Source organism: Nitrospira tepida, from assembly GCF_947241125.1.
Lineage (GTDB): Bacteria > Nitrospirota > Nitrospiria > Nitrospirales > Nitrospiraceae > Nitrospira_G > Nitrospira_G tepida.
Genome location: NZ_OX365700.1, coordinates 3,721,022 through 3,777,451, shown reverse-complemented (window position 1 = coordinate 3,777,451; position 56,430 = coordinate 3,721,022). Strand labels below are relative to the sequence as shown.

Annotated in this window: 53 protein-coding genes and 3 tRNA genes (1 of these 56 running past the window's edge); 40 read left to right on the top strand and 16 right to left on the bottom strand. The window is 61.4% G+C overall.

Annotated features, from left to right (window positions below; all coding sequences use genetic code 11):
* On the bottom strand, positions 1-483 hold the 5' portion of the coding sequence (locus tag QWI75_RS17850; protein WP_289270314.1) for a sensor domain-containing diguanylate cyclase. Its footprint begins 525 nt before the window's first position; the window shows 483 of its 1,008 coding nt (coding positions 1-483); the start codon lies at positions 481-483; its stop codon lies beyond the left edge, outside the window.
* Between the two features lie 163 nt (positions 484-646).
* Here QWI75_RS17850 and QWI75_RS17845 point away from each other — a divergent pair, with 163 nt between their 5' ends.
* From QWI75_RS17845 to QWI75_RS17815, 7 genes are all read left to right on the top strand, one after another.
* Positions 647-2,170 carry a phosphatidylglycerol lysyltransferase domain-containing protein gene (locus tag QWI75_RS17845; protein WP_289270312.1) on the top strand — a complete coding sequence of 508 codons (1,524 nt, stop codon included), beginning with the start codon at positions 647-649 and terminating at the stop codon, positions 2,168-2,170.
* Entirely contained in the window at positions 2,171-5,287 is a 3,117-nt protein-coding gene (locus QWI75_RS17840) for an ATP-binding protein (protein ID WP_289270310.1), read from the top strand.
* Between the two features lie 149 nt (positions 5,288-5,436).
* Positions 5,437-6,255 carry a CbbQ/NirQ/NorQ/GpvN family protein gene (locus tag QWI75_RS17835; protein ID WP_289270308.1) on the top strand — a complete coding sequence of 273 codons (819 nt, stop codon included), beginning with the start codon at positions 5,437-5,439 and terminating at the stop codon, positions 6,253-6,255.
* Between the two features lie 17 nt (positions 6,256-6,272).
* Positions 6,273-6,701, top strand: coding sequence for a hypothetical protein (locus QWI75_RS17830; protein ID WP_289270307.1), 429 nt, complete (start codon positions 6,273-6,275; stop codon positions 6,699-6,701).
* Between the two features lie 18 nt (positions 6,702-6,719).
* Entirely contained in the window at positions 6,720-7,013 is a 294-nt protein-coding gene (locus QWI75_RS17825) for a DUF167 domain-containing protein (protein WP_289270305.1), read from the top strand.
* Complete coding sequence (locus tag QWI75_RS17820; RefSeq protein ID WP_289270303.1) at positions 7,010-7,468, top strand: glycine zipper family protein; 459 nt, start codon at positions 7,010-7,012, stop codon at positions 7,466-7,468. The genes QWI75_RS17825 and QWI75_RS17820 overlap by 4 nt, the downstream gene beginning before the upstream one ends.
* Positions 7,469-8,262: 794 nt before the next feature.
* A complete protein-coding gene (locus QWI75_RS17815; RefSeq protein ID WP_289270301.1) occupies positions 8,263-10,242 on the top strand; it encodes an SEC-C metal-binding domain-containing protein in 1,980 nt (659 codons plus the stop codon).
* A 14-nt stretch (positions 10,243-10,256) separates the two neighbouring features.
* Here the strand turns inward: QWI75_RS17815 and QWI75_RS17810 are convergent, their stop codons facing one another.
* Positions 10,257-10,685, bottom strand: coding sequence for a ferredoxin-thioredoxin reductase catalytic domain-containing protein (locus QWI75_RS17810; protein WP_289270299.1), 429 nt, complete (start codon positions 10,683-10,685; stop codon positions 10,257-10,259).
* Positions 10,686-10,823: 138 nt separating this feature from the next.
* Between QWI75_RS17810 and QWI75_RS17805 the strand changes: the two genes are divergently transcribed.
* From QWI75_RS17805 to folE, 9 genes are all read left to right on the top strand, one after another.
* Entirely contained in the window at positions 10,824-13,904 is a 3,081-nt protein-coding gene (locus tag QWI75_RS17805; protein WP_289270297.1) for a nitric oxide reductase activation protein NorD, read from the top strand.
* Between the two features lie 54 nt (positions 13,905-13,958).
* The gene (locus tag QWI75_RS17800; protein ID WP_289270295.1) at positions 13,959-14,369 is read left to right on the top strand and encodes a hypothetical protein; all 411 of its coding nucleotides are present in this window, start codon (positions 13,959-13,961) and stop codon (positions 14,367-14,369) included.
* 88 nt (positions 14,370-14,457) lie between these two features.
* Entirely contained in the window at positions 14,458-15,390 is a 933-nt protein-coding gene (mdh, locus tag QWI75_RS17795; RefSeq protein WP_289270292.1) for a malate dehydrogenase, read from the top strand.
* Positions 15,391-15,482: 92 nt separating this feature from the next.
* Positions 15,483-16,073, top strand: a complete 591-nt coding sequence (locus tag QWI75_RS17790) for a urate hydroxylase PuuD (RefSeq protein WP_289270290.1) — start codon at positions 15,483-15,485, stop codon at positions 16,071-16,073.
* Positions 16,074-16,270: 197 nt separating this feature from the next.
* Positions 16,271-17,575 carry an NADH-quinone oxidoreductase subunit NuoF gene (gene nuoF, locus QWI75_RS17785; RefSeq protein ID WP_289270288.1) on the top strand — a complete coding sequence of 435 codons (1,305 nt, stop codon included), beginning with the start codon at positions 16,271-16,273 and terminating at the stop codon, positions 17,573-17,575.
* A 22-nt stretch (positions 17,576-17,597) separates the two neighbouring features.
* Complete coding sequence (locus QWI75_RS17780) at positions 17,598-17,954, top strand: 2Fe-2S iron-sulfur cluster-binding protein (RefSeq protein ID WP_289270285.1); 357 nt, start codon at positions 17,598-17,600, stop codon at positions 17,952-17,954.
* 41 nt (positions 17,955-17,995) lie between these two features.
* A complete protein-coding gene (gene erpA / locus QWI75_RS17775; protein WP_289270283.1) occupies positions 17,996-18,316 on the top strand; it encodes an iron-sulfur cluster insertion protein ErpA in 321 nt (106 codons plus the stop codon).
* 101 nt (positions 18,317-18,417) lie between these two features.
* Positions 18,418-18,843 carry a 6-carboxytetrahydropterin synthase gene (locus tag QWI75_RS17770; RefSeq protein ID WP_289270281.1) on the top strand — a complete coding sequence of 142 codons (426 nt, stop codon included), beginning with the start codon at positions 18,418-18,420 and terminating at the stop codon, positions 18,841-18,843.
* Positions 18,844-18,877: 34 nt separating this feature from the next.
* Positions 18,878-19,507, top strand: coding sequence for a GTP cyclohydrolase I FolE (gene folE / locus QWI75_RS17765; protein WP_289270279.1), 630 nt, complete (start codon positions 18,878-18,880; stop codon positions 19,505-19,507).
* Between the two features lie 49 nt (positions 19,508-19,556).
* Here the strand turns inward: folE and QWI75_RS17760 are convergent, their stop codons facing one another.
* Positions 19,557-20,351: an alpha/beta fold hydrolase gene (locus QWI75_RS17760; RefSeq protein ID WP_289270278.1), complete on the bottom strand. Its 795-nt coding sequence runs from the start codon at positions 20,349-20,351 to the stop codon at positions 19,557-19,559.
* Positions 20,352-20,504: 153 nt separating this feature from the next.
* Between QWI75_RS17760 and QWI75_RS17755 the strand changes: the two genes are divergently transcribed.
* Complete coding sequence (locus tag QWI75_RS17755; protein ID WP_289270277.1) at positions 20,505-21,797, top strand: replication-associated recombination protein A; 1,293 nt, start codon at positions 20,505-20,507, stop codon at positions 21,795-21,797.
* A gap of 91 nt (positions 21,798-21,888) precedes the next feature.
* Complete coding sequence (locus tag QWI75_RS17750; RefSeq protein ID WP_289270275.1) at positions 21,889-22,260, top strand: PilZ domain-containing protein; 372 nt, start codon at positions 21,889-21,891, stop codon at positions 22,258-22,260.
* On the opposite strand, the gene QWI75_RS17745 is transcribed toward QWI75_RS17750, so the two are convergent.
* Together QWI75_RS17745 and QWI75_RS17740 are read right to left on the bottom strand one after the other, a co-directional pair.
* Positions 22,257-24,098: an ABC-F family ATP-binding cassette domain-containing protein gene (locus tag QWI75_RS17745; protein WP_289270273.1), complete on the bottom strand. Its 1,842-nt coding sequence runs from the start codon at positions 24,096-24,098 to the stop codon at positions 22,257-22,259. The two genes, QWI75_RS17750 and QWI75_RS17745, sit on opposite strands and share 4 nt — an antisense overlap.
* A 116-nt stretch (positions 24,099-24,214) precedes the next feature.
* A tRNA-Ala gene (locus QWI75_RS17740) sits at positions 24,215-24,290 on the bottom strand.
* Between the two features lie 234 nt (positions 24,291-24,524).
* On the opposite strand from QWI75_RS17740, the gene QWI75_RS17735 reads away from it, so the two are divergent.
* From QWI75_RS17735 to QWI75_RS17690, 10 genes are all read left to right on the top strand, one after another.
* On the top strand, positions 24,525-25,913 hold the full coding sequence (locus QWI75_RS17735; RefSeq protein WP_289270271.1) for an IS1380 family transposase: 1,389 nt from the start codon (positions 24,525-24,527) through the stop codon (positions 25,911-25,913).
* Between the two features lie 303 nt (positions 25,914-26,216).
* Entirely contained in the window at positions 26,217-27,539 is a 1,323-nt protein-coding gene (locus tag QWI75_RS17730) for an adenylosuccinate synthase (protein ID WP_289270269.1), read from the top strand.
* A 67-nt stretch (positions 27,540-27,606) separates the two neighbouring features.
* Positions 27,607-27,682 (top strand) — tRNA-Lys (locus QWI75_RS17725).
* Positions 27,683-27,882: 200 nt separating this feature from the next.
* Complete coding sequence (locus tag QWI75_RS17720; RefSeq protein ID WP_289270267.1) at positions 27,883-28,116, top strand: hypothetical protein; 234 nt, start codon at positions 27,883-27,885, stop codon at positions 28,114-28,116.
* Positions 28,117-28,142: 26 nt separating this feature from the next.
* Positions 28,143-28,469 carry a hypothetical protein gene (locus tag QWI75_RS17715; protein WP_289270265.1) on the top strand — a complete coding sequence of 109 codons (327 nt, stop codon included), beginning with the start codon at positions 28,143-28,145 and terminating at the stop codon, positions 28,467-28,469.
* A 136-nt stretch (positions 28,470-28,605) separates the two neighbouring features.
* Entirely contained in the window at positions 28,606-28,932 is a 327-nt protein-coding gene (locus QWI75_RS17710) for a PilZ domain-containing protein (protein WP_289270262.1), read from the top strand.
* A 1,329-nt stretch (positions 28,933-30,261) separates the two neighbouring features.
* Positions 30,262-30,672, top strand: a complete 411-nt coding sequence (locus QWI75_RS17705; protein WP_289270260.1) for an OmpA family protein — start codon at positions 30,262-30,264, stop codon at positions 30,670-30,672.
* 388 nt (positions 30,673-31,060) lie between these two features.
* Complete coding sequence (locus QWI75_RS17700) at positions 31,061-31,237, top strand: hypothetical protein (protein WP_289270258.1); 177 nt, start codon at positions 31,061-31,063, stop codon at positions 31,235-31,237.
* 130 nt (positions 31,238-31,367) lie between these two features.
* Entirely contained in the window at positions 31,368-32,819 is a 1,452-nt protein-coding gene (locus tag QWI75_RS17695; RefSeq protein ID WP_289270256.1) for a DUF3422 family protein, read from the top strand.
* Positions 32,816-33,061, top strand: coding sequence for a hypothetical protein (locus tag QWI75_RS17690; protein WP_289270255.1), 246 nt, complete (start codon positions 32,816-32,818; stop codon positions 33,059-33,061). Before QWI75_RS17695 ends, QWI75_RS17690 begins: the two co-directional genes overlap by 4 nt.
* A 106-nt stretch (positions 33,062-33,167) precedes the next feature.
* Here QWI75_RS17690 and QWI75_RS17685 read toward each other — a convergent pair whose 3' ends face one another.
* Positions 33,168-34,184 carry a TonB family protein gene (locus QWI75_RS17685; protein ID WP_289270253.1) on the bottom strand — a complete coding sequence of 339 codons (1,017 nt, stop codon included), beginning with the start codon at positions 34,182-34,184 and terminating at the stop codon, positions 33,168-33,170.
* A 260-nt stretch (positions 34,185-34,444) separates the two neighbouring features.
* Here QWI75_RS17685 and QWI75_RS17680 point away from each other — a divergent pair, with 260 nt between their 5' ends.
* The 4 genes from QWI75_RS17680 to QWI75_RS17665 all read left to right on the top strand — a co-directional run bounded on the left by QWI75_RS17680 (position 34,445) and on the right by QWI75_RS17665 (position 37,779).
* Complete coding sequence (locus QWI75_RS17680) at positions 34,445-35,242, top strand: peptidase associated/transthyretin-like domain-containing protein (protein ID WP_289270251.1); 798 nt, start codon at positions 34,445-34,447, stop codon at positions 35,240-35,242.
* 168 nt (positions 35,243-35,410) lie between these two features.
* Positions 35,411-36,316, top strand: a complete 906-nt coding sequence (locus QWI75_RS17675; RefSeq protein ID WP_289270249.1) for a hypothetical protein — start codon at positions 35,411-35,413, stop codon at positions 36,314-36,316.
* Between the two features lie 164 nt (positions 36,317-36,480).
* The gene (locus tag QWI75_RS17670; RefSeq protein ID WP_289270247.1) at positions 36,481-36,954 is read left to right on the top strand and encodes a c-type cytochrome; all 474 of its coding nucleotides are present in this window, start codon (positions 36,481-36,483) and stop codon (positions 36,952-36,954) included.
* Between the two features lie 105 nt (positions 36,955-37,059).
* A complete protein-coding gene (locus tag QWI75_RS17665; RefSeq protein WP_289270245.1) occupies positions 37,060-37,779 on the top strand; it encodes an SDR family NAD(P)-dependent oxidoreductase in 720 nt (239 codons plus the stop codon).
* A gap of 48 nt (positions 37,780-37,827) precedes the next feature.
* On the opposite strand, the gene QWI75_RS17660 is transcribed toward QWI75_RS17665, so the two are convergent.
* The gene (locus tag QWI75_RS17660; RefSeq protein WP_289270243.1) at positions 37,828-38,322 is read right to left on the bottom strand and encodes a PRC-barrel domain-containing protein; all 495 of its coding nucleotides are present in this window, start codon (positions 38,320-38,322) and stop codon (positions 37,828-37,830) included.
* Positions 38,323-38,553: 231 nt separating this feature from the next.
* Between QWI75_RS17660 and QWI75_RS17655 the strand changes: the two genes are divergently transcribed.
* A complete protein-coding gene (locus QWI75_RS17655; RefSeq protein ID WP_289270241.1) occupies positions 38,554-41,343 on the top strand; it encodes a PAS domain S-box protein in 2,790 nt (929 codons plus the stop codon).
* Positions 41,344-41,400: 57 nt separating this feature from the next.
* On the opposite strand, the gene QWI75_RS17650 is transcribed toward QWI75_RS17655, so the two are convergent.
* The 5 genes from QWI75_RS17650 to QWI75_RS17630 form a co-directional block, all read right to left on the bottom strand.
* Complete coding sequence (locus QWI75_RS17650) at positions 41,401-42,006, bottom strand: hypothetical protein (RefSeq protein WP_289270239.1); 606 nt, start codon at positions 42,004-42,006, stop codon at positions 41,401-41,403.
* 118 nt (positions 42,007-42,124) lie between these two features.
* On the bottom strand, positions 42,125-42,748 hold the full coding sequence (locus tag QWI75_RS17645; RefSeq protein ID WP_289270237.1) for a pyridoxamine 5'-phosphate oxidase family protein: 624 nt from the start codon (positions 42,746-42,748) through the stop codon (positions 42,125-42,127).
* Complete coding sequence (locus QWI75_RS17640) at positions 42,745-44,031, bottom strand: NAD(P)/FAD-dependent oxidoreductase (RefSeq protein ID WP_289270235.1); 1,287 nt, start codon at positions 44,029-44,031, stop codon at positions 42,745-42,747. The genes QWI75_RS17645 and QWI75_RS17640 overlap by 4 nt, the downstream gene beginning before the upstream one ends.
* A 120-nt stretch (positions 44,032-44,151) precedes the next feature.
* Positions 44,152-45,696, bottom strand: a complete 1,545-nt coding sequence (hpnR, locus tag QWI75_RS17635) for a hopanoid C-3 methylase HpnR (RefSeq protein ID WP_289270233.1) — start codon at positions 45,694-45,696, stop codon at positions 44,152-44,154.
* A 315-nt stretch (positions 45,697-46,011) separates the two neighbouring features.
* Complete coding sequence (locus QWI75_RS17630) at positions 46,012-46,155, bottom strand: hypothetical protein (protein WP_289270232.1); 144 nt, start codon at positions 46,153-46,155, stop codon at positions 46,012-46,014.
* A 328-nt stretch (positions 46,156-46,483) separates the two neighbouring features.
* On the opposite strand from QWI75_RS17630, the gene QWI75_RS17625 reads away from it, so the two are divergent.
* Entirely contained in the window at positions 46,484-47,419 is a 936-nt protein-coding gene (locus tag QWI75_RS17625; RefSeq protein ID WP_289270230.1) for an SDR family oxidoreductase, read from the top strand.
* A gap of 39 nt (positions 47,420-47,458) precedes the next feature.
* Here the strand turns inward: QWI75_RS17625 and QWI75_RS17620 are convergent, their stop codons facing one another.
* The gene (locus tag QWI75_RS17620) at positions 47,459-47,641 is read right to left on the bottom strand and encodes a DNA gyrase inhibitor YacG (RefSeq protein WP_289270228.1); all 183 of its coding nucleotides are present in this window, start codon (positions 47,639-47,641) and stop codon (positions 47,459-47,461) included.
* Between the two features lie 564 nt (positions 47,642-48,205).
* On the opposite strand from QWI75_RS17620, the gene QWI75_RS17615 reads away from it, so the two are divergent.
* Entirely contained in the window at positions 48,206-48,775 is a 570-nt protein-coding gene (locus QWI75_RS17615; protein WP_289270225.1) for a ferritin-like domain-containing protein, read from the top strand.
* A gap of 258 nt (positions 48,776-49,033) precedes the next feature.
* Here QWI75_RS17615 and QWI75_RS17610 read toward each other — a convergent pair whose 3' ends face one another.
* Complete coding sequence (locus QWI75_RS17610) at positions 49,034-49,261, bottom strand: hypothetical protein (protein WP_289270224.1); 228 nt, start codon at positions 49,259-49,261, stop codon at positions 49,034-49,036.
* 363 nt (positions 49,262-49,624) lie between these two features.
* Here QWI75_RS17610 and hrpB point away from each other — a divergent pair, with 363 nt between their 5' ends.
* The 3 genes from hrpB to QWI75_RS17595 all read left to right on the top strand — a co-directional run bounded on the left by hrpB (position 49,625) and on the right by QWI75_RS17595 (position 53,412).
* A complete protein-coding gene (gene hrpB, locus QWI75_RS17605) occupies positions 49,625-52,162 on the top strand; it encodes an ATP-dependent helicase HrpB (RefSeq protein WP_289270222.1) in 2,538 nt (845 codons plus the stop codon).
* Positions 52,163-52,299: 137 nt separating this feature from the next.
* Positions 52,300-52,851, top strand: a complete 552-nt coding sequence (gene msrA / locus QWI75_RS17600; RefSeq protein ID WP_289270220.1) for a peptide-methionine (S)-S-oxide reductase MsrA — start codon at positions 52,300-52,302, stop codon at positions 52,849-52,851.
* Positions 52,852-53,037: 186 nt separating this feature from the next.
* Positions 53,038-53,412: a hypothetical protein gene (locus QWI75_RS17595; RefSeq protein WP_289270218.1), complete on the top strand. Its 375-nt coding sequence runs from the start codon at positions 53,038-53,040 to the stop codon at positions 53,410-53,412.
* Positions 53,413-53,520: 108 nt separating this feature from the next.
* Here QWI75_RS17595 and ttcA read toward each other — a convergent pair whose 3' ends face one another.
* Positions 53,521-54,417 (bottom strand): tRNA 2-thiocytidine(32) synthetase TtcA, encoded by an 897-nt coding sequence (gene ttcA / locus QWI75_RS17590; RefSeq protein WP_289270216.1) that lies wholly within the window; start codon positions 54,415-54,417, stop codon positions 53,521-53,523.
* A gap of 70 nt (positions 54,418-54,487) precedes the next feature.
* Between ttcA and QWI75_RS17585 the strand changes: the two genes are divergently transcribed.
* Positions 54,488-54,976 (top strand): arsenate-mycothiol transferase ArsC, encoded by a 489-nt coding sequence (locus QWI75_RS17585; RefSeq protein WP_289270214.1) that lies wholly within the window; start codon positions 54,488-54,490, stop codon positions 54,974-54,976.
* A gap of 39 nt (positions 54,977-55,015) precedes the next feature.
* On the opposite strand, the gene QWI75_RS17580 is transcribed toward QWI75_RS17585, so the two are convergent.
* Positions 55,016-56,026 carry a S1C family serine protease gene (locus tag QWI75_RS17580; RefSeq protein WP_289270213.1) on the bottom strand — a complete coding sequence of 337 codons (1,011 nt, stop codon included), beginning with the start codon at positions 56,024-56,026 and terminating at the stop codon, positions 55,016-55,018.
* 230 nt (positions 56,027-56,256) lie between these two features.
* Here QWI75_RS17580 and QWI75_RS17575 point away from each other — a divergent pair.
* Positions 56,257-56,334, top strand: a tRNA-Glu gene (locus tag QWI75_RS17575).
* Positions 56,335-56,430: the final 96 nt, after the last annotated feature.

Here is a 56,430-nt window from a genome sequence, read left to right as displayed (position 1 = left end):
CGAGTGGTTGTACAGGCCGGTCAGCCCGTCGCGCGTGGACCGGTCGTGCAGTTGCTGGTTGACCTCCACGAGATCGCGGTTGGTCTGCTTCAATTGTCGGATGAGCAGTTGGTGCTCGCGCTCCTGCCGTTTGAGGGCCGTGATGTCGGTGATCGTCTCCACGACATGCGCCTGCCCGTCGCTGGTCTCCACTCTGGCCCATTGAACCAATAGGTGCTGGTCGTCGGACAACGGCACTTCGCTGGCGGTCAGGGCGCCGGTGGCGACAGCTTCCGGCATCCTGCAGAACGAGCAGGGGGCCGCGCAGTTGGCGATGGCTTCGTAACAGGTGCGCGCGGAGAGGTCGCCGAACTTCTCCCGGGAGGTCTTGTTTTGGAACACGACCCGGTGCGTGGCCGGCGCGATCACGGAGATGATGGTCGGCTGGGAATCGAGCAGGCTACCTGGATCGTACTGGTGCTTAGGTGATTGGTTCCCGTCCATGCCGGTGCTTGCGGAAAGACCGTGGCTCACGGCAGTATTTCAGCCGGAGGACCGGCGGTCAAGAAAACCCGCGTTTGGGGCGGGGTCCAAGCGGTTGCGCGAAACATTAGGAGCTTCTTGGAAACGGTGCTACAATTGGCCTCCGCTTCATCGGATGCGTCTTATGGCTCCCTCATCCAGCGTGGAACCGCGGGCCGGCGAACTGATTCAGATCGAACGGATCGGACAGTATGTGCCAAGCCGGGTCTGTCTCGCCTGCGAGGTCTGCTGCCGCTTCCCCGAGGCCGACAGTTTCTTGCGGCCCTATTTCACCGGCGATGAGATCCGGGCCGCCGTCGGTCGTGGGCTTTCGCCCTCTGCCTTCGGCGATCACGCCGGCTGCCAGATCGAGGTGCAGCCCCATCCGGCCGGCGAGGGCTATGTCTGTCCGGCCTTCGACGCGGCGACGCACCATTGCCGGATCTATGAGGTCCGGCCGTTGGATTGCCGGCTCTATCCCTTGGCCGTGATGTGGGACCAGGCTCACCGGGAAATCCTACTGGGGTGGGACATGAAGTGTCCCTTTCTCTTCGACAGCCAGGCCCTCCTTCCGGAACAGGCCGCGTTCCGCGAGCATGTGGCCGAGACGGCCCGCTACCTCGAGCAGGAAGCGGTGCTGGCGATGTTCGAGCGGCACCCGTCGTTAGTGACCCGGTTTCAGGAAGACGTGGTCGTGCTGCAATCCCTGCCGGCCTTGACCGCGAGGCTGTCCGTTTCCCGGCGGGACCTGCCCATCAAGCCCTTAGAGCTGGCCGATCGCCGTCGCTTCGAGACGGCGGCTCGGGCGACCCGCCTTCCGCCGGAGGTTCTGCCCTCGGCGTGGCTGTTCGCGAACCATTACCTCTGGCGTGAGTTGCTGAACTATTGCTGGGCGGAGGTGGACGGCTCCCTCTGTTTGTTTGCCGAATCCCCCGATGGCATCTTCATGCCGGCGCCGCCGCTTGGAGCAGGCTCCGGTCCGAACAGGACCCTGATCGCGACGCTCTTCTCCTGGATGAACCGGCGCAATGGCCACTCCGCGGTGACCCGCATCGAATCGGTTCCGGCTTCATGGAAAGCCGAGCTGGAAGCCTGGGGCTATCGAGTCGTCTCGAAAGAGCCGGAATATCTCTACCGGGCGAGCGATCTGGTCGACCTCCAGGGCGACGCCTATAAGTCGCAGCGCGCATCCTACAATCAGTTTTGCCGTGCCCATCAGCAGGCCACCATGGCTCCCTATCAATCCACGGATGCGCCGGACTGCATGGCCCTCTGCCAAGAATGGCAGGACTGTAAGTCGCGCCAGGCCCAAGATGAATCAGCCCGATATTGCCTGGAGGACAGCCGCCGCTTCCACATGAGGTTGCTGGCGGATGCGGAACCGTTGGGTCTAACCGGCCATGTGGTGTGGATCGATGGCCGTATCCGCGCCTATACCTTCGGCGGTGCCTTGGCCAAAGAGGTCTGGTGCGTGCTGGCTGAAATTACCGACCGATCCATGCCCGGATTGGCGGAGTATGTCTTTCGGGAAAGCGTTCGCGCGGCGCTTGCACAGGGCTATCGGTTCATCAATACGATGGACGCGTTCGGCTTGCCGAGCCTGGCGCGATCCAAGCAGGCCTATCATCCGATCCATCTGGTCCAAACCTCCATCGTGCAAGAGCCGTAAATGCCGCTGCTCAAACAGTCAGAGACCTCGCCGCCCAAGCCCTACCGATGGCTCCTCTTTCTGATCATTGCCTTGGCCGTGGTGGCCTTGACGACCGTCACGCTGGGGCTCCGGTATGTGGAGTCACGGCTGGTCGAAACCGCCGGGGAAAGTCTCGCGTTGGCCGCCGCCGAGATCACCGACAAGCTCGATCGTCTGTTGTTCGAGCGATATGGCGATGTCGGCATCACGGCGCGTGTCCTCAGCACCAGAATGGGCGATCGGGCCTATATGAACGACTATATTGAGTGGATGAGACGGTCCTACAGCCCGGTCTATACCTGGCTGGGCGTGACCGATGCCCATGGACGGGTCATTGCCGCCACCGATCCCAAGACGGTCGGGTTGGAATACGGAAAGGCGGATTGGTTCCGAATCAGCCGCGACCAAAAACGGATTCACGTCGGAGAGGTGACGGCTCATCAGGAGATCCAGGGGCAGGAAGCCGGCTCCCTTACCGCGCCCATTATCGGACCTAAGGGAGAATTCTTGGGGGTGGTGACCGGCCGCATCGGGGTCAGTATGTTGGAAGACCTGCTGACCCGCACGCTTCGGGCGATGGAGGCGAACGAGGATTTCTCCGGGACGCTCGAATATCAATTCATGTCCCGTTCCGGAGACGTGTTCATCGATTCGGGGACCCACCATGCCCCCATCAATCTTCGGGAGAAGGGACTCCCTTCGGCGCTCCTGAGCCTGATGGGAAAGCCGGGCTATGTGCAGGAGGAGCATCTGCGGCGGCACGTGCCGGTCGTGACCGGGTATGCGCAGACCCAGGGGTTCGGAGAATTCAAAGGCTATGGCTGGTCCATTCTGTTGCGGAGAGACCGCAGCGACATTTTGACGCCGATTCATGGCGTGCTCTGGAAGCTGGGCCTGGCGAGCGCGGCGGTCGGGTTGCCGGCGCTCGGCCTGCTCTTCTGGTCCGCCCGGCGGCTCCAGCGGGAATGTGTCCAGGCCCGATATGAGAGCCAGTGCGCGCGCGCCGCCGAGTCCGCGCTCCTCCAGGGCCAACAGCGCGTCAAGGCCGTGGTGGATACGGCGTTGGATGCCGTGATCAGCATGGACGCCGACGGCCTGGTCACGGAGTGGAATACCCAGGCGGTCCGGCTGTTTGGCTGGACCCGCGCCGAGGCGATGGGACGGCAGCTCGCCGAGACGATCATTCCCCCCCAATATCGGGAGTTGTATCAGCAAGGGTTGCATCGGTTTCTCACGACGGGCGAGGGCGCCTTTCTGAACAAGCGGGTCGAAACCACGGCTTGTCGGAAAAACGGGCGGGAGTTTCCGGTCGAGCTGACCGTTTCCCCGTCCTTGATCGGGCATACGCACATCTTCAGCGTGTTCGTGCGCGACATCACCGAGCGCCGGCGGACCGAACAACGGCTGGCCGCACAGTTTGCCATCACGCAGATTCTGGCGGAAGCCAAGTCGATCCAGGACATTTGTCCGAGGATCCTCCAGGCCATCTGCGACCATTTGGGATGGTCGGTCGGCGTCTGGTGGATGCTGGACAAGCCGAATCAACGGCTCAACTGTTTCGACATTCGTGTGTCGGCGCCGGGTATTGCGGAAGAATTCGTCGGGGAGACGTGGCGGCTGGGGTTCACCGTCGGCAACGGCCTGCCCGGGCGCATCTGGGCGGCCGGCAAGCCGGCCTGGATCTCGGACGTCACGACAGATCCCAACTTTCCCCGCCGGTCCTCCGCATTCCAGGCCGGTCTGCACGGGGCCTTCGGGTTCCCCATCCGGGTCGGCAATGAGATCCACGGCGTGATCGAGCTGTATGCGGTCGAAGTGCGCGAGCCGGACGAGGAACTGCTGAAGATGGCGGCGGATTTCGGATTCCGCATTGGACAATTGATCGAGCGGCTGCGGGCCGAGGAGGCGCTCCGGCAGACGGAAGAGCAGTTGCGGCAGAGCCAGAAAATGGAGGCGGTGGGCCGGCTGGCGGGAGGCATCGCGCATGACTTCAACAACCTGCTGACGGTCATCCGGGGGTATTGCGAACTCATCATCAGCCGCTTGCAGCCGGACGATCCCATGCGCAAAGAGGTCGAAGAGGTGAAGAAGGCGGGAGACCGGGCCGCGGGACTCACGCATCAGCTTCTGGCCTTCAGCCGGCGCCAATTTGTCTCCACCAAGGTCCTGGACCTGAACGAAGTGATCTCCGGCATGGACGGCATGTTGCGCCGCTTGATCGGGGAAGATCTCGTCGAACTCGGCACGGTGCTCGCCCCCTCGCTCGGCAAGATCAAGGCCGATCCGACGCAGATCGAGCAGGTCATCATGAACCTGGCGGTCAACTCGCACGATGCCATGCCGGACGGCGGCAAACTCACGGTTTCGACTGCCAATGTGACGATCGACAAGCGGCACCGCCTTGCCCCCGTCATGCTGGAGCCGGGCGCCTATGTGCTTTTGACCATCCAGGACACCGGTTGCGGCATGGACCCCGAGATTCGGTCGCATATCTTCGAGCCCTTTTTTACGACGAAGGAAAAGGGCAAGGGCACGGGACTCGGTCTTTCGACCGTCTACGGCATCGTGAAGCAGACCGGCGGGCATATCGAGGTGGACAGCATGCCGGGCGAAGGGGCGACCTTCCGAATCTATTTTCCGCGCGTGGAGGAGGCGGATTCGGTCGCCGAATCAAACGGCGGGCTGCAGTCGGAGGTGCGCGGAAAGGAGACCGTGCTGGTGGTGGAGGACGAACCGGCCGTCCGCTACCTCGTCCAGGAGACATTGCGGATGCACGGCTATTCGGTGCTGCTGGCCCGGCACGGCATCGAGGCCCTCTTGACCGGGGCCAAGCATCTCGGTCCGATCCACCTGCTGCTGACAGATGTCGTCATGCCCCAAATGAGCGGACCGGAGGTGGCGGAGAAGCTCTGCTTGGCCCGCCCGGAGATGAAGGTGCTCTACATGTCCGGGTATCCCGACCATCCGGTGTTTGCCAAGGGAGGGGTGCGGGCTAATGCCACGCTCCTTCAGAAGCCGTTCGCCCCCCAGGAGCTGGCGCAGAAGGTCCGGGAAGTATTGGATCGGCCTGCTCTCGCCGCCAAAGCCATCGCCTGACCGCCGGCCGTTCTGCTCGCTCTCCTCGCTCCTGTCTCCTCGCTCTTGGCGGTGGCGCCAACTCCCTTGATCTTCCCGCTGTCTTCCGTTTAAGGTGCTGCCAGTCGCAGGCGAGGCCGGGCCATCTATCGTTGTTAAGTGATCACGCCATGACCAACAAAGGCCGCGAGTTTGAGATCGAGCGATATAGGATCGACCAGGAGCCCTTCTACGTCGAGTCGCAAGGCGAAGTGGGACTCTTTACGACCGCCGCGCAGAATCGCATGCCGGTCATGCTCAAGGGACCGACCGGCTGCGGGAAGACGCGGTTCGTGCAGCACATGGCCTATCGGCTCGGACGGCCACTCATCACGGTTGCCTGCCACGAGGACCTCACCGCCTCGGACCTCGTGGGCCGGTATCTTCTGCGCGGGCAGGAAACGGTCTGGATCGACGGTCCGCTTACCTTGGGCGTGAAACATGGCGCGATCGTCTATCTGGACGAGATCGTCGAGGCGAGGAAGGATACCACCGTCATCATCCATCCCTTGACCGATGACCGGCGCCTGCTGCCGATCGAGAAGAAAGGCCAAATCATCGAAGCGGTCGACGAGTTTCTCCTGGTGATCTCCTACAATCCCGGCTATCAAAGCGTGCTCAAGGATCTGAAGCAGAGCACCAAGCAGCGGTTCGTCGCGATCGAATTCGACTACCCCGCGCCGGCCGTCGAAACCCGCATCATCGAGCGCGAGGCCGGCGTGACGGGCGAGGTGGCGCGCGCGCTCGTCAAACTGGGCGAGAAGGTCCGCAACTTGAAACATCACGGGCTTGAAGAAGGGGTCAGCACCAGGCTGCTGGTCTATGCCGGCACGTTGATCCGGCAGGGCGTGGAGCCGGGGCGTGCCTGCGAGGTCTCGGTCGCCCGCCCCATTACTGACGATGCGGATATGCAGCGCACGATCGGCGAGTTGATCAAGGCGGTGTTTTGAGACCAACGGAGGCCGCCATGCGCCGAATGAGTTATGTCATCGCCGCCGTCCTCGCGCTGAGCCTCTCCGGATGCAGCTACCTCTTCTATCCCAAAGCCGACCATTACCTGACCCAGGCCAAGGGGACGACCGGGGTTCAGACAATCGAGAACCTCACGACGATGCTTGAAGCCAGTGCCAAGGCCGCGCTCGATCCCACCACCTACCAGGCTGCCATGGACGATCTCCACAATCAGGTCCATGCCCTGGACCAGTCCTTCTGCGGCGTGACCGAGCAGCAGGCCAAGACGGTCACCTATGCCAAGGCGGTGACCCTGAAGCAGGAACTCTGGGCCGTCTTCAAACGCCTGTGGAAGCAACGGCACGACCAAGGCATGCGGGTCGCGCACCTCGATTTATTCGCCAAACGTCTCCAAGAACTTCGCGAGACCGTGCGTCTCCTCTGATTCCCTTCGCCGGTTCTCATGAGCACCGGGTTCATCCACGACACCGCTCAAGGGGCGGTGCTGACGGTCCACGTGCAGCCGAACGCGCCGCGCACCGAATGTGTCGGGCCATATGGTGACGCGCTGAAGATAAGGGTGGCGGCGCCGCCGGTGGAGGGCGCGGCCAACGAGGCGCTGATTCGGTTTCTGGCCGAGCGTTGCGGTGTGCCGGCTGGGGCGATCGTGATTCGTTCAGGGGCATCCGCGAGGCGAAAACAGATTCTGCTCAAGGGCCTGTCGGCTCAATCCGTGGCCGAAAAATTGCGGTTATGACGAACGCGGCGCATTCGCAGTCGAGGGGCGTGAGCCTGCTTTGCGTCTGGTTGTTGCTCAGCGGCCTGCCCGGTTGTTCCGGCCCGAAACCGATTCTCTATCCGAACGGCCATTTAAAGTCGGTGGGGGAAGAGGCGGCGGAAAGGGACATCGAGGATTGTCGGGAAGTCGCCGAGCAGGCCGGAGCCGAGGAGGGAAGCGGCGCGGCCGGCCGTGCGGCCGGCAGCGCGGTGATTGGAGCCGGGGCTGGTGCGGCAGGGGGAGCCGTGGGCGGTGCGATTGCGGGCGACCCGGGCATCGGCGCGGCGGTGGGCGCCGTGTCGGGGTTCGTCTGGGGCCTCTTCAGCGGGTTGTTCAGTTGGATGTTCGGCTCGTCCGCGCCCAACCAGGCCTATGTGAACGTCGTGAATCGCTGTCTCGTGGAGAAGGGGTATGAGGTGAGCGGATGGCAGTGAGAATAATGCCGAACGGTGAGGTAGAAGGACTAGCCGCTGTGCTCGCCCAACGCGCACACAAAATCAGTTGTAGTTTCATCAAAGCGGGCGGTGCTCGTTGGAGGCGCGCACGTGGGCCAGCCCTTCCACCTCACCGATATGGTAGAGGGTAGGCAAGTGGAAGGAGCAACAGCTGATGCTCGCCATGAGCTGTTAGGCTAATCAAGACACCTGCCCTCAGACCAACTTGCCTGAAAAAATGTCATCACAAACAATTCGTCAACTCAACAAAGAGACGGTTGAACAGATCTCGGCAGAAGCTCTCCATGAAGCAGAAAGAGCAAGACGTGAACTTCACGAATTGGGGCGTGAGGTAGATGCGGAGCGGCTGTTCGTTCAAATATGTATTCATCTGAGCACGGTTCCCATTGATAGTTACAGGGACTCATCTCACGACACCGTGCCCGCACAGATTGAGCTGTTAGCCTATCACCTAACCCGCATTATTCATGGGCACTTCTGCTGCAATTGTGGATTCGCCGCTGCGACAAGCCAACATGCGGCTTCGGCGGCATGTTGCCGGGCGGACTCGCCGCTCGGTCGGTCAACAGACTGTTTCAAGTCTGCCTCCCTTCCTCGCGGCTCCGTGCGCCCGTCTCGCCTGGCGACTCCGCAATTTCGCGACGAACTGTCATGAATAATGCGGGCTAATCCCGTTGTTTGGGACATCAACAAACACCGCAATCTCGGCCCAGCACCTTGAGCGGGGCCTATCCGCCCTAGACAGACTATTCAATTCCAATAGGAGTGCGGAGATGTTCAAGTCGTGGGGGGATGTCCCACACGATAATGCTCAGTTTGTCTCACGCATGTTTCAGATGCACACGTCCGTCGTCAGGGGGTCCGCCTACCCTGAGCAGACTCAGAGAGAGCTTGCGGAAATTCAAGGGCGCTTCGAAGGAGTTTTTCTCGCTCGCGTCGGCATAGGCCCCAAACGTGCCAGCCAGTTGCTAACTAAAATCATACAAACACAGGAAGCCCGCGCCAGCGAGTGGTACCAAGGAATTGGCGAAGCTTCCCTCAGAGGAAGAGAGCGGTGGAAGGAGATTCATAAGAGGCGTCGGAAAGGCTTGAACTTAGCCGAGATCGAATTCGTCCGGAAGTACCCTACTGCCAAGCATGCCGCATGGGCCGAGTGCACACGGGCGCTTCTCAATACAGACTGCTCATTCATCCCGGTGTCCCAGAGTGATATTCCGATCGACCCATCACCCACGATGCAGGAGTGGCAATCGTTGATCAGGCTTATCGGCTGCACCAACGTCGACATTGTAAAAATGCAATCTCCGGTGGAGATGATGAAGCGCCCCCTCTTTGTCTTAGGCGGAAACCGCCTCTTGCTGTGTGACCTATCAAATGCCCTCGACCAGTTGTGGAACGCGTTTGACAATGTCGCACAGTCAGAATGCGATTTTTGCGACGTCTACTCAAAATGGAAAGCCAAATGGCTTGAGGAGGAGGCCGAAGCCCACTTCAATCGCCTATTCGCCAAGGAACATGTCTTTCGGGGACTCGCGTATCCGGATCCAGATAAAGCTGGAGGAACGGCTGAACTGGACCTGGCCGTATATTGGGCACCGTTTCTGATTCTCTGTGAGGCGAAGGCACGTAATTTCCGGTTCGAATCTCAGATGGGTGACCTTGGGCGGCTGCGCACCGATTTAGAACGGAACCTTGAGGATGCATTTGAGCAGGCAAGGCGAGCAGCCAGGCATATCAGCAGTGTTCAAGAGGCCACGTTGACTGAGACAAAAACTGGAAGGCAACTAGTCATAAGAAAGGACGAGGTCAAAAAAACATACTTGATGACGGTCAGCCTTCATCACTTATCCATCGCGGCCACCAGGTTATCCGCATTGGCACCGCTCGGGCTGTTTCAGGATCACGAATACCCATACTCAACTTCCATTGCGGACTTGGATACCATAACGGAATTTTGTCCTGGTCCTGACGCTTTTCTTCACTATGTTGAGCGTAGGACGGCACTGGAGAAAGGACCCGTGGAGGTGCTCGGTGATGAGTTGTCCCTTTTTGGCGCATATCTGCAGAATCGACTTCGTCTCGATGATCTCGATGTGAGGCCGAAGAAAGGCATGCACAACATGGCAACCTTTCTTGGCTTTGAGGACAAATTCGATCGTGTGATGCAATTCCGTCGAGGGGATAGGACGGAATGCCCAACGATCGAGTTTGAGATTCCTATCCAGGTGAAGAGGATCTTCAGAGAGTTGCAGGGGCGCTTTGCAAATCAAGATGCTCGATGGATTGCCTTTTCCTTGTTGGATTTGTCTTATCCTGCTCTCAGAACGCTAGCAAGAATGTTTGATGAAATCAGAAAGCAGGTACCCTCATCCGGGAAACTCTGTCGAAATACCATTGCTCTAGACGACCTGGTGATCTCCCTTATTGCATCACGCGATTTGCCTTTGGATAAGTTACGGCAGGCTACTGTTCATAGAGCTCTTTTGGAGAAATATCGGCGACGCGCAAAGAAGAGCATAGGTTTTGGTATTCACCTTCCAGATAGTGTGCGGCTCTTCCATGGCGCCGTATGGTTTAGTGGAGAATGGCACCAGGACCCTAATATGGAGGCTCTGATTAGGGAGGATGTGTTCTCTTTCCCGATGTCTGGATCCAAACTTCCCGGTGCCAATGAACCTTGTTTCTGTGGGAGCAGCATCAAGTTCAAAAAGTGCTGTCGCGGAAGGATTGAGGCTGCCCGACGCGCTGAATGAAGAAAGCGCTTTGCTTATTTCCTTCCGTGCTCTAGTGAAGACGAGGTTGGCTGGTGCGCGGCCTTGTGCTTCAGCGCGCGGCCTTTGGCGGGAGTGGGGTCGGGGATGAGGCCGTAGACCTGACGCCCTTCGTGATCTTCCGGCAGGTACTCCGTGATCGGCATGCCCTCCTCGTTTACGAACAGGAGGCAGTGGCAGTATTTGTAGATCTGCATTTCGTCGCAGGCGCAGATCCAGCGCCGGAGCTTCGCCTCGGCCTGCTTGTCCTGGTAGAAGTTGCAAGGACAGAGCGGCTTGCCGAGCTCATCCACATGGGCCGCCAGGCCCTTGATCACGGCCTCCGTGACGGCCGGGGTCGGATGAAAGGTCGTCCCGCTCTTCTCCGCGAAACCCTTTGCGAACTTCCACATCTTGTCGAGACTGGCTTGGGTTGGTTCCGCCATGGTCGGTGGCCTCTTCGTTGTGCAGCCTGTGTGCTCGTGCGACGCGAGCCTCGCAGTTTACAAGCGAAATGCCCTCCTTTACAATCGCTTCCTTTCCCTCCCGGCGCAGGCCCACAGGAACATGGAGAACCACGCCAGATGGCTTTTTCAGAGGACTCATTGCGCGATCGGCTGACGCGACACCTGGCAGCCTCTCTGGATGCTGCGCATGTCGCCCTGCTCATGGCTGAAATCGAGCGGTTGGGGCTGGTGCCGGCCGTCACGGCCTTGGTCCAGGAACTGGAGGACCTGTCTCCTAAGGCGGCCCGTGCGGTGATCGAGGCCCTGCCCGAGCTGCACCGCCGCGCGGGGCTGGATGATCTGAGCTCCTGGCTCGATCTGGCGGTCGGGATGGCCGAGTCCTCCGGCGCCTCGGCGCTCAAGTATGCCAAGGAGAGTCCCTTGCTCTTGGGGTTGATCTCGTCCCGAGACGATCGCGTGCGTGTGCTGACGATGGGCCTGGAGCTGGCCGAACGAGATCCCGGGATGACGCTCGAGTTCCTGCGGGTGGCGCCGGAATTGGTGGGGCTGATGCCTCACGAACAGATGGTGAAATGGGTCGATCACGGGCTTGAGCTGAGCGACGTGAACTATGTGCTCGGCGGCGAGTTTTTCCGAGAGAGTCCGAAGATCGCCAAGATCATGGAGGTGGAAGACCTGCGAAGCTGGACCGGCCTGGGGCTCAAGCTGGTGACGATCAATCAGTTCGGCAAGCCCGATTACATGGCGACCTTGGAGTTCTTCCGCACAACCCCGGCGCTCTTGGAAGAGATTTCGGCTGCGACCGCGCGACGGCTCACCGTCCGGATGGCCGGCGCGCTGGCCGAGCAGGACCCGCAATTGGCGGTGGAGGTCTTGGCCGAAGCCCCGGCATTACTGCAACAGATTCCGATCGACTGGCAGCCCCGCATGTTGCAGTACGGCCTGTTGGTTGCGGAACGGGATGCGATCGTCGCACAGGCTTATTTGCGCCGTTGCGCAAGCCTGGCTGGGTTGATTGGAGCGGACGACCGTGCCTGGAAGGTGTTTGAGGACTGGTTCAAGAGCGGCATGGAGGTGTTGGCCTACAGCGTGGAAGGGGCGAGGGCCTATTTCTCGTTGGAGACCAGCAAGGCCTTGGTTGCATTGGAGGAAGCCCAGAACGGTGTGCCGCTGCGCCAGGTGGCGCGGTCGCTGACCCTGTTCGCACAGGCGCTCTGTGGCAAGGCCGTGAGGGTCGAGCCGTTGCCGGATGAGGCAGCGGAACCACATACGAGCGGACAGAAGGCGAAGACCCGCGCCCGCGCCACCGTCAGTCCGGACGGCCGAACCATCTTCGTGCCGCCGGTGATGCGCCGCGAGGCGGATCGGGAGGCCAACCGGCGAGCGTACGTGGTGATGGTCGCGCATGAAGCCGGCCATCTCGAATTTGGCACCTACGACCTGGATCTGGCGGAACTGGGCGAGTTGGTTGAGACCGTCGCGGCCCGGTACGGCCGGTCGTCGCGGATCGCGAAGTCAACCCCGCATACGCTGGCCGATTTCTTCGCCCTCTATCCTCAACCTGGCGTCATCCGGGACCTCTGGACCATTCTTGAGGATGCCAGGGTTGAAGCGAGACTGCGCGCCGAGTATCCAGGCCTGCGGGCTGAGCTTGATGCGGCGGCCAAGGCGGCGCTGTCCCTGCGCTCGCTGACGCACGGCATGTCGGTGCGTGAGCTGGTGCTCGATGCGCTGTTGCTCACATCAAGCGGGTTGTCGGACGTCATGATCCCTGACGCGATTCAGGAGGCTGTGACCGAATGTTGGTCGCTCGGCCGCTCGGTGTTGGCGGAGCAGGTGACGGCCGCCGATGTCCTCCGAATCATCGACCAGGTCTATGTGAGGATGGACGAGCGCCTGAGCGCGGCTGCCTTGCCGTCGAGCGAAGCCCCGGAGAATCGTTCGCAGGAGAATTCTACGGAGCAGATGGCCGGAGGGCCCCAAGCCTCTGAAGTCCTCACCGAGACCTACCAACCGATCGACAATTGGCACTATCGCGGCGGGATGCAGCCGGAATTCATCGGGGCTGGGGGGCAGCAAGCAAATGAGTCGAGCAAAGGCGCCCAGCTTGTGCCGCAGGAGGATGAGGCGGGAGGACGTGAGGCCGGAACAGCAAGCCGGCGCTCAGCCGACGGCCGGCTTCGTGAGGTGGCACGGGCCGAACAGGACCTGTCGGGCCGACAGGCGGCGCCCGATCGCTCGGCCGATGAACTGGTCGCCCTTGAAGATCAACGGCGGCCCCGCTGGGAGCCGGGGCCGGACGAGGCCGGGACCTATCAGTACGATGAATGGGACGGCATGATCCGGGATTATCGTGCGCGATGGTGTCTCGTGCGGGAGCAACGGCAGACCTCGGAAGACGCGGATTTTGTCGAAGCGGTCTTGAACGAACATGGGGCGGCCATTCGCGTGCTGCGGCGGTATTTCGAGGGCATCCGTCCGCCGGCGCTCCGGCAGGTTCGGGGGCAGAGCCATGGGGATGATGTAGATTTGGACGCCGCCGTCGCCTTGCGCGCCGATCTCGCGGCTGGCACGGACCCGTCGGATCGCCTGTACATCCGACGCGATCGGCGGGACCGCAGCGTGGCCGTGGCCTTTCTGGTGGATCTCAGCGGTTCGACCGGCCGGCAGATCGCGGCGGACGGTCGCAGGGTCATTGATGTCGAGAAGGCCGGGCTGGTCTTGCTCTGCGAGGCGCTGGAGGCCATCGGCGATCAATACGCGCTCTATGGATTCTCCGGACGGGGCAGGCAGGATGTGGAGTTTGTGGTGCTCAAGGACTTTGAAGAAGAGAGCCGGTCCCGGGTCGCCGGCCGCATCGGGGCGGTGCAGCCGATGCACCAGAACCGTGACGGGGCGGCGATCCGGCATGCGGCGGCCAAGCTCACGGCCACCGACGCGCGGGTGCAATTGCTCGTGCTGATCAGCGATGGGCGGCCGCTGGACGACCACTATGCCGAGGACTATGCGATTGAGGATACGAAGATGGCGCTCCGCGAAGCGACCGCCAAGGGGATCGTGCCCTTCTGCATCACGGTGGACCGGGAGGCGGAGGGTTATCTGCGCCGCATGTATGGAGACGTGCGCTATGTCGTCATTGACGAAGTTAAGGGCTTGCCGGAACGGTTGCCGCGGGTGTATCACCGTTTGACGGCATAAGGGGCGTTCGAAAAATGAACTCTGCGCCGATGGCGAAGAAGGACCAGTGACTAGATGACCGCTGACGCGACCAAGCGAGATGTGCCCCAGTGGGTCTATAAGCTGTTTACCGGCCAGCAGTATCCCTACGTCCGGCGCCTGGCCAAGTTTGCCAACCGCGATGTGAAGCCCGGGGAAGAACGGCGCGAGCCGACCCGCGAGGAAATCGACGCCAAATTCTGGGAAGTTTATCCTCGCTGTTGGGCCAAGATTCTTCAGGAAGTGAAGAGCGGAATGATCGTCACGTTTGTCGAACTCGGTGCTTTCGAGCCGGGCACGTATCAAGGCTTGATCGACGCGCCGGAGGCGTTTTTGGCGCAGCGGTACGGGAAGAAAAAAATCAAGGTGAATTTCTACGACGGCGAGAACTTCGTGTGCACGATCAATTTCAAGGTGGCGGGCTGGACGGAGCACGAGCAGCACTAAAAGGAACGCGTCAATGGTCACTCGTCAATCGTCAGCCGGCTGAACCACGATTCACCTATGACGAATGACGATTGACGGAGAGGTTCATATGCGACCGAAAATCACGGTGGTGGGAGCGGGCAATGTCGGAGGGACGGTCGCCCAGCGGTTGGCCGAACGGAATTGCTATGACGTGGTGCTGGTGGACGTGGTCGAGGGTATGCCGCAGGGCAAAGCGCTGGATTTGATGCAGGCAGGCGCGGTCTATGGCCATGACGCGCTCGTGACCGGCGCCAACAATTATGAGGAGACCGGCGGATCGGCGGTCGCCGTCATCACCTCCGGTATTGCCAGGAAACCCGGCATGAGCCGGGATGAACTGCTCTCCACCAACGCCCGGATCGTCAAAGGCGTGGTGGAGCACATCGTCGCCCGGTCGCCGCAGGCCTATCTGGTGATGGTGACCAATCCGCTGGATGCGATGGTCCACGTGGCCTTGAAGGTGAGCCGGTTTCCTCGACACCGCGTGCTGGGCATGGCCGGCATTCTGGACTCGGCGCGATTCCGGCGGTTCATTTCGCTGGAGTTGGGCGTCTCTCCCGCCGAGATCCACGCGATCGTGCTGGGAGGGCATGGCGATACGATGGTGCCGCTCCTGCGCCATACCACCGTGGCCGGACGTTCGATCACCGAATGGCTGCCCAAGGACCGGCTCGAGGCCCTGGTCAAACGCACGCAGGACGGGGGAGCGGAGATCGTCAACTTGCTGAAGACGGGCAGCGCGTACTATGCCCCGTCGGCCTCGGCCGTCGAGATGGTGGAAGCCATCGTGAAGGACCACAAACGCATCCTGCCCTGCTCGGTCAAATGCGAAGGCGAATACGGGTTGCGGGACATCGTGGGCGTGCCGGTGCAACTCGGCAAGGGCGGCGCCGAGCGGATCGTCGAATTCGATCTCTCGGCCGACGAGCGGGCGGCGCTGAACACCTCCGCCCGTGCCGTCCGCGAATTGTGCGATGCGGTGGATCGCCTGATGGCGTGAGGCTGCCGATTCTGAAGGCCGCGGCTTGACATTGTGGATGAGCTTGGGGTACAGACTGCGGTCAAGTACTTAACCGGAAAGGCGGTGGCGCGATGAAGTTTCTCGAAGATCCCTATCAGACCCTGTGGGCCGGCCTCGGCCTCTCGGTCGTGTTGATAGTCGTGTTTCTGGGGATGGCAGGCGTGGGAGCGGGGGAGGCGGATTGGCTGGGCATCCTGTTCCGCTGGGTGCACTTCCTCGCCGGCATCACCTGGATCGGCCTGTTGTACTTTTTCAACCTGATCAACGCGGCGTTCCTGAAAAGCCTGGACGGACCGACAAAGAACATTGTGATCCCGAAGCTCATGCCTGCGGCCTTGAACTGGTTCCGTCACGGCGCGACCGTCACAGTGCTGGCCGGGCTCGTCCTTTACTTCTGGCTCTATTCCAAGGGGGGCACGGGAGCCTACGCGCTTGGCATCGGCGGGTTGCTGGGGATCATCATGATGGCGAACGTGCACGCGATCATTTGGCCGAATCAGAAGAAAATCATCGCCGCGGTCTCCCAGGCTGCGGCCGGTGGTCCGCCGCCGCCGCCGGAGATGGCCGCCTGGGGGCGGACGGCATTGCTGGCCTCCCGGGTGAACTTCATGCTCTCGATCCCCATGCTGTTCTTCATGGGAGCCGGAAGCCATATCAAATAGAATTTCCATCAGAATTTCCGTGGCCGTCCAGTCGGGTCCTTCCCTGAAAGGCCCAGCGCCTCTCCCTGTTTCCTTGGGGCGACTGGGCCACTTGAGCCGAAATTGAGCCCCACACCGGGCCGGTTGCTTGACGGCTTCCCGCGTAGAACCGTATAGTTACGCGTCGGCCTGGGGCCGGCCGATCACGAGCCAGCATCATGAACATGAACCAGCAAGAAGGACGAGTGCTGCGGTCGCTTGAGGGGCCGGCGTGGGACCTGGTCGCCTATGCCAAGACAGGCGGGTATGAAGCGTGGAGAAAGTGCGTGGCCGACTCCAAGCCCCAGGAGATTGTCGAGGAGATCAAGCGCTCCGGCTTGCGCGGTCGCGGGGGAGCCGGGTTCCCGACCGGGGTCAAGTGGGATAAGGTGCTCAACCACCGGGTCAAGGAACGGTATTTCGTCTGCAACGCCGGCGAACATGAGCCGGGCACGTTCAAGGACCGGCATCTCCTCAAGCACGCCCCGCACCAGTTGATTGAAGGGTGCTTGATTGCGTCCTATACGGTCGGCGCCAAGGCTTCCTTCCTGTACGTCAACCACGAATACCATGAGGAGCAGGAAAATCTACAGAAGGCTCTCGCACAGGCGCGCGAGAAGGGATACATCGGAAAGAATGTGTTCGGCTCCGGGCGTGATCTCGACCTCGAAGTCTTCTCCGGGCAGGGCAGCTACGTGGCCGGTGAAGAAACGGCGATGCTCGAATCCATGCAGGGCCGTCCGGCGATGCCGCGGCAGAAGCCTCCGTTTTACCCGACCGACTTCGGACTTTACGGGAAGCCCACGCTCGTCAACAATGTGGAGACCCTGTGCAACATCCCGCTCATCCTGAGGAAAGGAGCGAGCTGGTTTAATGAAGTGGGCACCGAGAAATGTCCGGGGACGATGCTCTTCTCGCTGAGCGGCGCGGTCACTCGTCCCGGTATCTATGAGTTGCCCCTCGGCACACCTCTCCGGGATTTGGTTGAGCGATGTGGGGGCGGGGTTCCCAACGGCCGGAAGGTCAAGGCCGTCTTCCCCGGCGGCCCGGCCTTTCCAATGGTGACGGCGGATCAGTTGGATTTGCAGATGGATTTTGACTCCCTCAAGAAAGCCGGCACGGGCCTCGGGTCGGCCGGCGTCATCGTGGTCGATGACGCCACGTGTATGGTGGCCAAGACGCTCCATTTTTCCAATTTCTTCAAGGGAGAAAGCTGCGGCCAATGTCCATCTTGCCGGATGGGCACCATCAACCTGGCGTCGCTCATGACGAAGATTGAGGCGGGCGAAGGGACACAAAAGGATTTGGACACGTTATTGCAGATCGCGGGCTTTGTGAAGGGAACAGGCTACTGCACGCTCGTGACCGGCGCGGCCGTGCTCGTTCAAAGTGCCCTGAAGCTGTTTCAGGACGAATTTGAAGCCCATATCCGACTCCAGCGATGTCCTTATCAACCGGCGCCGGTCACGGCAGGGTCGGCATAACGCCGGTCAACGGGTGAGTCCGATGCCACAGATTACCTTTCTTCATCCCGATGGAAAAAGCGGAGAGGTTCCGCGCAACGTGACCATCTTGGAAGCGGCCGAACTGCTCGGCTTTCCCTTGACTCACGATTGCGGAGGGAATGCTTCCTGTACGACCTGCCGGGTGGAGGTCCAATCGGGAAGCGATCGGTTGTCGGAGATCGATTTCGACGAGCAGGACCTGCTCGATCGCGAGGGGCTGAGCGAACCCTGGCATCGGTTGGGCTGTCAGGCGCGGGTGATGGGTGATGTGGTGGTGCGGGTGCCGTTGCACAAGTGGGAGCGTCCTTCGGAAGCGGCGAGTGTGCAGATCGTCGATCAGTCGTGCAATTTAATCTAGAAGTCTCTATGTATATGCTAACCCGGTAAGGAGGAACCCAGATGATTACCGTCACGGATGTGGCTGCGAATAAGATCAAGGAACTGATGCTGGAGGAGAAGGATGTGGTGGGCCTTCGGGTCTATGTGCGCGGAGGCGGATGCCACGGCTACCAATACGGGATGGCGTTCGAGAACAAGATCGGGGAGGACGACACCGTGATCGAAAAGAACGGAATTCAAGTCATCCTCGATCCCCAGAGCGCGCCGCTGCTGTCCGGCGCCGAAGTGGATTATGTCGATAGCCTTCAGGGTTCCGGCTTTGCCGTGAAGAATCCGCAGGCCAAGACGACCTGCGGGTGCGGCAGCTCGTTCAGCGCTTGAGCGCTGACGCGTGCCAGCCGAGTGCAATCTTGACGTCGCGGGTTCGTGGCCGGTCTCGCTCTTGGTGAGGGGACCGGCCTTTTTCATCCCGGGAGAATTACATGGCACAGGCGGCCAGCGTGACGCGACGATACCGTTTCAGCGCAGCCCATCGGTTGCATACGGACCAGCTTTCCGAGGAGGAGAATCGGCGGGTGTTCGGCAAATGCAACAATCCGAACGGCCATGGGCACAACTATGTCGTGTACGTGACGGTGGGTGGCCCCATCGACCCGGCTACGGGACGGAGCCTCGATCTGGAGGGGCTGGATCGGGTGGTGACCGAGCGGGTAGTTCGGCGCTTCGATCATCAGGATTTGAACCGCGACCCCGCCTTTACCCAGATCACGACGACGGGAGAGAACCTGGCGCGGCTGATCTGGGAAATCCTTCATGAGGCGATCCCCAACGGAAAGCTGGCCAAGGTGGGCGTGGTCGAAACGCGGGACAACTACTTCGAGTATGCCGGCCCCTCGTCCTCTTGCTGAGCGGGCCGGTTCCTGATTCAAGCAAGGAGTTCTCATGCCACGAAGACAAACCGGCCGCAAGCGTGTGCTGTCCCGAACCCGGGACGGACAGGCGCCGGGGCTGGAAGGGTTGGTGACACGGCTGCTGGTCGAGATCGGCGAGACCCCGACAAGGAATGGATTGCTCGAGACGCCGCGCCGCGTGGCGAAGGCGTTGCAGTTCATGACCCGAGGCTACCATCAGAATATCGATCAACTCGTCAATCAAGCCCTGTTTCCGATCGAGTACGACGAGATGGTGATCGTGAAGGATATCGATTTTTTCAGCATGTGCGAACATCATCTGCTGCCGTTCTTCGGCCGATGTCACGTCGGCTATATCCCCAACAAGAAAGTCGTCGGGCTCAGCAAGGTTCCACGGATCGTGGACGCCTTCAGCCGGCGGCTGCAAGTGCAGGAACGATTGACCGTTCAAATCGCCGAAACGCTCCAGTCCAAGCTCAACGCGCACGGCGTCGGGGTGGTCATGGAAGCCCGACACCTCTGCATGATGATGCGCGGGGTCGAGAAACAGAATACCGTCGCGGTCACCAGCCACATGCTGGGGGCGTTTCGGACCCAGGAGCAAACACGGCTTGAATTTCTCAAGCTGATCCGGCAGGGGAGCGTGGGCGACGGCGACTGATCGAGGCCGTTTTCGGGTCGATCTTAGAGCCGTTCGGCACTCCGTCAGATCAATCGAGTGAGGACAGGAATCGCCACAGTGCCTGGTTGAACCGCTCCGGCTGCTCGAGATTGGGGAGGTGCCCCGCGTCGGGAATGATCTCCAACCGTGCCCCGGGGATGCGGTCCGACATCAGCCTTGCGTCCGATATCGGGGTCGGCTGGTCCTGTTCCCCGACCATGACCAGGGTCGGGCAGCGGATCGACGGGAGGAGCGGGACCGAGTCGGGGCGACTCGCCATGGCCATCAGGTCTCCCGCCAGGCCGCTCAGCTCCATGCGCGCGATCATTGCGTCCACCTGCGAGACCACCATCGGATTGGATTGAAGCGTCCTTGGACAGAGCAGTTTGGGAACCATGATGTCTCGAACGGCGTCGGGCCCCTTCCGGTAGGCGGTCTGAGCCATCTGGAAACGGCCGGCCCGTCCCTCTTCCGTGTCGGCCTGGGCCCGCGTGTCGGTCAAAACCAGCGCCTTGAGCCGATGGGCGTGGCGCCGGCAGAACATCAGCGCGATGTAGCCGCCCATCGACAGTCCGACCAAGACCACCGACTGCAAGCCGAGATGATCGAGCAACCCCGCCACATCGTCGGAGAACTGTTCCATCGTATACTGCCACAGGGGGGCGTCGGATTCGCCGTGTCCCCGCAGGTCAACCGTGACGATGCGGGCCCGGTCGCTGAGCCCTTGTCTCTGGGGCGTCCACATCTCCCGGTTGAGGGGAAACCCGTGCAGAAAGACCACGGGCAGGCCCGTCCCTCGCTCGGAATAGGCGAGTCTGATGCCGTTCACGGTGGCGTAGGGCATGGGCGATCCGCGCAGAGGCGCAGCTCCGTAGGGGCTGTTCTCTACCATCTTCTCGCCTCAGGGGTCAATCAAGCCCAGATGGGACGGGCCGGCCGCCGATTGCGGGGGTTTGCGGTTCCGTATAGAATGGGGGCAACTGGCTCCTACTCGCCTATGTCCTTCCAACGGGACGCGCAAACTGATCTCTATCGGACCGAGTCCGGCTCGGATGTTTCTCACGCGCCGCTGGCCGAACGGATGCGGCCGCGTGACTTCGCGGAATTCCTCGGGCAGGAGGATGTGATCGGACCTGATCGACCGCTCCGTCGCGCGATCGAGTCCGATACCCTGTCCTCCGTCATCTTGTGGGGCCCTCCCGGGTCCGGGAAAACTACGTTGGCGCAACTGATCGCGAAGCGGACCAGCGCCGTCTTCGTATGGTTCCCGGCTGTCACGAGCGGAATTGCCGAATTGCGGGCCGTCGTCAAGGCGGCCGAGCAACGCCGGGTCTTCTCCGGGCAACGCACCATTGTGTTTGTCGATGAGATCCATCGATTCAATAAGGCGCAGCAGGACGCGTTTCTTCCGCACGTCGAGAAGGGCACCATCGTGTTGCTCGGGGCGACCACCGAGAATCCCTCTTTCGAGGTCATCGCGCCCTTGCTCTCGCGGTCGCTGGTGGTGATGCTGCACGCGCTGCCCGATGAAGCGCTCGGTCAGGTGTTAGATCGGGCGCTGGCGGATCCTGCCCGCGGATTCGGTCACCTGCACGCGACGATGACTCCCGCTGCGCGCCGGCACCTGATCGCGTTTGGAAACGGGGACGCCAGGTCGGCCTTGACGGCCTTGGAGCATGTAGTCGCGCATACGCCACGGCAACCTGACGGGGGATTGGTGCTCGACGAACAGGCGGTGGCGGCGGCGCTCTCGAAGAAAGCCCTCCGGTACGACCATGCCGGCGAGGAGCATTACAATCTTATTTCCGCCTACATTAAGAGTCTGCGCGACTCGGATCCGGACGGGGCACTCTACTGGCTGGCCCGTATGTTGGAGGGAGGGGAGGACCCGCTCTTTATTGCCCGGCGGATAGTGATTTTCGCTTCCGAGGACATCGGAAACGCGCAGCCCCAGGCGCTCCTCGTCGCCGTAGCGGTTTCACAAGCGGTGCAGTTCGTCGGGATGCCCGAAGCCCAGATCACGCTCGCACAAGGAACGACCTATTTGGCGACCTGCCCCAAGGACAATGCGTCCTATGCCGGGATCATGAAGGCCATGACCGATGCCCAAACCTATGGGAACTTGTCCGTGCCCTTTCACTTGCGCAATGCGGTGATGCCGCTTATGAAGCAGTTAGGCTATGGGGAAGGGTACCGGTATGTGCATGACGATCCGGCCGCGCAGCGGGAGCAATCGCATCTCCCTCCCGAGCTGAAGGGAGTTCGCTATTACGCGCCGAAGAAAAACTAACCTGCACCGGAAACGCACGCCGACACGAACCGCCCCGCGACGTGGTGGACAAACCTCGCCTGTTCGCTATACTCAAAGCCAGGAGAGCGGGATGACTCAACCGGCATCAACACAGCCCAGTGAGCGCCGTCGCTTTGTCCGGGCGACGCTGGTGGGTTCCGCTCTGCTTGAGCCGAAGAGCGGCGGACCCTCCGTGACGGCCGTGCTGGATAATGTCAATCGCATCGGGGCAGGGCTGCACACCAAAGCCAAGTTGGCGCCCAAAGACGATGTCATGGTGGTGCTGGCATTCCTGGACCAACAGGGACAGGAGCAGCAGGAGAAGCTTGCCGGGACGGTGGCCTGGGTCAAGCCTTGGGAAAAAGGTTACCTGATCGGGGTCGTCTGGGACGAAGTGGTAACAGTGGAAAAGAATCGCTGGCTGTATTACTACCTGGAAGAAACCCTGAAGATGCCCGGTTAGACAAGACCCGCCAACGATCCACGGACACGTTCCAGCTCTTGCGACAGCTCCTCCCATTTGAGTGTGGCTCGTTCAAGATCGTGCTTCCACAGGTCGTGCTCTCGTTGCATCGCCTTCCAGCGGTCGAAGTCCTCATAGAGTTGCGGGTCGGCAAGTTCCCCGTCCCGGGCCTTGATCTTGGCCTCGCACTCAAGCACGACCGCTTCTGCCCTGGCGACTTGCTTCTCCAGGCGGGCCTCCGCCTTGATCAACTCGCGGCGCTCCGCAGCTTTTCCCTTGGGAGAGTCGGAGCCTGGACCTGAGCCGTTCGCGCGCTCATTGCCGTTCGTGCCGACCGATCCATCGTCCGCCTGGTCCCTCCCAAATTCTTCCAGTTCTTTGCTGCGCTTCCAGAGATAGTATTCGTAGTCGCCGAGATAGTCCTTCGCCTGCCCGTCGTCGATTTCGACGACGCGGTTGGCGATCCGCGACAGGAACGTCGGATCGTGCGAGATGAAGATGAGGGTCCCGGGGAACGCGACGAGCGCGTCCGTCAGCACATCTACCGATGCGGGATCGAGATGGTTGGTCGGCTCGTCCAGCAACAGGGTGTTCGCAGGCTCCACCAACATGCGGGCCAGGGCGACCCGGTTTCGTTCGCCTCCGCTCAATGCCTTGATGGGTTTTTTCTGGTCGGGCCCTGAAAAGAGGAAGGCTCCGGCGATGCCCCTGAGGAAATTCGTTTCCGCCTGTTTGGCCACTTCGTGGAGCGAATCCAGGATGGTGTGTTCGGGATTGAGCGTTTCGGCCTGGTGCTGGGCAAAATAATGCAGGGTCACCCCATGTCCCACCGTCCGCGAGCCTTTGTCCAGTGGCGTCACGCCCGCCAGCATTTTGAGGAGCGTGCTTTTCCCTGCGCCGTTTTCTCCAACCAAGGCAATCCGCTGTCCTCGCTCCACGGTGAAGTCCAATGACCCGTATACTACCTTATGCCCATAGGCCTTGGCGGCGCCCCGCAATTCCAGCACGTGCCGACCGCTGGGGCTTGGCTCGGGAAAGGTAAACCGAACCCGCCGCGGATCGCGCTGCCGTTCGATGACCTTGACCTTCTCCAACTGCTTGATGCGGGACTGGACCTGGCGGGCCTTGTTGGCCTGATACCGGAAACGGTCGACAAACTTCTGGACCCGGGCGATTTCCTTGGCTTGTCGGGTGGCAGCGGATTCCAACTGCGCGTCCTGTTCGGCTTTCAGAACGACGAATTGCGAATAGTTGCCGCGGTACTCCCGGATCTGCTGGTGCCGGATTTCCCACATATGCGTAGCCACCTGATCCAGAAACTTCGTGTCGTGGCTGACGATGAGGAGCGTCATCTTGGAAGCGAGGAGGAATTCCTCGAACCAGCGTTGCGTCACCTTGTCCAGATGGTTCGTCGGTTCATCCAGCAGCAGCACATCCGGGTTGGACAAGAGGAGATGGGCCAGCGCCACGCGCATGCGGTAGCCTCCGGACAGGGTGTCCACCATGCGCGAAAAGTCGTGAACGGTGAAGCCCAGGCCCATCAGGATGCGTTTGGCCTCGTGCTCCGGATAAAGGTCCCGATGGGTGGCTTCCAGCACACTCTTTCCTAGGAGAGGCTCGAGTTCCTGCGCCAAATATCCAATGGTCAGGCGCGGGCGCTTTCGAATCGTCCCCTTGTCGGGAGACTGTTCCCCCATGATCATGCGCAACAACGTCGTCTTGCCGCACCCATTCGGCCCCACCAGGCCCACGCGGGTGTTCGGGCGCAGGTGTGCCGACGCATCCTTGAGCAGGACGCGAGTGCCAAATTGTTTCCATACCTCTTCGATTTGCAGCATAGTGAGCCTATCGATTACACAGCATGGCCCGGTTCACACTCCGGAACGATTCGAGATGGATAGGGTAGCGAGAATGTGAGACTAGCGTGTAGGCAATCGAGGAGGTCGAGACAAAGTGGTGGAGCTGGCCGGGATTGAACCGGCGACCTCGTGAATGCCATTCACGCGCGCTCCCAACTGCGCCACAGCCCCACTTTGCACGATCAATGGACTTCTCATGGTGCGGGAAAAGTGCTGAATTTTCAGCATGCTACCATGCGGCAGTAAGCCAGTCAAGAAAGGTGGCCTTGCCCTATTCTCCGGCTAAGCTCCCAATCGTGATGGACACGGAATCGGTCTGGACGCATGAGCAGCAGGCGACCGCATGGCATCAGCCTTGCGAGGTGATTCACCCAATGGGTGATTCGCCAACCAAGGAGGAGGTTGATGCCTGAGAAGCCGTTTGCGAGTCCTCGGCTGCCGTTCGAGATTGACGACCGCATTGATCCCCGTCTGGTCACCGCGCATGCGGGCGTGCCCTTGGTGATCGAGCTGTTTCGCCGCGTCGGAGCGGCGCAGGTCGTCAATGAGCAGGTCCGGATCAAACAGCGGCAGCGCGGCGTGACGTCGGCGCAGTGGGTGGAGACGCGGATCGCGCTGTGGGCGGCGGGCGGGGACCGCTGCCAGGACCTCACGACCCTGCGCGCCGATGCCGCACTGGCCGCCCTGCTGGGCTATGAGCTGCCCGCGGCCACCACGATGCGCGACTTCTTGGAGGCGTGTCATGTCGAGGATCTCCCGTTGCTGCGTGCTGGCGAGAAGACGGCCGTGCCCGAGGAGTCGGCGCCCTTGGCGGGCGTGGGGGCCGCGAACCGGCGCATCCTCGCCGCGGTGCAGCAGCAGATGCCGCAGCGCACCGCCACGCTGGATGTGGATGCCACGATCCTGGAAGCCCACAAGCGCACGGCGACGGTGACGTACGAGGGCACGTCGGGCTATCAACCCGTCGTGGTCGTCTGGGCCGAGCAGGACCTGGTCGTCCACGACGAATTCCGGGATGGGAACGTGCCGGCGGGCTGCGGCAACGTGCGCATCCTGGAGCGGGCCGTGGCGGCGTTGCCAGCCGGCGTGGAGCAGCTCTTCGTCCGGGGCGACAGCGCCCTGTATGAACAGGAGGTGCTGGCGTGGTGCGAGGAGCCGGCGCGAGGGATCGGCTACGCGATCAGCGCGGACATGAGCCCGCCGTTGCGGGCCGAGATCGAGCGGCTGCCGGGGACCGCCTGGCAACCAGACCGCGACGAGCCGGATATGATCCGCGAGTGGGCCGAGGTGCCCTCTGTCCCCGATGATAAGGACTACCGGAAGGGTCGGCCTTGCGCGCGGCGCTACTTGGCGATTCGCGTGCGACACCGCCAAGGCGAGCTGTTCGCGGATGGCAGCACCGTGAAACACTTCGCGATCGTGACCAACCGGGAGGGCGACGGTCGCTCCCTGGTCCGCTGGCATCGAGAGAAGGCCGGGACGGTGGAGCATGTGCATCATGTCCTCAAGAACGAGTTGGCGGCAGAGGCCCTGCCCAGTGGGAAGTTTGGCGCCAATGCCGCCTGGTTCCGGCTCAACGTGCTCACGTATAACCTGCTCAGCGCGTTGAAGCGCCTCGCGCTACCCGGAGATTTCTCCGACGCCCGGCCGAAGCGGCTGCGATTTCTGGTGTTCAATACGGTCGGCACAGTCATCCATCATGCCCGCCGCACGCTCTTGCGCCTCACAGCAGCGGTCCAACAGACCCTTTTGGCCTTGGCGCGAAGCAAAATCCTGGCGCTCAGCCCCGCTTAGCCGGAGAATAGGGCCTTGACGGCCATCTTCGTCGGCGTGTTTTCAGTCCAGTTTTCTTGATCGAGGACAGAGGCGGATCGTTGACTAAACTCTGATCCCAGATCTCCGCCGCCGTCGACTCGACAGTGCCGCCTGTAATTGTCCGGTCCTATGGCATGAACCGCTGCTTGACAATGGCGTATCCTCGGCATAGCATGCGCGGGCCAGAGGCTCTGGCCGATCCCGGGTCAGGGCCATTTTTTTGAAGCCGCTATCGAAGTCAATCGTCCTATCAAGAACCTCTGGTGAGTTGGTCGAAGAACGATGAATCTGGTTATCGTGGGATCACAGTGGGGCGACGAGGGGAAAGGCAAGATCGTCGACGTGCTCGCCCGCGACGCCGACGTGGTCGTGCGCTACCAAGGGGGATCGAATGCGGGTCATACGGTCGTCACAAGCAAGGGAACCTATGTGTTCCATCTATTGCCTTCCGGCGTGTTGTACCGAGGAAAGTTGTGCCTGGTCGGCAACGGGGTAGTCGTTGATCCGGAAGCGTTGATCGAGGAGATCGATAGCTTGCAGAGATCGGGCGTCAAGATCGGCCGGAATCTGCTGATCAGCGATCGGGCGCACGTGATCATGCCATACCATAAGGTCGTGGAAAAGGCGAGCGAGGAATCCAAAGGCCCGCACCGCATCGGCACCACCGGCCGTGGGATCGGCCCGACCTACGCCGACAAGATGGCCCGCATCGGCGTGCGCATGAGTGATCTGTTGAACCCCGATCTCCTCCGCGTCAAGCTTGAAGTCAACGTGGCGGAAATCAACACCTTCCTGGAGCGAGTGTACCAAATCAACGGCGTCGAGCTTGAAAAGGTCTTTCTTCAATACCGAGCCTATGGAGAGCGACTGGCCCAGCACATCGTGGACGTCTCGCTTCAACTTGATCGGGCGATCGCGAAGAAGAAGACCATCCTCTTTGAGGGGGCGCAAGGCACCCACCTCGATGTAGATTTCGGCACCTATCCCTATGTGACGTCATCAAGCGCCTCGGCGGGGGGAGCCTGCACCGGGACCGGTGTGGGACCGACCATGATCGATGCGGTCTTGGGCATCACGAAAGCCTATACGACGAGGGTGGGAAGCGGACCGTTTCCCACGGAGCTGAAGGATGAGGTCGGGGCTCGGCTGCAGGAGCGAGGACGGGAATTCGGCGCCACCACCGGCCGTCCGCGGCGATGCGGGTGGTTTGACGCGGTGGCGGTGCGCTATGCCAAACGGGTGAACGGGCTCACCTCACAAGCCATCACCAAACTGGATGTGTTGGATGACAGCGCCGAGATCAACGTGTGCACGGCCTATCGTTATCAGGGAAAGACCTACACGGAGGTCCCGGCCGATCTGGACGTCTTGTCGCAGTGCGAACCAGTGTATGAAACATGGCCGGGCTGGCAATCGTCGACGACCGGTATCACCTCGCGGTCCGCGTTGCCGAAACTGGCGCGACGTTACCTCGATCGGATCGAGGAACTGACCGGATGCCCGATCGATCTGGTCTCGACAGGAACCAAACGCCGCGAAACGATCATTATCAGGAATCCACTGAGCAAACGGGCTTCCACTCGCAGCGCCTCTCGGCGAGGTTGACAGACATGCCCCCCAGGTGACAGCATCCCGGTCAGGCCTCGGCCGAGGCGCCACCATCACATCAGTTGAGCCGGTAGCTCAGTCGGTAGAGCATCGCCCTTTTAAGGCGAGGGCCCTGGGTTCGAGTCCCAGCCGGCTCACCACTTTTCAAGCAAGTTCGCATCTCCGCCTGACTGCTTGTCACCCAGCTTCCCAGGCTTTCTGATAACTTTCCCGTGCCCACCTTTTGAGCTACCCTCAACGGGTCTACCGATCCGATCCCCGGCCATTATCCTTGAAACATGCGCCCCGGAATCGGGCGGAGTGGTGTGATTACGAAGTGATGCGACTAGGGAGGTGAGGGATGAACTGTCCGCGATGTCAGGGGTTCATGGTCGAAGACTATTTCTTAGATCTTCAGGAGACAATGGGGCCGCACTGGGTCATGGCGATGCGCTGCATGAACTGTGGGAACGTGGTCGAACCCCAGATTGAAGCCAACCGCCGGCGTCACGAAGCGAGTCTGATGACGGTCGCGAGTGACGCACCCGTGCCGGCCGAGCCGTCGGACATGGTGCCTTTTGAGCGGGCTGCCTGACGCGGGCCTGAGATCGTGAGGGTGTCATGCGGGCCAATTTAGCCATGATCGCGAAGGAGCGAGTCGAGAACGATCAGACCGAACAGGAGCAGGAGGTGGGCCGAGTTCTCGAGCGTGGCCGGTACATCATCCGGACCCTCCTCCGACGCTTGCAGGATGGAGAAGAAGGCTGGCATGAGGGGAATGGTGGAGTCCTCATCTCTGGCAAAGAGGCCATCGCGCCCTATCTCACTGCGCTCGCGAACTTGGGGTATGTGCACACGGATGACGACGGGCAGTACTATCGCCTGACCGACGCCGGTCGGCAACGACTCAACTTGTTAGATTCCACAAGCGGTAGACCAACACATTGACCGTTTACTTCGCCAGCGATCTCTCCCTCCTTTGCAGTACCTCCTGCGCGTCATGTCACGGGACAACGCGCCGGCTATATTCGGGATGGTCAGGGGGATAGGCGTGTCCGGGGCACACAACAAGGGAGAGCGAGATATGATCGCACGGTTCATCGCACGAATGCATCAACGGTTTTCGGTCCAATTGCCGGCCTACTATCTGGGCAAAGACTGTGCAGGCCAAGCGACCGTAACCGACTTCTCGCTAAGAGGGTGGCGGTTGGTCGGAACCTATCCTGTTCGGCAAGGGACGCGGCTCAGCTTGCGGGTGCAGTTGCCGGAAGACCCGAGTCCGCTCCAGATTCCTCAAGCCGTCGTGCAATGGAGCCGGGGACATGAGTTCGGAATCGAGTTGGTGAATCCCAACCCGGAGACACAGCAGCGGCTGAAGAGTTGGGCCTGTCTCATGGCGTCGGAGCTATAGGCGACGGCCCAGGAAGAACAGCTTATCCAAGAATCCGCACAACCCAGAGTCTAATCGGGAGGATGAGCTTCGAAACATCTGGTAGTGACTGAAGCTGTTCTAGCCTTCGACAGACTCTTCCAGTGAGGCCAACTTTTTCTTTCCGCTCTCGGTGAGTCGGTAATGCTGTCCGACTTCATCGTCCTGTACCGATCCTTCTCGCACTAATTCGGCCATATGTTGATCGAGTCGAAAAGGACCCGAATCGATTTGTCTCCATTCTTGGTGCCCCCATGTGCCGCCGCGATCTTGCAAGAGCCTTAATATCTTTCGCTTTATTTGGCTGTCCGGGTCCAGCGGCATCGACTTCTCCCTTCCCGCCATTCCGAGCCATCTGTCAGTAGGAGCCTTTTCGTTATCATTGGGACGAAGCTCATACCTTGGGCCGTGTGCGAAGGCGTCTCGGCCCCCATGCTACAGGCGAGCCTCTGTAAGCGAATGTTCCATCCTTCAAACGCTATCACACTGTCGTCATCTCTTGTAGATTCACTAGACCCTAGTCGGCAAGACTGCATGGACATGACAGATCAGCCCTATCGCCTGGTCCCGTCCTCCTAGCGACCGTCCAGAGGCAAACCTGTTACGGCAATCTTGAAAAGTCAGTGCAGACAAACCTGGCTCGAAGCTTGATCCTTTCTAAGATCCACGGATTCCAGAAGAGATCCTCATTCAGTCAGTGAGCTGATGCCGACTCGAGGTGGACGGGTTCGAAGTGATGAGGGAGGCGAAGTATTAATGTCGGACACGGCGACTTTGGCGGCGTGTTGTATGCGGCCCGATTGCCCAAATGGGCACAAATGGGTACAGACCGACAGTACACGGCCGGCTCTTCTGGATGAGCTACACTTGGGGAATCCAGACGTGATCGCCGAGCAGATTGCTGTCACGTGGCTGCCATCACACACAAGGAGTCTCCTTATGGTACGTCAAGTTTCCAGACACGTTGCGGTCTGTGCGGGGTTGTGCTTCCTTGTCTTGCCAGGCTGTAGTGGCGGGAAATGGTTTTCGTCCACTTCGGACGCTGAGTATGTCCAGACCCATCGTTCGGCCGGAACCTCCAGTCATGGGGAGGATTCCCAGTCGGTTGGCTCTCCCAGCCTCGATGGAGGATCATCCGATGAAATGGTCGCCGGCGACGGCGTCAGGCATGACGCCCCGGCTCTCTCGAAGACAAGTCCGGGCGTGTCGCCTGAAACGGTAGATGGAGGAACATTGCGCGGGTTGGACCGACTCAATCCGGGCCAAGAACCCTCGGAGGAACGGGTGGGGCAGGGCGCAATCTCATCCCGCATGCTGACGGCGACCGGAGAACAGTCGGATCGGCGAATGGCCGAGCTTCGTCGGGAAGAAGAAGCTGCCATTGAAGCAGGTTTGAGAGATGCCTTCTTCGGCTTCGATCTCTGGAGCATCTCCAATGAAACGATGACGGGATTGTCGGCGAATGCCGAGTGGATCAAACGAAACCCGCGCGCCCAGATCCGCGTATCCGGTCATTGCGATGAGCGGGGCACCAACGATTACAACGTCGTGCTCGGAGAGAAGCGAGCGAAGGCTGTCAAACGGGTTCTGAGCGATCTGGGTGTGAACCCCAAACAGGTCTCCATCATCTCGTTCGGTAAGAACCGGCCGTTCTGTTCGGAGCACGATGAATCGTGTTATCAGCAGAACCGTCGCGGCCATTTCTTTTTGAGCATGAAGTAATCGCGGCCTTCCACTGTCCCGTCGGCTCGATCATCGGACGATCGAGCCGACGGGGCCTCCCTTTCCTGCCTCATTGGCTTTCCAGAAAACGATCTCCGCATTTCAGCCAACGTTTCCTGCGCCGTAACCGCGGCGGCGGGATCGCGCCGGCTTCTCGTCGCGCCGTGTTTTGCCCGAAAGGCCGACAGGGCATCTGGTGCGGCGCATGTTCGTGTTGAATCGGTTCGTTTGGAGAGGGGGGCGGATGACGGCGGCGGATCGTCTGGTGTATGATGCGCCCCTCTTCCAACCCAACAACGCTTGGTGCAGAGAGGTTGGAGAGCCGGCAAAGAACGGACAGGTTGGATCAAGCCGATCGAAGGTCGCCGTTATCACAAAGGAGTATCCAGTGAGCCAACGTTACGGAGTCATCGTCAAATTTATTGTCAGCGCCGACTCGCCTGAAGAGGCCGAGGAGTTCGTGGATTCCATGGGAGAGAAAGCCGCCGCCTCGTTTTCGCTCAGCGAGGCCAGCTATGAGGGGATCGAAGATATCGAGGAGGAAGAGGAGGTGGAAGAGGAGTAGCGGATCCGATCCACGTCGTGCCGCCGCGCCGCCTCCGCTCCCCCCCGGCGATCCATGCTCGCGCCGACCTTGCCCATGGTTATTGTGTCATCACGGCTTCGCTCGCTTCCGCTTCGCTTGATTGCCCGCGGTGAATTCGGTACAACCGGATGCGGACATTACTGAGGAGGAACCGGACGTGTCGGTCGGCCAGGAAAGCGATCGGGCGGACGGCGGGAAACCGTTTCTCCGCCGTATTCATGAGCCAATCAAGCATTTCTTGCCCAGCTCGCTGGATGTTCCGGCGCACATCCACCATGTGGCTCATCGGATGGCTAATCCCCCTGTGGATCGCCCGCACAGCCGGCGGGAATTCCTGCACATTCTTGACTGCCTCGCCATTCGAGCTGATCAGGCGGATGTACGGGAACGGTTTGGCTTTGGGGCCAAACTGGATGAGCATGGCGATCGCCTGATCGTTGCCTGGGAAGCGCATACGGAGTACTACAGCTATCAGGCATGGCACATTCCGGCCGACAAGACCAAGCCGCTTTCTTTCGGTCCGATCACCTATCCGGGCTATGTCTTTCCGGTCTGTCCGCTTGGGATTCGGGTCAACGCGCTGGACATTGTCATCCAGGTCGAAGGATCGGTCACGCCGGAACATCTGAAACCTCTACTGCCTGGCCCCCACCTCCACGCCAGCCGGGTGTTCGGCGAAGACATCACGCTGGCGACCAGCTTCACGCCGGACGATGATACGCGAGAACGCTACCACGTCAGCGGGCGGTCAGGTGAGACGCTCAGGCAATACGCAGTCAAGCTGGTGGACACGATCGTCGCCATCGAGAATTACTACCACTTGGTGATGTTGCCGATGCAGGCCTTTTCCCGGGCGGTCGATCAGATTCACGATTACGAGCAGCGCCATCTCTATCAGCGCGCCGTCATTATGGAGCAGATGGGGACGGCGACCCCCGCCTCCCTTCAAAAATGGCTCAATGCGCTGACGCAGGACTTGCTGCAAGTCAGCCGGCTCGCTGAATCCATGCGGTATCGGTTGTCAGGAGCCTTCCCCTACGACAAGATCGTCCGGGGAAATTTAGAGGCCTTGCAGGAACAGCCGGTGCCGTCGATCCGGCCGATTTCAGAGTATATTCGCTGGCGCATCACCGGTGTGGCGGACGGCTACCAACAGCTCCTGCGGCGGATCGATGCCATGCAGGCGGATTTCGAGGCCACGGTGGCCGTCATCCGCACGCAGATCGAGCTGCGGTTGCAGGAACAGAATTTGGCCGCTCAGGATCAAAACCTCAAGCTGCTGGCCAGCGTGGATAAGACCACGCGCAGCCAGGCTATCTTGCAGCATACGGTCGAGAGCCTCTCGGTGATTGTCATCACGTATTACCTCAGCGGGCTCGGGAGCTATATCTTCAAGGCGTTGCATGAGATGGGATGGCTGGGCAATGCCACGTTGGCTTCGGCCATCTTCGTTCCGATCGCGTTTGCCACGTCGTTCGGGTTGATGTTGATCGGCAGGAAGGTCATCTATAAGCGGATGGGCTCCGGCGCGGCGCACCTCGAAAGGAATTCGGGATCATGAACGATCCAACGAGAACTCGACGCGCAGAGGCCGTGCCGGATATCGCCAGTTCAGCCGGCTTCGGTTCAACCGGCTCCGACCAGTGGCTGGGTGGAGAAGCCATGGTCGGTCCCGGGTACAGCCGGTCCAAGCGAGAGGCCGGTTTGCGGGAATGGTCACATGGAGAGGCCCTTGTCCTGATGCTGGCCGGGCTTACGCTGGGGACCGCATTGGGCATGCTTTTGGGCCGGCCGAGGTCCTAGCGGCGTGCTCCGGGCGACCTCTCTTTGCCGGAGATAACGGATGACCTCGCAATCCAAAAGCCACCCAAAGGGGTTTCCTGGAGCCTGCGAGCCAAACGGGTCGTGTTCAATCGGAGATCTGGGTGCGGTCTGGGCCCGACGCAGTTGCGGGAGAAATAGAGACGGAGCCGCCGGGCCGGTCAGTCTGGCGACGTGCTCGGCTTGAGGCCGGCGGAACCGCGATGTGGACTTCAAGGTGCGGGTCCGTGATGTCCGGAGGAAATGGGGGAAAGGGTTGTGCCTCCACGACCGCTCTCATGGCCGCGTCATCAACGGCCGCGTCGCCGGAACTCTGCTCGATTTGGATGAGCTGGGCGTCCCCGTTTGCATAGAGCCGAAAATGTACGGTCACGGCCTGTGCGGACCCTGTTCGATGGTGAGCCGGCAGATGCTCGCGGACACTCTGGACGATACGGGCTTTGACCGTGCTCCAATAGCCGGGATTGGGAACAGAGGCGGATTCGGGAAGCAGGGACTGCTCCTGTAACGTGCCGTCGGACTCCGCAAAAGGCAGTGGGGCGACAGCCGGCTGGACTTCGCCGCTTGGCACAGGCGGTTCGGACGGAGCGGCCGGCAAAGAACCGGCGACGGGGTTTCCGCGAAGATCTGGCTGCGGCGGTTGCATCGTGACATAGAGCAGGCGGCGGGCCAAGGGGGTCAGTCTGGTGCCCTGGCGGGAGGCCACGATCACTCGCACAGGAATGGCCTTCGGAAGGGTTCCCCCTGCGCCGAGCACCGGGGCTTCGACATCCACATGTCCGATCAAAGTGCGCGTGCCCTGGTCGAACGTCAGCGGCAGGAGTCGGGTGGCGAGAAAGGGACTTTCCAGGATAGCCACGATGTCGTCCTCATGGGGGCGGGGGGGCGTATCGACCGAAAGAATTAACTGAGCACGTTCTCCGGGACCCAGCGAGCCTTTGGCCCCGTCGCGATCCAACGACACGTCGACCATCGGGGTGAAGCCGGCCGCGAGGTCGGCCCAGAGCAGAATGGCGGCCGCTCCCAACTGAGCACAAAGTGAAGGTCGCGACAGGAGAAGCGGCTTGAGGAGTCCGCAGGTCGGCCACCACGGGAATCTCTTCATGGTTGTCTTGCGCATGGGGTGATGAGGAATGCTTCTCGGACCGGGCGACAGTATAGGGAGAAGAGCCGCCAGATCAAGTAGATTCTGTCGAGGATGGTGAGAGCGCTCCGCCTCGTCGCTGAACGGCGAGTGACTGAGGACCGGAACTTCTGCCTCGCCGGCCTATCCGTCTGCATGCTACTGGAAAAATGGAAGAGAGGATAAACAGACCAATGTTTCTCAGTTGGATGGCATCGTGGTGTCATGAGCGACGGGGATCTGTGGCAAGGTTCGATGGCGGACATACGCGCAATCCACCAGCGGAGCTTGGAATCTGTGCGGCACTGCTTGCGATAGGTCTGCTTGGCGGGCCGGCCGGCGCCTATGACGAAATGACTGTCGAGAAACCAGCCTCGATCGTCGGAGTGGTCAAGTTCAGCGGCACGGTTCCGCCGCCCCAACGATACCGGGTGACGATGGGGGCGAATCCCGAGTATTGCCGTGCTATTGCCGATGCCGACGGCAACATTGTGGCGCCGCAAGTACGGGTCTCGGCGTTGCAGGAATTGGCGGACGTGGTCGTGTTCCTCCAGGAGGTGGAGAAAGGCAAGCCGGTTCCCAGGGACGGGCCGCGGGTCACGGTGGAGCAGTGCCGCTTTGGTCCGAGGGTCGTGACGGGAACCATCGGACAACTGTTGGGCGTGTCGATGAAGGATACGATCGTGCACCAGATTCGCGGGTGGGAAATGGTAGGCAAAAGCCGCATCCCGTCGTTTTTCTCAAGCGGGTTGAATCCCGGAGCCGAACAGGCCTTTCCGCTCCACATCAAGCGGAGCAGCATCCTCCAGTTAAGTTGCGACCAGCATCGATTTATGGAAGGGTGGGTGCTGATCACCGCCAACCCCTATGCCACCGTCACGAACGAACAGGGACGCTTCGAATTGACGGACATCCCGCCGGGGACACACACGATCGGCGCCTGGCATCCCGTGCTGGGGTATCAGGAAGGAACAGTCACGCTCACCGCCGGGCATCAAACGACCATGACCTTGACGTTGACTCCTCCTGCCGCCAAGTAGCCGTCTCCTCGGCACCTTTCTGCCGCGGTTCGGCGGATCGCAGATCGAATCGGCGGGCCTTGCAGAAAGTGCGAGTCAACTTGCCACGGCGTCGCGCTCGCGAGACAATCAGCCGGTCGAAATGGAAGCGGCGCCTCCTCGGCGCGAAACTCGGACAGGCGTCACCCCATGTATTCCGAATCCACCGATGCGTCTGATCCATTCGCGGACGCGAGGGCCGCAAACCAATCGACGGCTGAATCGGAAGCGCCGGCGACCGCCCGTCTGAACATCACGGTCGGCGATCGGGTCCGTTCGCTCACCTATCGCGTCCGGTATGAGCTGAGCCGAACCGTCCGCTGGTCGCGGGGGATGGTCCGCGAAATACCGGCGGAGAACCTTCCTGAACTCTCGCCCGTCCAACGCCGGCGCGTGATTAGCCTGATCGCCCGCTACCACGTTCGATTCGAGCATCGCTACCAAAAAGACACGGCGGTCCGGAACTATGCGTATCTGGATGTGCTGGATCGCGCGCGTGAGGCATTGAATTGGGCGGTCCCGCAGGGAAAGACGGTCTACGACTTGGGTTCCGCCACCTTTTCCTACGCGGCTTCGCTCCATGCCTTTTTCAAGCCGCAGCGACTGGTAGCGGTCGAGATCGATGCCTATCGGCTGTACCACCATTGGAGGAGCCGGCTTGATTTGGCCCGTGGCTATGTGAGGGATCTACCCCACGCGGACTATGTGGTCGCGGACTATCGCACCCTTCGCTTCACGGCTGATGTCATCCTGGCCTGGTATCCCTTCGTGACGCCAAAGCGACTGCTGGCCTGGCGGTTGCCCCTGACGTTGTTCGAGCCCACGAAACTCTTCGAGCAGGCATCCAGGAGTTTGGCGGTCGACGGCACCTTCGTGATGGTGAACTACAGTGTCGACGAGTTGCAAGTCGCCCGGCAAGGGGCCATACAGGCCGGTCTGCACTGTCTCGGGCGGCATATACATCAACAGCCGCTCAGAGCCCGCAGTCAGCCGGCGGTGCTGACTCTCTGGAAGAGAAGGGCCGGTGCGACGCCGCCGGCCAGTTCCTCCGCCTGACGCCGTTCGTCCGTTCGATCGCGAGCTGTCCGATCGAAAGGATTGTCCCATTCCCGCTCACCGCTCGGGAATTAACCGGCGGGCCGATTGACAGGTTGACCCCACGACCGTACCCTGTGTGCTGTTGCTCCAAGTTGAGACCGATTCCCCCATCGGGTCAGGACATGGACTCGCTGACACGTCGAGCGGTGTGGACAGTGATCGCAGCGGTGAGCCTGGCGCCGCTGGTCGGGGCCGAGGTGATACGAGGCCCGTTCCCGGGTGTCTCGAGGGAATTCCCGGAGGCTCGCACTCCGAAACCGGAGCAGCGTCTCGCTGAACGGGGACAGACCATCTTCAACAGCACCGGTATCTGTTTCTACTGTCACGGTATCGAAGCCTTCGTCGACAGACGCCCGAACCTCTCGAAGGACACCGAGGCGATCATTCAGCGCCTCACGCCGAAGCCGTCCGATCTGCGCAGGCCCTCAAGTCTGAAGCTCCGGGACGACGCCGCGCGGTTCCGCCTCATTCGCGAAGGGCACGAGGGGACGGGGATGTTCCCGGATACTCGACTCACGGATGACGACATTCGAGCGCTGCTCGCCTATCTCGCCCTGCTGCGGGAATCGGCCGGCGCTCAACCACGCTCGCGCTGACAATCGAGTTTCCGCACGTCGGCGCATACAGTGTGCAATTCTTTGCGAGGAGTGTCCCGTCCGGACGTGCCGGCCGGCATCACTCATGATGAGCGGGAGGACACCATGCCGCGTTTGCATGACCGTGTCGCTATTGTCACCGGGAGCAGCAGCGGCATCGGCAAGGCCATCGCGCTTCGCTTCGGCGAAGAGGGCGCCAAGGTTGCGGTGGCGGCCCGACGGGCCGATTTGTGCGAACGCACGGCGGACCAGATCCGCCGGAACGGGGGAACGGCCATCGTCCTTCCCACGGACGTGGCGGACGAACGCCAGGTCGAGTCGCTGATCCAAGACACCGTGCGGCAGTTCGGCCGCCTCGATATTCTCGTGAACAATGCCGGCATCTTCGGAGGCACCCGACTGGCCGAAACCGCAACCGAGGCGTTCGACGAGGTGATGAACACGAACGTGCGCGGGACCTTCTTCTGCTGCCGGGCCGGGTTCAACCAGATGAAACGGCAAGGCGGAGGGGTGATCATCAACATGTCGAGCGTGGCGGGTGTGCAGGCCTGGAGCGGCACGGGGACCTACAGCGCATCCAAACATGCGATCATGGCGCTGACGAAGGCGTTGGCCGATGAGGGACGGCCCCATCGCATCAAGGTGAGCGCCATTTGCCCAGGCGGGGTGGCCGACGAGCTGGTGGATGCCACGCCGGACGAACTCCTGCGCAGCGAGCGGATCAGCCCCTACGATATTGCGGAAACCGCCCTGTATTTGGCGACGCTGGGGCCCTACGCCGTCGTCCACCAGATCGTCGTCGATCGGCTCGGCGCGGACTGGTGAGGAACGCCGGAGCGCCGGATACCAGGCGGGAGGAAGCGTGCAGCCCTATCACTCAGGCTGCGGGAGCAGTACGCCCCTCTCCGGGCTGACGCGCGGCTGTCCGTGGCGTTCGGGAGGAGGGAGTTCGTAATATTCGTAGATCTGGAGATAGTTCTCCGGATCGGCGAAATCCGGCCAATTGTCCTTGTCGAATCCCGGCGCCTTGCTGAGATCGGTCTTCTTGACGTTCAGGAGAAAATATTTTGCGTCGTCGGTCTGGTCCAAGGCTTCCCACGGAACGGCGAAATACTTGTCGCCGATTCCAAAGACGCCGCCGAAGGAGAGCACGGCATAGAGGATTTCCCCCGTATGTTCATCGATCGCCAAATCCTTGACTTCGCCAATGTCTTTCCTCTCCAGGCTCTGAACGCGGGTTCCGATGATCGTCGAGGCCTTGACGATGTCGCTCGCGGCATCGGATGGTCCTGCCGGCGACAGCGTGAAAGCGATGGACAGGAGGAGCACAAGGGGGAGCGGAGAGGGCACGGTGGCCGTCGGCTGCATGGGTCGTCCTTTCTCCTTCTGTCGTCGGCCGGGTGCGGCGGGCGTGAAGGGCTCCCAACCGTAACGAAACGATAAGGGTCAGATAGTGCGAGGGTAGCGCCGCGGTTCATGGAGTGAGAACTAGCGCGATCCCTAGCCGAGTTCTCGCGGTTGGCAAAGAACCGGTGGCCATGACACAATCACGGCCGGCCGCATCACGCGGGTCGCCCTCAACCGGCCGAGGGGTATGCGATGAAACCCGTTGACAGGCTCATGCGAGAGAACGAGGAACTGCGCAGACGTCTCGCCGAGGCCGAGCATCGGAACGACCAGCGGTTCGGACGGTTCATGGAGCACCTGCCGGGTCTGGCCTGGATCAAAGACCTGGAAGGTCGGTACGTGTATGCGAACGACGCGGCCATCCAGGCGTTCGGGGTCCGTTGGTCCGACCTCGTGGGCAAGACCGACGACGACCTCTTCTCGCCCGACACCGCCGCCCAGTTCAGGGCCAACGACCAGAGGGCGATGCAGTCTCCGTCCGGCATCCAGATCGTGGAGACATTACGGCATGACGACGGCCTGCATCATTCGCTCGTCAGCAAGTTCCCGATCTTGGATCGGGAAGGCCGGGTCATCCTGATCGGTGGCATGGCGATCGACATCAGCGAACGATTGCGGGCCGAAGAGGCCTTGCAAAAGAAGGAGGCCCATCTGCGCCTCATCACCGACCATGCCCCGATTTTCATCGCCCACTGCGATACCGAACGACGCTATCAGTTCGTCAATCGGGCCTATGCGGCCCGTCTGGGGCTCGAGCCGGAGGACATCATCGGGAAGCGGATCGCGGACGTGTTGGGGCAGCAGGCCTACGAAAGTATCCATCCCTTCGTGGAGCGAGCGCTTGCGGGGGAGAAGGTCGAGTTCGACGCGCTCATTCCCTACAGGGCCATCGGGTCTCGTTACATGCATTGCGCGTACGTGCCGGACGTGGCCCCTTCAGGTGAAATCCGGGGATTGGTGGCGGTGGTCAGCGACGTCACGGAGCGGAAGCAGGCGGAGGACGCCCTGCGCGAGAGCGAGGCGCGGTTTCGCACGTTCATCGACGGAGTCCAGGACTATGCCATTTTCATTCTCGATCCGGAGGGGCGGGTCGCAAGCTGGAACAGCGGCGCCGAGCGGATTAAGGGCTATACGGCCGAAGAAGTCATCGGCAAGCACATGTCCTGGTTTTATCTGCCGGAGGATGTCGCCGCGGGTGAGCCGGAAGGGGAACTGGAGCGGGCCAGGGCTTTGGGGCGGTCGGAGGAGGAAGGCTGGCGTGTGCGAAAGGACGGTTCGCGCTTCTGGGCCAACGGAGTGATCACGGCGATTCGTGACGAGCAAGGCCATCTGCGCGGGTTCTCCAAGGTGACGCGGGATCTCACGGCACAAAAACAGGTCGAACGGGAGATCGCCGAAGGCCGAGCCCGGCTCGACGGGATCATCAACTCCGCGATGGACGCGGTGATCGCCGTCGATTCCCGCCAACGCATCGTCTTGTTCAATCCCGCCGCCGAAGAGATGTTCCAATGTCCCGCGCAGGATGCCGTGGGATCGTCGCTCGATCGGTTCATCTCCTCGCGGTTCCGGATCGAAAAAGGCCTGACGGTCGGGCACGGCGACGAAGCCGGCCGGCACACAGGCGCGCTCGGTTCCCTGACAGCATACCGGCGCGACGGGGAGGAGTTTCCGATCGAGGCCTCTATTTCCCAGAGCGAGGTGGCGGGCGAACGGCTGTTCACGGTCATCTTGCGCGACGTCACCGAGCGGAAACGGGCTGAAGAGCAGTTGCGGCAACTGACGGAAGAGTTGGAGGTTCGAGTCAAGGAGCGGACGGAGGAGTTGACGCGATCGCAGCAGCGGCTGCGGGCGCTGGCGGCCGAGGTCACGCTGACGGAACAGAAGGAGCGCCGGCGCATTGCCACGGAACTCCACGATTACCTGGCGCAACTCCTCGTCGTGGGCCGGCTGAAACTGAGTCAGGGACAAAGATGGCTGCACAATACTCCCCAACAAGACTGGTTGAAGGAACTCGACGGCCTGTTGGAGCAATCGCTGACCTATACCCGTTCGTTGGTGGCGCAATTGAGCCCGCCGGTGCTGCACGAATTCGGGTTAGTGGTGGCGCTCCGGTGGCTGGCCGACCAGATGCGCCAGCACGGGCTGACGGTGGCGGTGGAGGCAGGGCACGAGGACCTCGATCTGCCGGAGGATCAGGCCGTGCTGCTCTATCAATCGGTGCGAGAATTGCTCTTCAACGTCGTCAAGCATGCCGGCGTCGATCGAGCCACCGTATCGCTGCGTCTGTCGCTGGAGGGGGAACTGCGCATTGCGGTGACCGACCGGGGGCGTGGCGGGGATTTCACTGAAAGCGCGACCGCCGAGACGATGCCGCCGCGGTTCGGGCTCTTCAGCATTCGGGAGCGGATGACGGTGATGGGCGGCACGCTGGCGATCGATTCCGGTCCTGAGCAGGGGACATGCGTGACGTTGGTGATCCCCTACCGGGCGGCCGCCGCAGCGTCCCAAGAACAGAGGGTTCCGGTCGCGGAACCTGCCATTCCTTCGGCGTCCCATGGGAAGCCCCACCAGGGACCCCTGTCTCGCGGTCCATGCAAGAGCGGGGTGATTCGCGTCCTGCTGGTCGATGACCATGCGATGGTGCGGCAGGGGTTGCGGAGCATTCTGGAAGGATACGAGGACATCCACATCGCTGGCGAAGCCGGCAACGGCATCGAAGCGATTGAATTGGCGCACAGCCTGTCGCCGGACGTGGTTGTCATGGATGTGACTATGCCCCGCATGGACGGCATCGACGCCACGCGCGTGATCAAGCAGGCCACCCCCGGCCCGTTGGTCATCGGCCTGTCCGTCCGCAACGATCGGGAAACCGAACAGGCCATGAGAGCCGCCGGCGCCACCGGCTTCTTGACCAAGGAGTCCGCCGCCGAGCAGTTATACCAGGCCATCCGATCCGCGATCATCAACGAAGTGGTTCGCTGAACTCCGCCTGCGATCCGCGTCTTGTTCCGACAGTTGGCCGGGAACGGCGCTCGCCGGCTATTTCATTTTCTTGGGGTCCTGATACACCATCAGGTGCGCGTAGGGCGTGCCCTCGAACATGATATAGACACCCGACGGGTTGGGCGCGGTCGGGAGCTTGGTTGCCGCCGCGTCAAATGGCCACATGATCATCCAGTGCGGCGGTTCCTTCACGACCTTCGTCCCGTCTTCCCGATTCATCACGATTTTCCCGCTTTTCTCGAAATGTGATCCGCCTCGCGCCATATAGGCGATCCCGGGGACCGTGTTCGACGGCTTGGGCGCGTTGTTCATCAGATCGGTCATCCACTGGTGCACGGCGGCATCCATGCACATCGGATCCGGTTCCGGCAGGTTCATCACGGTAGGAATGCAGGTGAAGCCGTTGGTGCCGGCCTTCACCTCCTTGAGCTTGCCGTCTTCGCCGTAGACCATGACGGCGGCGTCTTTTGCGATGTGAGCCGGCGCGGCGCTCAGGGCCAGCGCGATTTGTTGCTGCTCGGGCATGGATTTGACGTCCTTGACCGATGCACCCTTCTTGGACGGCTTGTCTGCCGCGACGAGCGCGGCAGGACTGGCGATGGAGACAGCGAATACAAGGATGAGCAGGACTATCCGAATCATCGCGTCCTCCTTGAGGTGAGAATAGGATGAAGCGTGAACGGCCTCGTATATTAGGCTGAGCCGAATATGAAATCCATGTCCGGCCGGGCGAACCCCGATTCGTGACCAGATCCGGCGGTCACGTCGTGGAGCAGCGGGACTCAGATTTGGCCTTGAAGTAATCGCCGCCTTTTGCGGCCTCATCATCTGTGCCCCAGGCCAGGTGCTTGTCCCGCTTGGCCAGCAGCGGGACGTGTTTCGAGCAGTGGATGTAGGCTTCTTCGACCTCGACGGCGATCCAACATTCCGGTCGCCGGCCTCCCCTTTGCTTGGTCGCCTCGGCCAGTGAGGCGGGGCCATCAGGCAGACTCAAGATGTCGTCGTTGGACAGGACGCGGGCCGTTCCGTTCACGTGCAGGCCCACCGTACTCTGGAAATAATCGACAAAGAGCAGGCCGATCCGAGGATTCTCCAGGATGTTGCCCACGCTCGCGAACACGCCGTTTCCTCGATATTCCGGATAGACGAGGGTCTTGTCGTCGAGCGCCTGCACGAAACCAGGCGGACCGGACCGCAGTGAGCAATCACAGGCCCCGTCCGTCCCGGCTGTGGCGATGTAGACCATCTCCTGGCGGGCAATGAATTCCCGCATGTGCGGGTTCAGGTAGGCCAGCATCTGGCTGTTATAGAACTGGTCCGCCCGATCGGCGGTGCCGAAGCGCGCTTGAGCGCGGCGCTCGCCCGGGGATCCCTGTTGGGTCATGGCTGTCCTCCTGATCTGCTGTGCCGCTCGCCCCCATCATAGATGAGCCGAGCGCCGGGTTTAAAGGTGAGGTAATACCAGATCCATTCGGACATGACGCGAAAGCGGTTGCGCAGGCTGATGAGGAAGAAGACATGCACGACGCACCAGAGCAGCCAGGCGGGAAGGCCTGAGAACCGCAGGGGGCCGAGTTCAGCGACGGCCTTGGCGCGTCCGATGGTGGCGAGCTGGCCTCGGTCCGCATAGACGAACGGAGCCCGTTGACCCGGTGCTTGCCGATTTCGGATCACCTCTGCGACGTAACGGCCCTGTTGCATCGCGACCGGGGCCAAACCCGGTAACGGCCGCTCATCCTTGCCGGTACAATGGGCGGCGTCGCCGATCACGAAGATCCAGGGATCGCCGGGAATCGACAGGTCGGCTTGCACCCGCACCCGTCCCGACGAATCCAATGGGCACCCGAGACCTTGTGTGAGCGGGGAAGCCCGGTTGCCGGCCGCCCAGATCACAGAGGCCGGTTCGATGAATCGATCACCGACCATGACGCCGGAGTCGCGCACCTCCCGCACCTGTGTTTTGAGCAGGACCGTGACCCCCATTCGCTGGAGCGCGATCGTGGCTTGACTCGAAAGGGCCGGGCTGAATCCCGGTAAAATCCGCTCTCCCCCTTCGACCAGGAGAATGCGGACCTCGTCCCATCGGAGAGCGGGGAAGTCCGGGACCATCGCGTTGCGCCCGATTTCGGCAAGGGCGCCGGCCAACTCCACACCGGTTGGCCCTCCGCCGACGATCACGAAGGTAAGCGGCTGGGCCGCCGCGAATCTGGCGCGGCGGTCGGCGTTTTCGAAGGCCAGCAGCAGCCGTTCACGGAGCGTCAAAGCATCGGACAACGTTTTGAGTCCTGGCGCGTGGGCGGCCCATTCGTCATGCCCGAAGTAGGCGGGCCGGGACCCCGGCGCCAAAATCAACGTGTCGAACGGAATGGCGGGACCGTTTGTGACGATGACACGGCGGGTTGCACGATCGACCGCTTCGACCTTGTCCATCACCACCCGCACGTTCTGTTGTCCACGCACGGCGGTCCGCAGGGGCCAGGCAATGTCTCCAGGCGACAAGGCGGCGGTTGCGACCTGATAGAGCAGGGGCTGGAAGAGATGGTGGTTGGTCCGGTCGATGAGCAGGACCTCGACCGGGGCATGGGCCAAACCCTGCGCCGCTGCGAGGCCGCCGAAGCCGCCTCCGACAATGACGATGTGTGGAGGCACGGAGCTGTTGGACGCCATGGAGCGGGATCCTCTTCCGGCAGCGCTTATGCGCAGGACGCATATGAATGAACAAGAACGCGCGGCCTCCGGGTTCACGATATCCCGTTCTGCCTCATCAGCACAACGTCGGAGGGGAGGTTAGAGACCGGTCCCGGTGCGACTGGTATCGACGAACGCTTCGGTGTCGTCGTCAATCGCCCGGCTCTGGCGGCCTTTGGCGCGGTGAATGTAGAGTAGCGCGCCATTCGCATGCGGCGATGGGTCGGGCGGCGGAGCCATCTGATAGCGGACCGGCCTCGCATGGTCGGCCAGTTGCAGCTTGGGGTCATAGACACTGTCGAATTTCCAGAGCATTTTGACGAAGTTGGTCTGTCCGCGCAGGAGGTGTCCAGCGGCGATCCAGGCCGTGGATTTCAACGCGGCCCAACCCAGGTGCTTGCGGTTGAGAATTTGCTGGGTCTTCACCAATTCCTCGTAGAATTCGGGCAACGGCAGCTTCGTGGGCAACACCGCATGTTGAATATCGTACAGCCGATAATCCCGCGAGACGATCCTGCGGGACTCCGTCCGCCAGCTTTCCGTGCCGGGGTAAGGGGTATTGACGCTCACGTTGACGATCTCGGGAATCTCCAGGCACCACCGCCTGATCACTTCAAACTGGCGACGGTCCCAGTCCGGGTCGGCGATCAAGTTGATGGCCACGGTGATCCCCAGGGATCGGGCATACTCCAGGGCTTCGAAGTTCTTGCTTTGCGAGATGCGCTTGCGATACAGCCGCAGCCCTTCCTCATCGATCGCTTCGATGCCGATGAACATGTATTCGAGGCCCAGCCGTTTCCACAGTTGGAACACCTCCTTGTTGCGAAGCAGCACGTCGCCGCGCGTCTCGAGATAGTACTGTTTCTTGATGCCACGTCTGGCGATGGCCTCACCGATCGCCAGCCCGTGTTTCGCCTGGATGAAGGCCACGTCGTCCACGATGAAGACCCCTGGCTCCCGCACACGTGCCAGATCCTCCACGACGACCTCAGGAGAGACCAGCCGGTAGCTCCTTCCATAAAAGGTCCATGCGCTACAGAACGAGCAGTCCCAGGGACAGCCCCGTGAAAATTCGATGGAGGCGCAGGGATCGAGGACCCCGATGAAATACCGCCGGCGATGCCGGAGCAGATCCCGGGCCGGCCGGCACTCGTCCAGGCTATGCAGGAATTGCGGAGGGGGACCCTGACCCAGATGCGAGACCACGCCGGCGACGGAGGCGATGGCGGCGCGGTCCTCCTGCAGGGCGTCAAGGAGCGCGACGATCGCCGGTTCCCCTTCGCCTTTGACCACGCAGTCGATCGCCCCCTCCGCATGTTCCAGCAGTTCCTCCGCGACGAACGATGCGCTGTGGCCGCCGACAAAGAGAAACACGTCCGGCCATCGCGCCTTGGTCTCCTTGGCAAGGTCCACGATTTCCGGCACGTTCGCCAGATAGTTGCACGAGAACCCGATCGCGTCCGGCCGCCATTCCGCCGCCAGCGCCAGGTAGGCCTCCGGCTGCTCCACCTGGAGGTCGAGCAACGCGACCTGGTGCCCGGCGCGGCGGGCCGCATCTGCCACAAGCTCCAGCCCCAACGGTTCCAGGCGGAGGTAGATCTTGGTGTACATCAACGGACCTGGATGAACGAGAAGGAGCTTCACGAAATCACGGCTCCTCTTGCAATTGCGCAGGCGGCGGGGCCGGAAGCGTGCCGCTGCTGCGACTGTGGATGATACTGAGAGCGATGTCGGTGATGGAAAGATTAGCTTACAGCTTCCGTCGATTCAATGGCTCTCGGACTATCCCTAGGTGAGAATGAAGCTACGTAGGGGCCAGCAGTCAAATCGGGGATGGAACGCAAAACGGGCCGCCGCGCGGCCGGCGGGGCTATGCGCTCAACAGGTGGAGGGTGAGAGCGCATAGGAGCACCAACCGGCAGCGGCCGCTGGCTGGAGTGACCCGGAGAGATACTCTATCTAATTCAGACTGAACGGCGTGAAGAGCGTCTCCGCGCGTTCCCGAGCCGTATCCTTTTCTGTCTGCTGTTGGTGTTGGGCACGGTGCGCCAAAATCACCGGATCGATGCGATCTCCGCAACTCACGCACCGCCACTCAGTCATGTATCGGTCTTGGCTCCGTTCCGGGACCATAAGCCCGCCGCAACGGTGGCAGGGTCCCGGGGTTCCCGATGTCCTGGGTTTCTTCTCTTGACCCACCACGTTTGCCTTCTCCTCTCCTGGATGAACACCGTCACTCAGGGAATCTCACTCGTGCTCTCGTCTCTGTCAGATGACCACTGATTCCATCACCCGACAGCGAGAACCTCCCTGTCTGTTTTAAGAGCCTATTCCGGAGAAAAGGATTCGCCCATTCACCCGGCTGAGAAACTGTTTTGTTCCGGGCACGGTCGTGGTACCGTCCGAACCTTCATCAAAAAGAGAGGCGGCTATGGGTGTGGAGACGGGAACGGGGGCAGCGGCCTCGACCGGGCGGGCAGGAATCGTGATCACAGGAGCTTCCAGTGGCATCGGGGAAGCCTGCGCGATGCACCTTGATCGGCAGGGGTTCCGCGTCTTTGCCGGAGTCAGGGCTGAGCGAGATCGAGCGGCCTTGCGGGCCAAGGCTTCATCGCGGCTGACGCCGCTGCGGCTGGATGTCACGGATCTCGACTCGATTGCAACGGCGGTCCGGACGGTTTCCGAGGCGGTAGGGGAGGCCGGGCTGGCCGGGTTGGTCAACAACGCCGGGATCGCCGTGCCAGGCCCGATCGAAACGGTGCCGCTCGATCTTGTCCGAAGACAGTTCGAGGTCAATGTTGTCGGGCAGATCGCGGTGATTCAGGCCTTTCTTCCCCTGTTGCGCAAGGGACGGGGCCGTATCGTGAATATGTCGTCGATTGCCGGGGTCGCGGCTGTGCCGTTTCTGGGAATCTACGGAGCCTCAAAATTCGCGCTGGAGGCGATGACCGACGCGCTCCGGCTTGAATTGAGGGCTTGGGGGATCTCGGTTTCCCTGGTGGAGCCGGGCGCAATCGCCACCCGGATTTGGAACAAATCGGCTTGCTTGGCCGAATCGATCCGCGCCTCGGCCGATCCAGCACTGGTCGCGCTCTACGAACCCTTAATGCGGGGATTGGCCCGGCGTGCCACAGATGCGGAGCGCCGAGCCCTCTCGCCCAATGCAGTGGCCTTGGCCGTTGTCCATGCGCTGACCGCGGCTCGTCCCCGCCTCCGCTATCTGGTCGGGACCGATGCTAAGGTCCGGGCAGCGGCCAAACGGTTCTTCGGAGATCGGGCCCATGATCGGTTGGTGGCTGCCATCTTGCGCTTGCCGAAATCAGGACAATGGGTGGCGGGGACCGGCGATCGCAAGGTGAAGGTCTGACGTGGGGGCTGCCAATGGCCGTTCAGCCGGCTGGCCCGTTCACTCTGGTTCCTGGTCCGAGGAACTGGATTCAGGCGGAGTCAGCGCGAAGCTCTGGCCGGGAATCCGGTATTGTCCGGAAGCCCAGCGGCCCAGGTCGATCAATTTACAGCGCTCGGAGCAGAAGGGCCGCACGGGATTGTCCTGCCAGGTGACAGGGGTCTTGCAGATCGGGCAAGTCATGGCAGCAGATTATAACAATTTTGCTCTGTGGCCTGGAGAGGGTGGTTGCGGCCTGATCGGGCTGGTCCAAGGCTGAGGCTGGCGGCCGACTTCTGCCTGATTGTGTGTTGAAGCCTACAGGGTGAGGAGGAGAAACGATGCGATTGTCGTGCGCTTCTTGCAACTGCTTGGATGCCGCTGCGCTACTCGCCAATCGTTTCACTCGTGCGGTTCCCTTCCTGTCCAGAACGAACCCGTTCCCATCCGCGCGATGGGATCCGATCTGGTCGCCCAATCCCTTCGATACCTTCGCCATCCCGCGCCGGTGTGCAGAGGCGTACCACTCACGCCCAGGGCTCTTGATTGCGAACGTCGATTTGGCCGATCATGCCGTCTATCGCTCCAGTGACCGGCAACACCTCTTCGACTGTTTGCGGTATCCGGCCTGACTGTGGAATCTGATGGAATGGAAGCTGAAAGTGCGGACATTGAGCGGGTCCGTCCCAAGTTGTCAGACCCCCGTCAATACTCCCGCGAAGCGGCGTTGACCGTGGCTCTGGTCGTCTGCGCAGAGAAGCCGGTCTTGTGAAGCTCCTGCTGCCCCAGAGCTGCGAACGCGCGTTGCTGGAACGGTTCCTTCGGGCCGAAGCCATGGCGATGTGGGCGGTCCAGGCGGCACAGAAACAGGCGCTACCTACATCCGTGATGAATTTCCTCCAGCGACATGAGCAGGATGAGCAGCGACACCTACAGCAATTCGAGGAGATGCTGGGCGCCCGCTCGCTGGGACGGGAGCGCCTGCCAAGGGTTCCCGAACAATGGTGCGCCCTGGCCGTTCACCTCTACGGCTATGAAGCGCTCGGCCTTGAATTCGCAACCTTACTGGTGGCAGTCCGGCCGGATTTGGCTGAAATCCTCAAGGACGAGGAGGCGCACGTCGGATTTTTTGAACGGCAGCTCAGGTCTCTCCTCTCAAGCGGAGAAGGGCCGGCCCGATGCGCAAGGAACTCCGCTCAGGCTTGGTGGAATCGTCTCCCTCGCACCCTCGATCGTTATCTGGGGGATCCGTCCTTTGCTTCCTTTCGGGATCAACTCCGCGATGCGATTCTCACCTCGCTGGAACAGAGATTTAGCGCGCTCGGCTTGTCTTCATAAGCCCCGGTGGTCTCACCCGCATTATTCACGATGACTCCTACTGCAACCACCGATGCGCCGCTGCGACAAGCTTGGCTGCGGGATGCTCGCACCCAAGCGGGCGGGCTCGCCCCTCGTGGCCTCAACATACTGTGTCAAGTATGCTTCGGCCCCGACGGGCTCCACGCGCCCTCGCGAGGCGTCTCCATGGTTTCGTGACGGACTCTCGTGAATAATGCGGGCTAAGGGATAGGCCGGTCTGCGGCTGAGCCGGTATTGTCAGGCTTCGCTAGGCAAGGCGATGGGGCCGGCCCATTGTCCATCGGTCTGTCTGACATCCTCGAACGCGCCGTCGGGCCACTGGAAATAGCCGGCTTCATCCACCAGCACGATCAAGGGATCGGCCTCATCAATCAGGCCACGATACCAATACCAACCTGGTTGGATCGGCTTTTCGCTGGTCCATCTGAGTGGGCTGATCTGGACGGACGGCTTTCTCGGAGACATCAAACGAATTATACGCTGATTCGATCTCCAACATCGACAGGATCCCCGTCGTCTCCGCGGTAACTCGGAGATCTTCCGGCCGTTGGCATTGCGCGTCCCTAACCCGCATTATTCATGAGCGCTCCTGCTGCAATCGCGGATTCGCCGCTGCGACAGAGCCTGACGGCGGCTGTGCTTGGGGGTACCCATTGCGCTTTTCCATGCAATGGGTCCAACGCCTGGCGACTGCCGGGTACCCGTTGTCCTTTCAATGCAACGGGTGCAACACGACGAACCGTCATGAATAATGCGGGCTAAGCCGGTTTCCTTTAGCCGTTTCTGATAAAGTCATCGGATCGATCTGGTCCGTCTCGCGTTGGAGCCATGACCGATCTTCCCATTGAACAGGTGCTGCCCGAACTCTGCGGCATGCTGGAATGCCGGCCGTCGCTGCTGGTGACGGCCGAGCCGGGGGCAGGCAAAACGACCCGCGTCCCATTGGCCTTGCTGAAGACCGCCTGGATGGAGGGACAAAAGCTGCTACTGCTGGAGCCTCGCCGGCTGGCCGCAAGGGCGGCGGCGCATTACATGGCGCGGCTGCTCGGCGAGTCGGTCGGCATGACGGTCGGGTATCGAACCCGTCTTGATACGAAAGTCGGACGAACGACCAGGATCGAAGTCGTAACGGAGGGCATTCTGACGCGCCTGCTCCAGCACGATCCCTCGCTCGCCGGGTACGGAACCGTGCTCTTCGACGAATTTCACGAGCGGAGCCTGCAGGCCGACCTTGGATTGGCCTTGGCGCTGGAATCGCAACGGCTGTTCCGCCCCGATCTTCGTCTGGTCGTGATGTCAGCGACCTTGGACTGTGCGACCCTGTCCGATCTGTTGGGCCAGGCGCCGATCCTCTCCTGCCAGGGTCGGAATTATCCGGTCGAGACCCGCTATCTGGATCGGCGGATCGCGGCTCCCCTGGAACAGGTGGTGGTCCAGACTGTCAGGCGTGCGCTCCTGCAAGACGGCGGCAGCATCCTGGTGTTCCTCCCGGGCATGGCAGAAATCCGCCGGGTCGAGCGCCGCTTGCAGGAGGCGGCGCTCGACTCATCCATCACCATTGCGCCGTTGCATGGCGAGTTGCCGCAGGAGGCGCAGGATCTGGCGATCGCTCCGTCCGCCGCCGGCAGGCGCAAAGTGGTCTTGACCACCTCGATCGCTGAGACCAGTTTGACGATCGAAGGGGTGCGCGTCGTGGTCGATGCGGGACTCTTGAGAATCCCGCGGTTCGATCCCCGCACCGGGCTCACGCGCCTGGATACGGTTCGCGTCACGCAAGATTCGGCCGAACAGCGGCGCGGCCGCGCCGGGCGTCTGGAGCCCGGAGTCTGTTACCGCCTCTGGACCGAAGCGGATCAACAGACGCTCTTGCCGAGCCGCCCTCCAGAGATCCTCGAAGCGGACCTGGCCCCGCTGGTTTTGGAATTGGCCCTCTGGGGCACGCATGATCCGGCGGACCTGTCATGGCTCGATCCGCCGCCGACCGGGGCGACGGCCCAAGCGCGCAGTCTCTTGATCCAACTGGCGGCGCTCGATGGGAAGGGAAAGGTGACGGAGCATGGGCGGCGCGTGGCGGAGTTGGCTTTGCATCCGAGGCTGGCCCATATGGTGCTCCGTGGCGGCGAGCAGGGACTTGGGAACTTGGCCTGCAACGTGGCGGCCTTGCTCAGCGAGCGAGACCTGTTGCGAGGGCCGAGCGGCTGGCGCAATGCCGATCTGCGCCTTCGGTTGGACGCGCTCGAACGGGATCATGATCCGGCTGGCGGCGCCCAATATGATCGAGCGCTCGGTCAGCGGGTTCATCGAGTGGCTGCCGCGCTGCAACGCCGACTTTCAGGAGCAGGTCAATCCACGGGACGCAAGGCGTCGCAACTCGATTCCCTCGGTGCGCTTCTCGCGCTGGCCTATCCGGACCGAAGCGCGCAGCGTCAGCCTGGCGGACAAGGCCGATATCTCTTGGCCAACGGCCGTGGCGCTCAGTTTGCCTCTCCGGATGCGCTCGCGACCGAAGAGTATCTTGTCATCGCCGGTCTCGACGGGACAGGACAATGGGCGCGTATCGATCTCGCCGCGCCGGTCCGGTTGGAGGAGCTTGAATCGTCCTGCGGTCCGCTCATTCAGACCGTGGATTTTATCCGGTGGGACGAGCGTGGAAGGGAGGTCCAGGCCCGCCGGCAACGGCGATTGGGTTCCCTGGTGCTCTCGGATCAGGGATTGTCTGATCCCGACCCCGAACAGGTCAGTCATGCGCTGCTCGACGGCATTCGTCGCGCCGGCGTGGCGAATCTGCCCTGGACCAGAGAATTGCATCAATGGCGGGCCCGTGTGGCGTTTCTCCGCCGTATCTTTGGACCGGAGTCAAACTGGCCGGATGTCTCCGATCAGGCCCTGTCCGAGCGATTGGCTGTCTGGCTTGGGCCCTGGCTGGGCAGGCTCACGCGATGGGATCAGGTGCAACGGCTCGACCTTACCGGTCCGCTCCAGAGCCTGCTCACCAGAGAGCAACAGCAGCGGTTGGATCGGCTTGCGCCGACCCATGTGACGGTCCCCACCGGTTCTCGCGTGCACCTGGACTATGAAGGGAACGAGCGGCCTGTGTTGGCAGTGCGGTTGCAAGAACTGTTCGGATGCCGGGAGACTCCACGAGTAGCCGATGGGAAGGTCCCAATCATGATCCATCTCTTATCGCCGGCTGGCCGGCCGGTTCAGGTCACCAACGATCTCGCCGGCTTTTGGACCACGTCTTATGTCGCGGTCCGGAAGGAATTGCGAGGACGCTATCCGAAGCACCATTGGCCCGAGGACCCGTTGAGCGCGACGCCGACCCGCCGAGCCAAACGACCCGGCGAACGGGAGCCTCGTTCGTAATTGAGCCTGAGAGCCCGGGGGGAGCCCTGTACATCTCGCTGCACGGTCGTGTAAGGTTCCATCCAAGCTCGGACTATCTGCGATGGCTGGCTCGATCACGCAAGACCGGTAAGCGGCAGGGGGCAAGGGAACGGATCATGTCCACAGCTAGCCAAGAAGTCGCCACACTTGCCGGCGGGTGTTTCTGGTGTCTGGAAGCCGTCTACGACCAATTGAAGGGGGTCTCCTCCGTCGAGTCGGGGTACATGGGCGGACAGGTCGAACATCCGACCTATGAAGCGGTCTGTATGGGCCGGACCGGCCATGCCGAGGTGGTGCAGATCCGGTTCGACCCTTCTGTTGTTTCCTTTCGCGATATTCTGGATATCTTCTTCGTCATCCACGACCCCACGACCCTCAACCGGCAGGGCAACGACGTCGGAACCCAATACCGATCGGCGATTTTCTACCACTCGCCCGAGCAAAAGGCCGTTGCGTCGGATGTGATTGCAACCCTGACCGCTGAACGGCTCTATGACAATCCGATTGTCACGGAGGTGGTCCCTGCCGGCCCCTTCTACTTGGCTGAGGCCTATCATCAGGAATACTTTGCCAGGAATCCTTCCCAACACTACTGCACCTACGTGGTCGGCCCCAAGGTCTCAAAATTCCGAAAGAAATTCGCTGATCGCCTAAAGGCTGGAACCTAGCATTCCGTCAATACGGTAGGGCGTCGACCGGGGCTTGCCTTTTTGGGGCCGGTTGGGATATAGACGCCGGTTGCCAAGGAGGTGCTCGTCCGTCGTCCGTTCATGTACAGGTAATGAATCGACGGGGTCGATCATAGTCATCTTGTCGTGATGGATTGCTTGAAAGGGTGATGAAAGGAGGATTGCATGGGAAAGCGGATGGTTGGTCAGGCAGGGATGGTGCTGGCGGTGGTGATGGCCGCCACCGTCTGGATGGGCGCCACGGTCAGTTGGGCGGATTCGATCAACGTCGAAGGGCTGCCGAAGGAACCGGCTGCCTACAAGGCCAAGGTGGATGAAATTCTTGCCAAGGTCGATCAGGTAATCGGCAAGCTGAAGGGGGATCAGAAGAACTTCGCTGTGGTCGCGGACCTCATGATGACCCGCGACAACGTCGCCCGCGAAATCTACAAGGTTCAAAACAAGCCGGAAGGCTCGAAGTGGGGGGCGGAGATGCGGGAGAGCGTGGACGACATGCTGAAGCTGCTGGCTGTTCAGTACGAGAAAGCGACCTCCTTGTAGCCGGTTCTGATCCGAAAATCGGTTGAGTCATCCGTGCGGGCGCGGCTTTTCCCTGCTGAGGGAAAGGCCGCGCCCGCGCCGTCTCCGGGCTCCAACCGTCGGGGTTCGTTAGCGCGACGATGATTTCAACGACTGGAGCGAGGCGGGATGAATCGCTTCAGTCGGCCGGCCGGTCTCGCGCTCCGGCTCCAGCGCCTGAAAATCGTACAGGGCGCGATCCAAGAGGTGCGAGGGAGCCACATTCCCCAGGGCCGCGAGCATGCTGTCCAAGCAGCCGGGTGATTCCTGTTCCCAGGTCCCCAACAGGGACTTCACGACCTTCCGCTTGAGATGCTCTTGAGAGCCGCAGAGGTCGCAGGGGATGATGGGAAATCTCCGGGCCTCGGCATAGGCGGCCAGGTCCGATTCCGGCACATAGGCCAACGGCCGGATCACGACGTGGCGCCCGTCGTCCGAGCCCAGCTTGGGCGGCATGGTCTTGAGTGCGCCGTTGTACAGCATATTCAAGACAAACGTTTCCAGGATATCCTCACGATGGTGGCCGAGGGCGATCTTGGTCGCCCCGAGTTCCGTCGCGACCTGATAAAGGATGGCGCGCCGCAGCCGCGAGCAGAGGGAACACATCGTTTCCCCTTCGGGGATCACGCGTTTGACCGTCGAATAGGTGTCGCGCGTCTCGATCCGAAAGGGCACGCCCAGTTTGGAAAGATACTCCGGCAACACATGGGCTGGAAATCCTGGCTGTTTTTGGTCCAGGTTCACCGCGACGATGTTGTAGCTGATCGGCGCCCGGCTCTGCAGCAGGAGGAGGATGTCCAGCAAGCCGTAACTGTCCTTGCCGCCGGACAGGCAGACCATGATCGTGTCGCCCTCATCGATCATGCCGTAATCGGCAATGGCTTGTCCCGTCAACCGGCACAGGCGGGTTTGGAGTTTTCTGGCCTCGCCGGTCAAGCCGGCAATGCGATCGGACGGGCGCGGCTGCGGGTTGGTTGATTCGATCATGGGCGGCATTCTACCTCTCGACGTGATCAAAAAGGGAGGGGTGGGTTGGGCTGGTGAGTGGAATCGGTGTGTGAGTCGTCGCATGGCCTCGATCCTCTTTATCTGCACCGGCAATATCTTCCGCAGCCTGGTCGCCGAACATGCATTGAAGCCCTATTTTGGCGAACAGTCCGGCTACCTTGTCAGCTCTGCCGGCATTGAGGCCAGTCCTCAAGCAATCCATCCATTCGTGCGAGGACTCTTGCTCGCCAAGGGAGTGGATGTCACCGCTCATGTGCAGCGCCGGCTCACCCAGATGTTGCTGGATGAGGCGGCCTTGCCCGTGGCGATGAGTCTGGATCATCGGGACATCATTCGACGGCGCTTCGGTCGAGAAATCCGGCTGTTCAACGAGGTCAGCTACGGCCGAGAATCCGCCATTCTTGATCTGCACGAGGCACTGCCGCAGTGGCAGGAATTTCCCGAGGCCGCCAAGGCCTATGTCACCGGCATCGTCGAGTACATCTGGACGGCAATTCCCTCATTGGTCGAACGGCTTCCTCGCTATATCGTTCGCTGATCGTGAGATGGTCCCGATATTAGCCCGCCTGCCGTTCGACTAGGACTGTCCCAGCGTCACCTTGAGCACGCGTTCGGTTTGTCCCCGCAGGACCTTGACTGAGATCTGCTGTCCCGGGGCGGTGTGTTCGATGAGATAATTCTTCAGTTGCACGCCGTCGGTCAGCTCGGTGTCGTCGATGGCCAGGATGATGTCGCCCTTTTGAAGGCCTCCGTCGCGGGCCGGTCCCGTCACGTCGGAGGCGGCGATGCGCCATTGACCGCCCATCCTCATCAGGGTCAGCCCGACCCCGAGGCGGGAAAACCGAGGCTGCTCGCCGTTCAGGACCGCGGTCACGATTTTTTGCGCCAATGAACCGGGGACGGCAAAGCCGAATCGACTGCAACGTTGCTCGCCCTGGGCGGTCTCGGTTTGAATGATGGCATGCATGAGGCCGACGAGTTCTCCCTGTTCGTTGAATACCCCTCCGCCGGAATTGCCGCTGCAGGCAGAGAGATCGAGTTGGAGCAATCTGGTGTCGGCGGTCGGGAGAAATGTGTTGGGATTGCCCACTCGCCCGAATCCCATGGCCGGCCCCCAACCGAGCGGATAGCCGATCGTGTAGACCGGCTGGCCCGGTGATGCTTCGCCGTCCGCGAACCGCGTGGGCGGCAGATGCGCGGCCACGTCGCCGTCGATCCGAAAGACGGCCAGATCCAGAAAGGCGCTCCCGCCGACCAATGAGGCGGCGGTCTCCTCCAACCCGGCGGTCATCACGGTGATCTGATTCGGGACGACTTTTCTTCCGTTGTCGTCCTTCTCCACGACGTGGCGCGCCGTCACGATAAACCCGTCCCGTAGATGCACCGCGGTCCCCCGCATCGTAAAGTGGGTCTTGCTGGCCGGGCTTGTGAGATCTTCGCCCGGTTGCAGTACGCCGACGGTGGCCAGTTTGCTGGTTTCGATACGCTCCGAGGGCAATGGCCCGGCTTCGGCGGAACCGAAGTAGAGGACACAAGCCAGCAGTGCGACGAACGGGCGAGTGCTGGATCGCAGGACGGACATGATCATGGTGCAGGCCTCGTGATAAAGCTTTGTCATGAGTGGACCGGGTTGAATCTCGGTGAGCATACTGAACCGGCGGATGGCGCACAAGGGCGGGACTGCGAACACGACGATCGGTATGTGCCTACATCATACAGTGGCGATCGTTCGTGTCCGGATCGTTGCCGATAATTGACTCACCTCTAATTGACTCACCTCCTGCCCATCCGTTACTATCGCCCGACATTCCCTCGTGCGTCCCCATCGTCTAGCCTGGCCTAGGACGCCGGCCTTTCAAGCCGGCAACACGGGTTCGAATCCCGTTGGGGACGCCACCTTCTTCCCTCCATTGGTCGAGTCTCGACAATCGTCACCAGAGGTAGGTCCTTGCCACGGCGCTGATCGGCATCTCGCCCGGTCCTGCCATCCCG

What these genes read in the sequence shown, in the direction of transcription:
- QWI75_RS17815 (WP_289270301.1), top strand. Translation starts at nt 8,263, where the DNA reads ATGTTCAAGTCGTGGGGGGATGTCCCACACGATAATGCTCAGTTTGTC.
- QWI75_RS17755 (WP_289270277.1), top strand. Translation starts at nt 20,505, where the DNA reads ATGTCCTTCCAACGGGACGCGCAAACTGATCTCTATCGGACCGAGTCC.
- QWI75_RS17745 (WP_289270273.1), bottom strand. Translation starts at nt 24,098, where the DNA reads ATGCTGCAAATCGAAGAGGTATGGAAACAATTTGGCACTCGCGTCCTG.
- QWI75_RS17610 (WP_289270224.1), bottom strand. Translation starts at nt 49,261, where the DNA reads ATGTCTCCGAGAAAGCCGTCCGTCCAGATCAGCCCACTCAGATGGACC.
- QWI75_RS17800 (WP_289270295.1), top strand. Translation starts at nt 13,959, where the DNA reads ATGACCGCTGACGCGACCAAGCGAGATGTGCCCCAGTGGGTCTATAAG.
- QWI75_RS17750 (WP_289270275.1), top strand. Translation starts at nt 21,889, where the DNA reads ATGACTCAACCGGCATCAACACAGCCCAGTGAGCGCCGTCGCTTTGTC.
- QWI75_RS17640 (WP_289270235.1), bottom strand. Translation starts at nt 44,031, where the DNA reads ATGGCGTCCAACAGCTCCGTGCCTCCACACATCGTCATTGTCGGAGGC.
- QWI75_RS17805 (WP_289270297.1), top strand. Translation starts at nt 10,824, where the DNA reads ATGGCTTTTTCAGAGGACTCATTGCGCGATCGGCTGACGCGACACCTG.
- QWI75_RS17645 (WP_289270237.1), bottom strand. Translation starts at nt 42,748, where the DNA reads ATGACCCAACAGGGATCCCCGGGCGAGCGCCGCGCTCAAGCGCGCTTC.
- QWI75_RS17650 (WP_289270239.1), bottom strand. Translation starts at nt 42,006, where the DNA reads ATGATTCGGATAGTCCTGCTCATCCTTGTATTCGCTGTCTCCATCGCC.
- msrA (WP_289270220.1), top strand. Translation starts at nt 52,300, where the DNA reads ATGTCCACAGCTAGCCAAGAAGTCGCCACACTTGCCGGCGGGTGTTTC.
- hrpB (WP_289270222.1), top strand. Translation starts at nt 49,625, where the DNA reads ATGACCGATCTTCCCATTGAACAGGTGCTGCCCGAACTCTGCGGCATG.
- QWI75_RS17840 (WP_289270310.1), top strand. Translation starts at nt 2,171, where the DNA reads ATGCCGCTGCTCAAACAGTCAGAGACCTCGCCGCCCAAGCCCTACCGA.
- QWI75_RS17780 (WP_289270285.1), top strand. Translation starts at nt 17,598, where the DNA reads ATGCCACAGATTACCTTTCTTCATCCCGATGGAAAAAGCGGAGAGGTT.
- QWI75_RS17580 (WP_289270213.1), bottom strand. Translation starts at nt 56,026, where the DNA reads ATGATCATGTCCGTCCTGCGATCCAGCACTCGCCCGTTCGTCGCACTG.
- QWI75_RS17655 (WP_289270241.1), top strand. Translation starts at nt 38,554, where the DNA reads ATGAAACCCGTTGACAGGCTCATGCGAGAGAACGAGGAACTGCGCAGA.
- QWI75_RS17660 (WP_289270243.1), bottom strand. Translation starts at nt 38,322, where the DNA reads ATGCAGCCGACGGCCACCGTGCCCTCTCCGCTCCCCCTTGTGCTCCTC.
- QWI75_RS17625 (WP_289270230.1), top strand. Translation starts at nt 46,484, where the DNA reads ATGGGTGTGGAGACGGGAACGGGGGCAGCGGCCTCGACCGGGCGGGCA.
- nuoF (WP_289270288.1), top strand. Translation starts at nt 16,271, where the DNA reads ATGAACATGAACCAGCAAGAAGGACGAGTGCTGCGGTCGCTTGAGGGG.
- QWI75_RS17770 (WP_289270281.1), top strand. Translation starts at nt 18,418, where the DNA reads ATGGCACAGGCGGCCAGCGTGACGCGACGATACCGTTTCAGCGCAGCC.
- QWI75_RS17710 (WP_289270262.1), top strand. Translation starts at nt 28,606, where the DNA reads ATGATCGCACGGTTCATCGCACGAATGCATCAACGGTTTTCGGTCCAA.
- mdh (WP_289270292.1), top strand. Translation starts at nt 14,458, where the DNA reads ATGCGACCGAAAATCACGGTGGTGGGAGCGGGCAATGTCGGAGGGACG.
- QWI75_RS17810 (WP_289270299.1), bottom strand. Translation starts at nt 10,685, where the DNA reads ATGGCGGAACCAACCCAAGCCAGTCTCGACAAGATGTGGAAGTTCGCA.
- QWI75_RS17735 (WP_289270271.1), top strand. Translation starts at nt 24,525, where the DNA reads ATGCCTGAGAAGCCGTTTGCGAGTCCTCGGCTGCCGTTCGAGATTGAC.
- QWI75_RS17790 (WP_289270290.1), top strand. Translation starts at nt 15,483, where the DNA reads ATGAAGTTTCTCGAAGATCCCTATCAGACCCTGTGGGCCGGCCTCGGC.
- folE (WP_289270279.1), top strand. Translation starts at nt 18,878, where the DNA reads ATGCCACGAAGACAAACCGGCCGCAAGCGTGTGCTGTCCCGAACCCGG.
- QWI75_RS17820 (WP_289270303.1), top strand. Translation starts at nt 7,010, where the DNA reads ATGACGAACGCGGCGCATTCGCAGTCGAGGGGCGTGAGCCTGCTTTGC.
- QWI75_RS17825 (WP_289270305.1), top strand. Translation starts at nt 6,720, where the DNA reads ATGAGCACCGGGTTCATCCACGACACCGCTCAAGGGGCGGTGCTGACG.
- QWI75_RS17760 (WP_289270278.1), bottom strand. Translation starts at nt 20,351, where the DNA reads ATGCCCTACGCCACCGTGAACGGCATCAGACTCGCCTATTCCGAGCGA.
- QWI75_RS17705 (WP_289270260.1), top strand. Translation starts at nt 30,262, where the DNA reads ATGCTGACGGCGACCGGAGAACAGTCGGATCGGCGAATGGCCGAGCTT.
- QWI75_RS17620 (WP_289270228.1), bottom strand. Translation starts at nt 47,641, where the DNA reads ATGACTTGCCCGATCTGCAAGACCCCTGTCACCTGGCAGGACAATCCC.
- QWI75_RS17595 (WP_289270218.1), top strand. Translation starts at nt 53,038, where the DNA reads ATGGGAAAGCGGATGGTTGGTCAGGCAGGGATGGTGCTGGCGGTGGTG.
- QWI75_RS17715 (WP_289270265.1), top strand. Translation starts at nt 28,143, where the DNA reads ATGCGGGCCAATTTAGCCATGATCGCGAAGGAGCGAGTCGAGAACGAT.
- QWI75_RS17835 (WP_289270308.1), top strand. Translation starts at nt 5,437, where the DNA reads ATGACCAACAAAGGCCGCGAGTTTGAGATCGAGCGATATAGGATCGAC.
- QWI75_RS17690 (WP_289270255.1), top strand. Translation starts at nt 32,816, where the DNA reads ATGAACGATCCAACGAGAACTCGACGCGCAGAGGCCGTGCCGGATATC.
- ttcA (WP_289270216.1), bottom strand. Translation starts at nt 54,417, where the DNA reads ATGATCGAATCAACCAACCCGCAGCCGCGCCCGTCCGATCGCATTGCC.
- QWI75_RS17845 (WP_289270312.1), top strand. Translation starts at nt 647, where the DNA reads ATGGCTCCCTCATCCAGCGTGGAACCGCGGGCCGGCGAACTGATTCAG.
- QWI75_RS17670 (WP_289270247.1), top strand. Translation starts at nt 36,481, where the DNA reads ATGGACTCGCTGACACGTCGAGCGGTGTGGACAGTGATCGCAGCGGTG.
- QWI75_RS17830 (WP_289270307.1), top strand. Translation starts at nt 6,273, where the DNA reads ATGCGCCGAATGAGTTATGTCATCGCCGCCGTCCTCGCGCTGAGCCTC.
- QWI75_RS17630 (WP_289270232.1), bottom strand. Translation starts at nt 46,155, where the DNA reads ATGACTGAGTGGCGGTGCGTGAGTTGCGGAGATCGCATCGATCCGGTG.
- QWI75_RS17730 (WP_289270269.1), top strand. Translation starts at nt 26,217, where the DNA reads ATGAATCTGGTTATCGTGGGATCACAGTGGGGCGACGAGGGGAAAGGC.
- QWI75_RS17665 (WP_289270245.1), top strand. Translation starts at nt 37,060, where the DNA reads ATGCCGCGTTTGCATGACCGTGTCGCTATTGTCACCGGGAGCAGCAGC.
- erpA (WP_289270283.1), top strand. Translation starts at nt 17,996, where the DNA reads ATGATTACCGTCACGGATGTGGCTGCGAATAAGATCAAGGAACTGATG.
- QWI75_RS17685 (WP_289270253.1), bottom strand. Translation starts at nt 34,184, where the DNA reads ATGAAGAGATTCCCGTGGTGGCCGACCTGCGGACTCCTCAAGCCGCTT.
- QWI75_RS17675 (WP_289270249.1), top strand. Translation starts at nt 35,411, where the DNA reads ATGTATTCCGAATCCACCGATGCGTCTGATCCATTCGCGGACGCGAGG.
- QWI75_RS17720 (WP_289270267.1), top strand. Translation starts at nt 27,883, where the DNA reads ATGAACTGTCCGCGATGTCAGGGGTTCATGGTCGAAGACTATTTCTTA.